Below are 42,934 nucleotides of genomic sequence, written 5' to 3'. Positions count from 1 at the left end.
GAGCAACGAGCAACGAGCAACGAGCAACGAGCAACGAGCAACGAGCAACGAGCAACGAGCAACGAGCAACGAGCAACGAGCAACGAGCAACGAGCGAACCTGGCTCACGTCTGTGATCCGTGGGGCGGCACCGGACAGCTCGCGACTCGCGACTCGCAGCTCGATGCTTAAAACTACTTCAACCGTTCTGCGATCAGGGTTTCCAGCTTGCTCTGGTCATCGGCGAAGCGACGGATGCCGTCGGCGAGCTTGTCCACCGCCATGGCATCGAGATTATGGCGCCAACGATAGCTGGCCTCATCAAGGCGGGGTGTTGCCTGGCCGTTGCCGGGGGTGGTACTGATGGCGGCATCGACTTCTCCTTCGCTGGCAGCGAGCTGCTCGAGCAGGTCCGGCGAGATCGTCAGTCGCGGGCAGCCTGCCAGCGCCAGGACCTGTCCAGTGGAGCGGAAGCTCGCGCCCATCACCACAGTGTCGTAGCCCCCCTGGTGGGCCAACTCGCAGACACCACGCACAAAGGTCACACCAGGGTCTTCGTCCGGCGCGAAGTCGCGCCCATCGCGCTGCCTGTAATAGTCACTGACCCGGCCGACAAAAGGTGAGATCAGATATACACCGGCATCGAAACAGGCTCGGGCCTGAGCTTCGCTGAACAGCAGGGTCAGGTTGCACTGGATGCCTTCCTTCTCCAGCACCTCTGCTGCGCGGATGCCTTCCCAGGTGGACGCCAGCTTGATCAGCACTCGATCACGATCGACGCCGAGCCGTTCATAGCGCTCGATGAGTTCGTGTGCCTTGCGGATGCTGGCCTCGGTGTCGAACGATAGACGTGCCGCGACTTCGGTGGAGATGCGGCCGGGAATATGGGCCGATATCTGTGCCCCCATGGAGACTGACAGGGCATCGACCGCTTCGCTGACGGCACATTCGAGATCGGCCCCGGCATCTGCTGTGCGAGCCAGCACATCGTCGATCAGGCGGTGATATCCCGGCAGCTCGAAGGCCTTGAGAATCAGTGACGGATTGGTAGTGGCATCCTGTGGTTGATACCGCTTGATGGCGTCGAGATCACCGGTGTCGGCAACCACCAGCGAGTGGCGGCGTAGCGCGTCCAGCTGAGACATACAAGGCTCCTGTTGGGGCGGCATGTGAAGCGCTGATCCGCGTCCAGATGATCTCGTGGGCACTCAGCGCATCAAGATATGTACATTCCTTGATCAAATGATTTGTCATTGCGCCGGATTCTGTCAATAAGAAATGCGCAAATGAACGGATTGTGATCGTTAGACCAAAGAATGATTCTTTCTGCCAGACACAGGATGTTTGGAATAACTTCATTAAAAACAAAGAAATGTGAGTTATGGTTGGTGGGCTCTACGCTACATGGTCATTAGGATTTGCGCTGAACGCATGATCATGATCTTTACAAATGATGTGTCGATGATAGTTTGATCCTCATGGTGCTCGAAAGTGTTCAGGTTCGAGCCGTAACCAGAGGAGCTTTCCATGTCAGACGCAACATCGTGCCTGAGGGTCGCCATCGGTGGTGATGAAGCAGCCTACGATCTCAAGGAGATTCTGATTGCTCATGTCCGTGAGTTGGGTCACACGGTGGAGGACTTCGGTACCTTCAATGCCGAGCCGATCCTGTACCCGGATGTTGCGGTGGACGTGGCCCAGGCCATCAAGGCGGGGCGCTTCGATCGGGGTGTACTGGTGTGCGGAACCGGGATCGGGGTGGCCATTTCGGCCAACAAGGTGCCGGGAATTCGAGCTGCCCAGGCGCACGATACCTACTCTGCCGGTAAGGCACGCACCAGCAACGATGCGCAGATTGTCACCATTGGTGCCCGTGTGGTGGGGTCGGAGCTGGCCAAGGAGATTGTCGCCACCTTTCTGTCGAAGGATTTCCCGGGTGGAGCGTCGGCGGAGAAGGTGGCGCGGATCGGCGAGTACGAGTCACAGTTGACTGGTACCCGGAGTGCAGACAAGGGCGAACAACAAGCGTAGAGCGTGGCATCGTCCGACTTCATCAGACCACTACAGGATCAGGATTAAAACCATGACAAGACTGTTCAATGATCCCAGTGAATTTGCCGAGGAAGCCCGACTCGGTGTGGTTGCGGCTCATCCCGACAAGTTGATGGCGGTGCCGGGAGGCGTGGTGCGCAGCACACGCAGCAAGCCTGGCACGGTAGCGGTGGTCATCGGTGGTGGGAGCGGCCACTATCCGGCCTTTTCTGGCCTGGTCGGTCAGGGATTGGCGCATGGGGCGGCCATGGGGAACCTGTTTTCCTCGCCGTCCTCCCAGCAGGTCTACTCGGTGGCAAAGGCGGCTCACAACGGTGGTGGAGTATTGCTGACCTTCGGCAACTACGCCGGTGATGTGCTGCACTTCGGTCAGGCGCGTGAGCGCTTGATCAAGGAAGGCATCCCCTGCGAGATCGTGCTGGTCACCGACGATATTTCCAGTGCCTCGCTGGAAGAGATTGAAAAGCGACGGGGCATCGCTGGTGATCTGACGGTGTTCAAGGCGGCGTCCGCCGCCGCCGAGGCCGGAGCAACACTCGCTGAAGTGGTGGCGGTAGCTGCAGAGGCCAATCGCCGGACCCGCTCCTTCGGGGTGGCATTCGATGGTTGTACCTTGCCGGGGGCTGGCGATGCGCTCTTTCATGTTCCCGCCGGGCGTATGGCGCTGGGGCTGGGCATTCACGGTGAGCCGGGGATCAGTGAGCAGGAGGTTCCCACGGCGGATCAGTTGGCGGAGCTGCTGGTAGCGCGCCTGCTGGATGAGGTGCCCGACGGTATCCCGTTGAATGGTGCGCGAGTGGCGCCGATCCTCAATGGTCTGGGGACGGTGAAGTATGAAGAACTGTTCGTCATCTATCGGCGTGTCGATGCCTTGTTGCGTGATGCGGGTCTGACCATTGTCGAGCCTGACGTGGGTGAGTTGGTGACCAGTCTGGATATGGCCGGTGTATCGTTGACGCTGTTCTGGCTGGATGACGAGATGGAGACGCTGTGGCGTGCTCCGGCCAATACGCCGGCCTATCGCAAGGGCAGTGTAATGGTGGCCGAAGCGCTGGACCCCGCCGAGTTCCAGCAGAGCCTGGAGCGTGAGGTTCCCGGGGCCAGTGAGGCGTCACGGCAGTTGGCAGGAGGCGTACTGAAGGCGCTGGAGATTCTGGTCGAGACCGTCGATGCCAATGCCGATGAGCTTGGCCGTATCGATGCCGTGGCCGGTGATGGCGATCATGGTATCGGGATGCAACGTGGCTGCCACGCGGCGCTCGAGGCTGCCCGGGAGGCGCGGGATCGCCAGGCGGGGGCAGAGACGTTGCTGTCGTTTGCTGCGGATGCCTGGGCGGATCGAGCTGGCGGTACTTCCGGTGCCATCTGGGGGGTGATCCTGACTTCCATCGGTGAGGCCCTGGGTGATCAGCAGCCACTCAATGCCCAGCGGCTGGCGGCGGGTGTTTCGGCGGCCGGCAGTAATGTCATGAGCTTCGGCAAGGCACGACTCGGCGACAAGACGCTGGTCGATGTGCTGGTGCCCTTCGGCGAATGCCTCAATGAGCAGGCCGCTCAGGGCTCGGGGGTTGCCTGGCAGATAGCCGCACAGCGTGCGCAGCAGGCCGCAGAGGCCACTGCGGAGTTGCTGCCGAAAGTCGGGCGAGCTCGACCGCTGGCCGAGAAGAGCCTGGGCACACCGGATGCGGGAGCTGTATCCCTGTCGATGATCATTCGAGCCCTGACGCCGCTGATCAAGTCCTGCGATTGATGATTTGATCGCTCTGTGCACGCTTCCTGCTCCATGGTCGGGTATCCATGGGAGGAGGCGTGCGCCTATATGGGCAGGGCCGGGTGACCGGTAGTTATGCTATCGTGTGCCGCGAATTGTTGTTACACCCTTCAGCGAGCTGCACCAGGAATCGTGCAATGAATGACCGCGTGGAAACTGCTGATATCGACCTGATGACCGAGATCGCCACTCTCTACTATGTGCAGGGTGAGACGCAGGAGGTCATTGCCAATCGCCTGGGATTGTCGCGGATCCGGGTAGGGCGCCTGCTCAAGCGGGCTCAGGTCGAGGGTATTGTCGATGTTCGAGTACGTCAGCATCCTGCCGTCAGTGCCGAGATCGAGCAGGAGCTGAAGCGCCGCTTTGGTCTCAAGCGTGCCTTGGTGGCGCTGGATCATGCCGATGGGGATGCGCAGCGCTCGGCGGTGGCCAGCCTGGTTGCCGATCACCTATCGCGGACTCTGGCCGATGGTCATATCGTCGCTGTTGGTATGGGGCGTAACGTGGGGGCCGTGGCCGACAATGTGTTCGGCGAGCGTGGGCTGGACGTGTCCTTTGTCTGTGCCATCGGTGGTTCGCTGCGTGCCGGGGAGTACATGAACCCCGACCATATCTGCCGCCGCCTGGCGAGCCGTTTCGGTGGAGAGAGTGAAACCCTCTACGCTCCGGCGCTGGTGCAGAACACCGATCTGCGTGACGTGCTTTACGAGAATCCGACGGTGCGTCAGACCCTGGATCGTGCGCGCCGAGCCGACATTGCCCTGATCGGTGTGGGCGATGTCAGCGAGAACAGCAACATGGTGCGCATGGGCTGGTTCACCCCACAGGAAATCGCCGAGGCTCGCCTGTCAGGTACCGTTGGCGACATGATGGGTTATGACTTCATCGACATCCATGGTCGCCCTTCGGTCACTCCGATGCAGGGGCGCGTCGTCGGCCTCAATATCCAGGATCTAACCCGCATTCCCGACGTAGTTGCCATCGCCAGCGAGCATACCAAGGCCGTAGGCATCCTCGGCGCGCTGCGTACTGGCGTGATCGACACCCTGGCCACCAGTGCCACCAATGCCCATACCATCATCCGTCTGGATGAGGCCACCCGGTCAGGAGAAGAGCTGCCGCTGGGCTAGATCGGTGCTCATCGGTTTGTCGGAGGCGCCGCGTTTAGTCTTCGACCTTTTTCCGCCCGGCCTTGATCTGTCCGCGACGAGTCTTGTTGTCGACCCGCCGCTTTCTTGATGACTTGCTGGGTCGTGTGGCGACGCGCTTCTTCGGAGTCACCATTGCCGAGCGCACCAACTCCTGCAGCCGCGCCAGGGCGTCAGCCCGGTTGAGCTCCTGGCGACGGTGGGCCTGGGCCTTGATGACCACGATGCCTTCCGAGGAGATGCGCTGATCGTTTCGCTGCAGCAGGCGCTCCTTGTAGGCATCCGGCAGCGACGAGGCGCGGATATCAAAACGCAGGTGAATGGCCGACGATACCTTGTTCACGTTCTGGCCGCCTGCGCCCTGTGCGCGTACCGCGTTCAATTCGATCTCGTTGTCGGGGATGCTCACCTTGTGGGAGATCGGGAGCATAGGGTCTCCGTGGATTCTTTGCTGTGGTCAAGCCTGGGTTGTACGCGGAGTCCGGCGCAGCGTCAATGCATGCGCCTGGCTTAAGCCAGGGTTGGGCATCGATCAAGGTGGCCCGAGAGGAGGAGGTTATGGTGTCCGAGAGGGGCTATTAACATGGCAATCAAATAGCTCATCCTGATCGATTTGATTGTCGTCCACACCACACTGGCGCAGATGCGAGGATCTGCTGGTGTGGTGCGGTCTCGCGTCGGCCTGATGGCCGACGGCGGCACGTCCCTGTGCCGCCATTAACCCAACATGAAAGCATGCCGGGTTAATAAAGGAACGCCAGCGCAAGCGCTGGCTTTCCTTCGTAGATGCGCAATATCAGTGTTACTGAGCGGTATAGCCGCCGTCGATCACCAGGTTCTCGCCGCTGATCATCCCCGAGCCATTGCCGGCAAGGTAGAGGGCGGCCATGGCTATCTCCTCGGGTTCGGCAAAGCGCCGGGTGGGGATCTTCTGTTTCATGGCTTCGCCGACCTCGCCTGCCCAGGCCTTGCGGCCCAGCTCGGTCAATACCACCGTGGGCGAGATGGCGTTGACGTTGATGCCGCGCGGTGACCACTCCAGTGCCAGTCCTTTGGTCAGCGAGATCACACCAGCCTTGCTGGCGCAGTAGGCCAGGTGTTGGTCCAGTGCCACCAGGCCGGCCTGGGAGGCAAGGTTGATGATTCGGCCCTGGCCGCGTTCGAGCATGTGTCGGCCCACTGCCTGGCACATCATGAACACGCTCTTGAGATTGATCGACATGGTGCGATCCCAGTTTTCCTCGGAGAACGCCTCAGCAGGCTGCAGTTCCACCACTCCTGCCGAGTTGACCAGAATGTCGATACCGCCGAAGGCTTCCAGAGCCTGTTCCACGGCATCATTGAGGCTGTCGCTGCGGGTCAGGTCAGCGACGATGCCCGCGGCATTCTTGCCTCCCAGTGAAGCTGCGATATCGGTGACCTCGGGGTTGCGGTCGACCAGAACTACACGGGCGCCCTGGCTCAGATAAGCTTCGGCGATGCACTTGCCGATACCGGCAGCGGCGCCGGTCACCAGCGCCACCTTGCCGTCCAGGGATAGGGAGTAGTTGACGTCCATGGTATGGGTCCTTACTGACGTTGTTCGAGCAGCTCTGCGACGTTGTCCTGGTCGACCAGGGTCCACGGAATGTTGTAGGTATCGGCTTCGCCACCGGCCCACTCAAGTTCCGGGTAGCGCTCCCAGATATCTGACAGTGGCACCTCATCGGCCTTGCCGAGACGGGCCAGAGCAACGTCCAGTGCGCCCTGGGCCTGGGCTGTGGCATCCTGGAGGATGGTCGCCATCTGTTCCTGTGTCACTGCCTTGAGGGCGTCGGTGATGCCGTCGACACCGGCGATGGCGATATCATTCGGTGAGCGGCCGCTGGCGATGATGGCCTGGATGGCGCCGATGGCCATTTCATCGTTCTGGGCGATCACGCCGCCGATCTCGTCGCGGTGTGCGGTCAGCCAGTTTTCCATCAGCGACAGTGCCTCGGCGCGGGACCAGTTGGCGGTGCGTCGCTCCAGGACCTCGATGCCGGGGTTCTCGGCCAGCACCTTGTCGATGCCTTCGCCGCGGTCGATCTGTGCTGACTGACCGATGGGGCCTTCCAGTACCACGACCTTGCCGTTGTCACCGATCTGGTCGATCACCTGCTGAGCGACCATCTGTCCCGCCAGTACGTCGTCCGAGCCGACGAAGGACGCCAGTTGATCGGTGTTGCAGCGGGTGTTGGAGCCGACCACCGGGATGCCGGCAGCGGAAGCCTTGATCACCGGGGCCACGCAGGCGTCAGCATCAATGGGCACAAAGAGAATGGCGTCGTACTGGCGGGTGATCATGCTGTCGAACTGGTTGGACTGGACCAGCGCATCGTAGCGGCCATCGAAGACCGTAACTTCGACATCGCCGCTCAGGACGGCCGGGTGGGCCTCAAGCGCGTTGCTCCAGAGCTGCATGAATTCGCCCTGCAGGCCATAAGTAGCAGCACCAATGCGCAGTGGGTCTTCGGCCAGAGCGCTGGTGGAAATGGCTGTGGCCAGAGCAGTGAAGGCAATCCTGTGGAGTGTGGTTTTCATGGCGTCAGCTTCCCCGTTCTTGTGGTTGTTGGCTGTGGTGATGTCGATTTGCAGAGATGTGGATCGTCGTTGTGTCGAGGGGCGGTGTTCTCGCCCCCATGGTGTGGTGCATCAAGATGGTGCATTTACGTGTTGCTCAGGCGGGATCGGTCGAGCATCACGGCGACGACGATGATCGCGCCCTTGACCAGTTGCTGATAGAAGGACGATACGCCGAGCAGGTCGAGGCCGTTGTTGATCACGCCGATGATCAGTACGCCGAACAGAGTGCCGACGATGCGTCCCTTTCCCCCGGCCAGGCTGGTGCCGCCGATAACCACGGCAGCGATGGCGTCGAGCTCATAGGCGACGCCGGCCTGGGGGAGGGCTGCCGAAGTGCGGGCGGCGATCATCAGGCCCGCCAGTCCGCAGAGCAGTCCGGAAATGGCATAGACGCTGAAGGTGATGCGGCTGACCTTGATGCCGGACAGGCGTGCTGCAGTAGGGTTGCCGCCGACCGCGTAGACATAGCGGCCGAAGGTGGTATAGCGCAGGGTGAACCAGGCCAGCATGAAGACGGCGGCGAACAGGATCACGGGGACTGGAATGCCGACGACCATGCCCTGACCAAGCCACAGGAAGCTGGGGGACAGGCTGGAGATCGGCATGCCGTCGCTGTAGATGTAGGTCAGGCCGCGCGCCATGCTGAGCATGCCAAGGGTCATGACGAAGGGAGGAATGGCGAAGCGTGCCACCATGACGCCATTGACGCAGCCCAGTGCCAGGCCGGCGGCCAGGCCCAGCGTCAGTGGCACGATCAGTGGCATGCCGGAGTCCACCACCGCGAAACTGGCGGCCACCATGGCGGCAAAGGCCATCATCGACCCTACAGAGAGATCAATGCCGCGGGTCAGGATCACGAAGGTCATGCCGATGGCCAGCACGCCATTGATCGATACCTGGCGCAGCACATTGAGCAGGTTGTTGACGCCTAGAAAGTACGGTGACACCACGGACAGGATCACGCACAGCACAATGAAGGCGACAATGATGCCGTAGTCACTCAGGAAGCCGGTGATGCGGTTCCTGTGGTCCGTGGCGCTGGTGGTTGGTGTGGCACTGGAGCTGGCCTGGTTCATCTTGAGTCCCCACAGATGGCTGGCAGTTGTTGTGTTGAGTGTGATGGAGAGGGTTTCGGTGTCCTGGAGAGAAGTGTCATCAGGATGACAGTCGTACCAGGTTTTCCTGGGTCAGCTCGTCGCCGTGAAGCTCTCCGCTGATCCGGCCCTTGCGGAACACGATGACTCTGTCGCTCATGCCCAGGACTTCGGGGATTTCCGATGACGTCATGATGATGGCGCGGTCATCGCGGGCGAATTCCGACATGAAGGCATAGATCTCGCGCTTGGCGCCGACATCCACGCCGCGCGTGGGCTCATCGAGCAGCAGGATGCTCGGTTGGGTCTGCAGCCATTTGGCCAGTACGACTTTCTGCTGGTTGCCGCCGCTCATCTGCTTGACCGGCATGTCCAGTGAGCTGGCCTTGATCTGCAGGCGTTCGACAAAGGGGGTGGCAACGGCGTCTTCCATTCCCTCGTGAATCAGGCTATTGCGAGCGACGTCGGGAATCGAGGCAAGGGTCACGTTGCGCTTGATGCTGGCACCCATGACCAGTCCGCTGCCCTTGCGATCTTCCGTGACATAGGCGATGCCGGCACGCATGGCGTCACCTGGTTCGCGGGGCTGGAATGGGGCGCCTCGCAGTCGGGCGCTGCCTCGCTCGGCGGGAGCGGCGCCGAACAGGGCGTCGAGGAATTCGCTGCGTCCGGAGCCCATCAGGCCGAAGATACCGAGGATCTCACCCGCCTTGAGGTCCAGTGAGACCCGCTCGAAATCCTTGCCGCGGCCGTAGTCGTCAACTTCCAGCAGTGTGTCGGCTCCGGGTCGGTTGTACTTGGCGTACTCCTCGTCCAGTTCCTTGCCGAGCACAGTGGTGATCAGCCGATGGCGGTCGATGTCAGCCATGGCGCCGGTCTCGATAAAGGTGCCGTCGCGCATGATGGTGTAGTCATCGGCGATTCGATATAGCTCATTCATGCGGTGTGATACATAGATGATCCCAGTGCCGCGGGCCTTGAGCCGCTCCACTGCGGCAAACAGCAATTCGGTCTCGCGCTCGCCGATGGCGGACGTTGGTTCGTCCATGATGATCACGCGGGCATCGCGGGAAATGGCTCGTGCGATCTCGACCATCTGCATGTCGGCGATGCTGAGGCTGCCCAGGCGTGCGTTGGCGGGTAGGTGGAGCTCAAGCTCCCTTAGCAGTTGTTCGGCCTGCAGTCGCATGCGGCGGTGGTCGACAAGTGCGCCCATAAGGCGCGGTTCGCGTCCGAGGAAGATGTTCTCGGCCACGGTCATGTCGGGCACTGGCTCCAGCTCCTGGCTGATCATGGCGATGCCGGTATCCAGGGCATCATGAGGTGAAGGGAAATTCACCTCCCGCCCATCGATCTGCACGTACCCTGCGTCGCGTTGCAGGATTCCCATGAGTACGTTGAGCAGCGTGGACTTGCCGGCGCCATTACCGCCACACAGGGCATGTACCGTTCCCGCGCGGAGTGACAACTGACCGTTGGTCAGTGCCGGGACGCCGGAGAAGGATTTGGCGATGCCTTCAGCATGCAGCAGGGGGGTGGACATGACAGTGCCTCAAACATGTGATCGTTGTTTGATCTTATGTTTGATGCATTGTGCCGCCCAGTCAAAGAATAACTGGCGAGATCTTCTTATACTTTGGTGTCGTCATTAAGTAACATATTGTTTAAATTTAGAAAAATGAAATCGCTCAGGTGATCTTATATTGATCATAGGTAATGGTTGAGTACAAATGAACATATTTTCATTCGTTGTACAAATTATCGGGATGGGCGGGTGAATGGTGGGATGAATGAATGGATGGATAGGTGCGTAAGTGAAATAGGTGCGTAAGTGAGAGATTAACCCGGCATGCTTTCATGTTGGGTTAATGGCGGCACAGGGACGTGCCGCCGTCGGCCATCAGGCCGACGCGAGACCGCACCACACCAGCAGATCCGCGCATCTGCGCCAGTGTGGTGCGGACGAAAATCAAATCGATCGGGATGAGCTATTTGATTGCCATGTTATTAACCCGGCATGCTTTCATGTTGGGTTAATGGCGACACAGGGACGTGCCGCCGTCGGCCATCAGGCCGACGCGAGACCGCACCACACCAGCAGATCCGCGCATCTGCGCCAGTGGGGTGCGGACGACAATCACATCGATCAGGATGAGCTATTTGATTGCCATGTTAATAAGTGAGTAAGTGAAAGAGTGGAGGCGTGGGGGGATGCAGTGCTGGTTCAGGCACTTTCACCGGGAACCAGCTCGAACCCCAGGTCGATGTTGACTTCGTCGGGTTGCTCGCCCTTGAGGCGGGTGATGATCTGCATGGCAGCGTGGCGGCCGATGGCTTCGCGGGGTGACGAGATGGTGGTCAGGCGTGGTGTCAGGCACTGGCCGAAGGGCAGGCAGGTAAAGCCGGCGATGGCAATCTCCTGGGGAATGCGTAGTCCATAGCGGTTGGCGTGAAGAATGGCGCCGCAGGCCATGACATCGTCGGCGAAGTGGATCGCGTCTGCCTGTGGGTACTGACGTCGCACCTCATCCAGCGCCGTGGCTCCCAGCTCGAACTGGCTGGAGGAATGCCATTCCAGCAGAGGGGCTTCCATGCCCTGTTGCACCAGTCTGTCGCAATGTCCCTGGTAACGCTGGCGAGCCCGGTAATTGCCGTCCATCTGGGTGCCGGCAAAGACGATGTGTCGATAGCCCTGTGTCACCAGATAATCGGCCATGCGCTGGCCGGCGTGATAATGCGACATGCCCACGCTCATATCGATGGCGTCACCTGACTCCATGATCTCCACCAGCGGGTGGGCATAGCGCCCAAGCAATGCCTGGACGCCGGGTTGATGGCGCAGCCCGGTTGTCACCAGGGCGGTGGGTGACCAGCCGAGAAAGGTGTGAATCAGCTCTTCCTCGCGCTCCATGCTGTAGTCGGTGTTGCCGAGTAGAATCTGGTAGCCATGCTGCTCGAAGGTCGCCTGTAGACCCTGGATGACCTCGATGAACACCACATTGGACAGCGAGGGCACGATCACCGGAATGAACTGCGAACGTGCCGAAGCCAGGCTTCCGGCAACCATGTTGCGTACATAGCCGACCCGCTCGATGGCGGCCTCGATCTTGAGACGGGTGCTCTCGCGCACACTGTCCGGGGAGTTGATGACCCGAGACACCGTGATCGAGGATACGCCGGCCTCGCGTGCCACGTCGGAGAGAGTCGGGCTGTCGAGCCCCTTGCGGCGGCGGCGTTCATGTCGGGGAGATTCGCTCATCCCTGGCTCCTCTGCGGTAGTGTTGTTCGACCTCTGAGCAGGGCGGATGTTTCTCCTGCTGGTCAGGCGCCCCTGATGGTCCGGCGTCCGTTCGAGCGCATGGCCCCTGGACTTTGGTCGAGCTCGAGGATGCCGGGCTTGCGACACTCCTCCTGCTGTTCTAATAATGGATGTTAGCGCTAACATCTGGGCTTTTCCATATTGGTCTTTTCCGTACCGGGATTCTCCAGTTGGCCTTGTTCGCACCGGTCATATCGCGCCACTCGATGACTGTTCTGGTGCATGACGGTTTCAGGGGTTTGCATGTCTGACGAATCAACATCTGACGAATCAACTCAGGCTATTCACGGTGTCATTGGTCTTGGTGCCATGGGGATGGGTATTGCCCGCTCATTGCTTGATGGCGGGTTGCCGGTGATTGGTTGTGACCTCGCGGCGGATGCCAGGGTGGCCTTTGCCGACGCTGGTGGCCGGGTGCATTCGTCACCGTTGGCGCTGGCCGAGGAGTGCTCGGTGATCCTGCTGGTGGTGGTCAATGCCCACCAGGTGGAAACCGTGCTGTTCGGTGACGAGGGTAGGGGTGGGCTGGCCGAGCGCCTGGCCCCCGGTAGCCTGGTGATCCAGTGCGCCACCGTGGCTCCTGCCTATGCTGAAGCGCTGGGAGAACGTCTCGATGCGATGGGCCTGGTGCTGCTCGATGCGCCGATCAGTGGTGGCGCCGCCCGTGCTGCCTGTGGGCAGCTATCGGTCATGGCCTCGGGACGCCCCGAGGCGTTTGCCATGGCGGAACCGGCTCTTGAGGCGATGGCCGGCACGGTCCATCGGTTGGGTGATGCTCCCGGTGCCGGATCCAGCGTCAAGTTGGTCAACCAGCATCTCGCCGGGGTGCACATCGCTGCGGCGGCGGAGGCCATGGCACTGGGAATACGTATGGGCATCGACCCTGAGCGTCTGTATGAGGTCATTACCCAGTCTGCCGGCAATTCCTGGATGTTCGAGAATCGTGTGCCGCACATTCTCGAAGGGGACTATACGCCACTGTCGGCGGTAGACATCTTCGTCAAGGACCTCAACCTGGTACACGACACCGGACGTGATCTGCGCTTGGCCATGCCGGTTGCAGCGAGTGCGCTACAGCAATTCACGGCCGCCAGCGGCATGGGGCTCGGGCGTGAGGATGATGCCGCGGTCATCAAGGTCTACGCGGCAACCGCCGGACTCGATCTGCCGGCGGCCAATGATACTCATCTTGATAGGGAAGGAGAGGAATGACTCTGGTTCTGGGAGCAATTGCCGATGATTTTACCGGCGCTACGGATCTGGCCAACAATCTGGTGCGCGCTGGCATGCGTACCGTGCAGATGCTGGGAGTGCCTGGCGCCAGGACACTGCTCGATGATGTTGATGCCCTCAAGGATGTTGATGCGATTGTAGTGGCGTTGAAGTCACGCAGCTGCCCAGTGGAACAGGCCGTTGGCGATAGCCTTGCGGCGCTGGACTGGTTGGTCGGCCAGGGGACGGAACAGATCTTCTTCAAGTACTGTTCGACATTCGATTCCACCGATGAAGGCAACATCGGCCCGGTTGCCGATGCGCTGATGGACTCGCTGGGCGCTCGGCAGACTGTGATGGTGCCGGCCTTCCCGGCGACAGGGCGTACCGTCTATCAGGGGCATCTGTTTGTCGGTGACCGGCTGCTCAATGACAGTGGCATGCAGGATCATCCGCTGAACCCGATGACCGATGCTGACCTGGTACGGGTACTGGGCCGCCAGACACGCCACTCTGTCGGGTTGCTCGACCGAGCCGTGCTGGCTGCCGGGCCGGCAGCGTCCAGGCAGCACCTGGAAACCCTGGCGGGTCAGGGGGTTCGTCACGTCATCTGTGACACCCTGGATGATGCCGATCTCGATGTGCTGGCGGCAGCCTGCGTGGATCTGCCGCTGGTCACTGGTGGCTCCGGGCTGGGCCAGGCACTGCCTGAGCAGTATCGACGCAAGGGTTGGCTGGCCGCCATCGAGGATGCTGCCTGCCTGGCTCCGGCCAGCGGAAATCCACTGGTGCTGTCCGGCAGCTGCTCCAGGGCGACCCTCGGTCAGGTGTCGCATTTCCTTGAGCGTCATCCCGGCATTGCGCTGGACCCGTTGGAGCTGGCGTTGGGAGACGGTCGACTCCAGGCGGTGTTGGATACCCTGCGCGAACATTATCGTCAGTGGCCCGGTGAGCCCATTCTGGTCTATGCCTCCGCCGAGCCGGCCCGTGTCAAGGTAGCTCAGGAACAACTCGGCATCGTCCGAGCTGGCGAAGTCGTCGAACAGGCACTGGCCACTATTGCGGTCACCATGATCCGAGAGGGTGTCGGTCGTCTGCTGGTGGCAGGTGGCGAAACATCTGGCGCCGTGGTTTCGGCGTTGGCGTTGGAACAGTTACGTATCGGGCCGCAGATCGACGCCGGGGTGCCCTGGACACAAGCCAGAGTAGGAGGAGGCACTCTGTCGCTGGCGTTGAAGTCGGGCAATTTCGGTGGCGTGGATATCTTCACTCGTGGTTTCGAGTTACTGGGCGAGGTGACGGAATGAGTGAGAAGCTTCGTGGCAGCGGTCATCCTTCCAGGAGCGATTCTTCCAGAAGCGGTTCTTCCAGGAATCAGGCACACAGCGAGTTGCGTGAGCAGATCGCACTGTACGGCAAGTCGATATTTGATCGTGGCTTGACCATGGGCTCCAGCGGCAACATCAGTGTGCGTCTCGAGGATGGTGGCTGGTTGATGACGCCGACCAATGCCTGCCTCGGGCGCCTCGATCCGGCACGCATCTCGCGACTTTCCGCCGACGGCGAGTGGCTGGATGGCGACAGGCCGACCAAGGAGAGTTTCCTGCACATGGCGATGTATGCCGAGCGGCCACAGTCCGGCGCCATCGTGCATCTGCATTCGACCCATTCAGTGGCGGTGTCCTGCCTGCCGGATGTGGATCACCACGACTGTATTCCGCCACTGACCGCCTATTACGTGATGCGTGTGGGCAAGCTCCCTCTGGTGCCTTATCACATTCCCGGCGACCCGAGCCTGGGAGATGCGGTGCGCGGTCTGGCGGGAAGGCATAGCGCCGTGCTGCTGGCCAATCATGGCCCGGTGGTAGCAGGCAAGTCGCTGGAAGCGGCGGTCTACGCCACCGAGGAACTCGAGGAAACCGCGAAGCTGTTTCTGCTGTTGCGAGGCCAGAACCCGCGAGGCCTGACCCCGGAGCAGGTCGAGGAGCTGGAACAGCGCTTTCCACGCGATTGAAGGGCGTGAGCTGAAGGACATGAGCTGAAGGACATGAGTTGAAGGACATGAGTTGAAGAGCGCGTGATCGAGACCAGCGAGGAGCGAGCATGATCAAGTTGGCTGCCAATCTCAGCATGATGTTCACCGAACATGAGTTCCTCGACCGCTTCGCGGCGGCGGCAGAGGTGGGCTTCCAGGGTGTGGAGTACCTGTTTCCCTATGCCTTCGAGGCTGAGGAAATCCGTCAGCGACTCAGTGCCCATGGCCTGGAGCAGGTACTGTTCAACCTGCCACCGGGTGACTGGGACGCAGGGGAGAGGGGACTGGCGAGCCTGCCTGGCCGCGAGGATGAGTTTCGCCGCGGTGTTGAGCAGGCGCTGGACTATGCCGAGGTACTGAACTGCCCGCGACTGCACGCCATGGCCGGGTTGCTGCCGCAGAATGCCGATGAGGAGACTCGGCGCCTGCACCATGCCACCTATATCGCTAACCTGCGCCATGCGGCAAGGGAGTGTTCCCGGGCCGGGCGGGTGCTGTTGATCGAACCGATCAACGGGCGTGACATGCCGGGCTTCCTGTTACAGACGCAGCAGCAGGCGCGGGACATCGTTGCTGAAGTCGGGGCCGATAATCTCAAGGTGCAGTTCGATATCTATCACTGCCAGATTGTCCAGGGCGACCTGATCCACGAGATGGAAGCCCAGTACCCGAACATCGGACATGTACAGATCGCTGGCGTCCCGGCGCGCCATGAGCCGGATCTGGGCGAAATCAACTACACGCAGGTGCTCGGCCATCTGGATGACCTTGGCTATCACGGCTGGGTGGGCTGTGAGTACCGGCCTCGCGCCAGCACCATCGAAGGGCTGGTTTGGGCCGGGCGGTATGGTATCAAGACCAGGGTATCGGGGGAACGGTATGACACAACAGGAACGGCCTGAAACGGGAGAGTCTCCATGCATATTCTGATCACCGGCGCCGCCGGATTTCTCGGCCAGCGTCTGGTCGGTCAATTGATCGCTCGCGGTCAACTGGATGGTCGTGCCATTGAGCGCCTGACCCTGGTCGACCAACTGGCACCCCCGGTACCGGAGACGTCCAGTAAGGAAGCGAATAGCACCATTCGTGCGATCAATATCAACACCAGGGCCTGCGATATCACCGCGCCCGATGCGTGGGCATCGCTGCTCGATGATCGACCTGAGGTGATCTATCACCTGGCGGCGGTGGTCAGTTCGGCGGCCGAGGCCGACCTCGAGTTGGGCATGGCGGTCAATTTCGATGCCACTCGGGCGTTGCTGGATGCCTGCCGGGAACGGCAGATGAACACCACCCGGTTGGTCATGGCCAGTTCGGTGGCGGTCTATGGTGGTGAGCTGCCCGAAGTGCTTGATGACATGACCGCCCTGGTGCCGCAGAGCTCCTATGGCACCCAGAAGGCGATGTGTGAACTGCTGATCAGCGATTACAGCCGACGCGGCCTGATTGACGGCCGCGTATTGCGTCTGCCGACCATCGTCATTCGGCCAGGGCGGCCCAATGCCGCTGCATCCAGCTTTGCCTCGAGTATTCTGCGTGAGCCGCTCAATGATGAAGAAGCCATCTGCCCGGTACCCACTGAACTGGAGCTGTATGTGATGTCACCCGGCAAGGTGGTTGAGGCGCTGGTGCACGGGGCGGAAGTGGAGGCCGAGCGGTTCGGCGCCAACCGTGCCTTCATGCTGCCCGGTATCACCGTCAGCGTGGCGGAAATGCTTGAGGTGCTGCGCCACTATGCGGGAGACGCCGCAGTGGAGCGAGTCCGTCATGAGCCGGATGGGCGCGTCACCGCCATCGTCGCCAGTTGGCCGGGACGCTTCCGCACCGCACGTGCGGAGCAACTGGGCTTCGCCGGTGACACCGATTTCAAGGCTGTTGTTGAGGCATTCATCGACGAGGCACGGCCATCTTGAGACCGCACCACACCAGCCGATCCGCGCATCTGCGCCTGTGGTGCGGGCGAAAATCAAATCGATCAGGATGAGCTATTTGATTGCCATGTTTATAGCCACACAAGGTTCTTCAAGGAGCTGAAACCGGGGCCTGCATCCGCACCAGTGTGGTGTGGATGGCAGTCAAATGGATCAGGATGAGTGATTTGATTGCCATGTTGTTGGCGCCCCGCAAGTGAAGGAAGGAAAGCCGTCTCGCCCGCCGGGCCAGAGACCTAAAACGCGTAACCCAGAGGATACAACAATGACGACCTTTGCACGCCGCGCCATTCCTGCTGCCATTCACGTAACCGCCCGCACAACCATTCGTGCAACCGTTTGTGCAACCCTGGGCCTCGCCCTTGCCGGGCTGGCCTTGCCGAGTCTGGCGGCCCAGACCATCACGGTTGGTCATACCACTGCCGATACCTCGCATTATTCTGCCGGTGTCGATGCGTTCAAGGAACGCCTCGAGGAACTCTCCGAAGGCGAGTTCACGGTTCAAGAGCATGCCGCCGGTGCTCTTGGCGGTGAGCGCGCCATGATAGAGGGCCTCCAGATCGGCACCATCGACGCAGTCATTACCTCCACTGGCCCGTTGGGCAACTTCGTCCCTGAAACCTATGTGCTGGATCTGCCATTCCTGTTTACCGATTACGACAACGCGCGTTGCGTGCTGGATGGTGAGATCGGTCAGGATCTGCTCGATATGATGGGCAACCATGACCTGGTCGGTCTTGCCTGGACCGAGAACGGCTTCCGCCACATGACCAACAGCAAGCGCGATGTCAGCGCACCGGAGGATGCTCAGGGGCTCAAGATCCGCACCATGGAGAACAAGATGCACATGGCGGCGTTCGAGGAACTCGGTGTGCACCCGACGCCGATGGCCTTCCCCGAGGTATTTACCGCGTTGCAGCAGGGCACGGTCGATGGCCAGGAAAATCCGATTTCGGTGATCCTGACCAGCAATCTGTGGGAGGTGCAGGATTATCTTTCGCTCACCGGCCATGTCTATTCGCCGGCCATCATGCTGGCGTCACCGATCCTCTGGGAAGGTCTGAGCGAGGAGCAGCAGGGCTGGTTCCTCGAGGCAGCCCAGGCCGGGGCCGCAGCCACCCGCGAGATGGTGTCTCGGCTCGAGACCGAGGGCGTCGAGGAGCTGCGCGAGAAGGGCATGACTGTCGTTGATGACATCGACAAGTCGCAGTTCCAGGCGGCGGTTGAGCCGTCCTACACGGTCTATACCGATGAATACGGCTCCGAGTGGCTGGATCGTATTCGTTCCAGCGAGTGCTCGCAGTAGGGGGCTTTCTTCCCCAAGGGACGTTCTCAAGGGGCTTTCCCAGGGGATTCTACTGCCATTCACTCAGTGCATTGCGAGGCTGATCTGGTGGCCGAGGCATATGGCGCGACGCCATGTGCCTCTCGGTCACCGGTCCTTGAATCGCTGGGAGACCCTGCATCGGGAGACATTACATGCTGGATCTGCTGTTACGTGTGGAACGCACAATCTCATCGCTGGCGCTGTACCTTGCCGTGCTGATGCTGGTCTGCTCGGTCAGCCTTGGCTTCTACCAGGTACTGACCCGCTTCGTTTTTGATGCGCCGTCCACCTGGTCGGAGGTGATGGCGCGCTCGACCATGATCTGGTGTGTCTTTCTGGGGGCGGCGGCCTGTTTTCGTGGCGGCTACATGATGGCTGTCGAAGCCATCTACAAGCTGGTGCCACGGCCCGGCCTCAAGGTGTTGGAGGTATTCATTGCCGGCAGTTGTCTGATCGTGCTGGCCATCCTGTTGTATTACGGCATCCAGATGACGCTGAGGGTGCGTTCACAGGCGCTGTCCGGGGTGGGAATCTCCATTGGCTGGATCTATATGGCGATTCCGGTGGGTGCGGCCTTCTCGTTGGTTGCGGTGGTGGCTCGGCTGCTGGCACAGCTTGCCGGGCGTGAGGAGATCGGCGCGACGGATGCCGAAGTCGAGGCTGCTGCCCCGGATGCCGTCGTGCCTTCGGTCTCGCGTGGCGAAACAGGGAGTGAAGCACAGGTCGGGAGGGAACGCAGATGAACGCTGTCATTGGTCTGTCGCTGATCATCCTGTTTACTCTGGGGGTGCCGATTGCGGTGTCGATCCTGCTGGCATCAATCATCGGCATCGAATTCTTTACCCGCTTCCCGCTATTGATGGTGCCGCAGCAGATGTTTGTCGGTATCGACAATTTCCCGCTGATGGCCATTCCATTCTTCATTCTTGCCGGCAACCTGATGGCTGCCGGAGGGATTTCCCAACGCCTGGTCGATCTGGCCAAATCACTGGTCGGTGGCATGCAGGGCGGTCTGGCGATGACCTGTGTGCTGACCTGCATGTTGTTTGCTGCGGTATCCGGTTCCAGCGTTGCCACGACCTTTGCCATCGGTTCGATTCTGATTCCGGCGATGGTGGCACATGATTATCCTCGCCCGCTGGCGGCCTCGATTCAGGCGTCATCGGCGGAGCTGGGAGTGCTGATTCCGCCGTCGATTCCGCTGATTCTCTACGGTGTCAGCACCGACACTTCCATCGGTCGTCTGTTCATTGCCGGTATCGGCCCGGGGTTGCTGATCGGTACGGCCCTGCTGGTGTTTCTCTACGTCTTCTGCCGGTTACGCGGTTATGGCCTGCGTGACCGCGAGGATCGTACCTCCTTCCCGCGCGCAGTAAGACGTGCCTGGGCGGCGTTGCTGATGCCGGTGGTGGTGATCGGTGGCATCTATGGAGGGGTCTTTACGCCCACCGAGGCCTCGGCAGTGGCGGTGTTCTATGCGCTGATCGTCGGTGGGCTGGTCTATCGTGAACTGACCTGGCGGGAACTGTTGCCGATCCTGCGCAAGAGCGTGATTTCCACCACCACGGTGATGCTGATCATCTCGGCGGCGGCACTGTTCAGCTTCCTGATCAGCCGCTCGGGCTTGCCCGGCGAGGTCGCAGCCTGGGTCACCCAGGTGTTTGACAGCCCGGTGACCTTCCTGATGGCGGTCAATGTGATGCTGCTGGTGGTCGGCATGTTCGTCGAGACCTCGGCGGCGATTCTGGTGCTGGCGCCGATCTTCACGCCGATCGCGATTCAGTATGGCATCGACCCGGTGCACTTCGGTCTGATCATCGTCGTCAATCTGGCACTGGGCATGTTCACCCCGCCGCTGGGGGTCAATCTGTTTGCTGCCTGTGCGGTGGCGAAGCTGTCCATCGAGCAGCTTTTTCCCTGGCTGCTGCGCTTCGTGCTGGTGGTACTGGTCTGCCTGATCGCCATTACCTACATGCCGTGGATTTCGCTGGGGTTGGTGGACCTGCTCTATTGAGGTCCAGCAGCCGACAGGGGGGACTCAACCCTGACCGCTATTCCAATCCGACAACTATTCCAACTCGATAACAGTCCAAACCGACAACAGCTCAACCCGATCATGGAGAGTTTGACCGATGTCCGAACTGCCTGTCATTCCGCCGAGTGGTGCTCTGGTCGCCGGCCGCTGGCGAGATACTGCCGAGACCCTTGATGTACTGCGCCCGTCCACGGGGGAGGTCATCGCCCGCATCGCACGCAGTTCCGCCGAGGAAGTCGATGCCGCTGTGGCTGCTGCCCGTGCTGCCTTCAGCGGTGAGCTGGGCAACTGGTCACGACTGTCGGCGCGTCATCGTGGCGAGTGGCTGTATGCCTTCGCTGATGCCATCGACGCCGACGCCGATAATCTCGCGGCGCTGGAGTGCGCGGATACCGGCAAGCCGATCACTCAGGCTCGCGGCGATATTGCCGCCTGTGCACGCTACTTCCGTTTCTATGCTGGTGCCGCCGACAAGCTGCATGGCGAGACCATCCCCTTCGAGTCGGAATACGCGGTCATGACATTGCGTGAGCCCTGGGGTGTCTGTGCCCAGATCATTCCCTGGAACTATCCTGCGCAGATCTTCGGACGTTGCGTGGCGGCAGCGCTGGCGGCGGGCAATACCTGTGTGCTCAAGCCGGCCGAGGATGCCTGCCTGAGTGTGCTGCGGCTGTCTGAACTGGCGGTCAAGGCAGGCCTACCCGAGGGAGCGCTCAACGTGGTCCCCGGGCTGGGGCGGGAGGCTGGCGCCGCGCTGGCCGAGCATCCCGGCATCGATCACCTGTCGTTCACCGGCTCGCCGCAGACGGGTAGCCTGGTCGCGAAAGCCTGTGCCGAGCATCACGTGCCGGTGACCATGGAGCTGGGCGGCAAGTCTCCGCAACTGGTATTTGCCGATGCCGACCTGGAGGCTGCATTGGACGCGGTGGTGCGCGGCATCATCCAGAATGCCGGTCAGACCTGTTCGGCAGGTAGCCGCTTGCTGGTCGAGGCGTCCATTCACGACCAGGTTGTCGAACGTCTGCAGCAGCGTTTTACGGCACTGCGTTGTGATGCTGGAGAGCGCGATCCGGATTGCGGGGCGCTGATCAATGCCCGCCAGCGGGACAAGGTCGTGGCGCTGATCGAGGCGGCAGTGGCCGATGGCATCGAAGTGGCAGCCCGAGGGCAACTCGCCGAAGGGGCCTCGGAGGCCGGTTGTTTCGTGACGCCTCACCTGCTCACCCAGGTGCCGGAAGGGCATGTGGTCAGTCGCGAGGAACTGTTTGGCCCGGTGTTGGTGGTGCAGTCCTTTGTCGATGAAGCCGACGCCATTCGCCTGGCCAATGCCACGGATTTCGGGCTTTGCGCTGGTGTCTGGACCCGCGATGGTGGTCGCCAGTTACGGCTGGCCAGAGCGATCCGTTCCGGCCAGGTATTCGTCAACAACTATGGGGCCGGTGGTGGTGTCGAGCTGCCCTTCGGTGGAGTTGGTCGCTCGGGGCATGGTCGCGAGAAGGGCTTCGAGGGGCTGAAGAGTTATACCCGGTTGAAGACGGTGGCGATTCGCCACGGCCAGGCGTTCTTTTCGGACAAACCCTGATGTCCGTGACCTGACCCATGGATCACGATTGACGAACGTTATGACCGACAGGAGTACTGGATGACGCATCGTATTGCGGTATTGGCGGGTGATGGCATCGGCCTGGAAGTGGTGCCCGAGGGGCTCAAGGTGCTCAGGGCCGCCGCCGAGAAGTTCAATATCGAGCTGGCCTTCGAATCCTTCGATTTTGCCAGTTGCGCCTGGTATGTGGAACACGGCGACATGCTGCCGGATGACTGGTTCGAGACCCTCTCGCCCTTCGACGCCATCTTCTTCGGTGCCGTGGGCTGGCCGCAGACGGTGCCGGATCATGTCTCCGCCTGGGGCTCGCTGCTCAAGTTCCGGCGCGCCTTCGATCAGTACGTCAATCTGCGGCCCTGCCGTTTGATGCCGGGAGTGGACTGCCCGCTCAAGGGGCGTGAGCCCGGTGATATCGACTTTCTTGTGGTACGTGAAAACACCGAAGGCGAGTATTCACGCCTGGGGGGCCGGGCCTTCGAAGGCACCGAGCGTGAGGTGGTGTTGCAGGAAACCCTGATGACCCGGGTCGGCGTTGACCGGGTGCTGCGCTTCGCCTTCGAGCTGGCGCAGAAGCGTCCGCGTCGCCGCCTTACCTCGGCAACCAAATCCAATGGCCTGTCGATCTCGATGCCGTACTGGAACGAGCGTGTCGCCGCCATGGCTCAACACTATCCGGATGTGGCGCTGGACCAGTACCACATCGACATTCTCACCGCGCATTTCGTGCTCAACCCGGATCGTTTCGATGTCGTGGTGGCCAGCAATCTGTTCGGCGACATCCTTTCGGATCTGGGACCAGCCTGTACCGGCACCATCGGCATTGCGCCTTCGGCCAACATCAATCCCAGCGGTGAGTATCCCAGCCTGTTCGAGCCGGTACATGGCAGTGCCCCGGATATTGCCGGTCAGGGCATTGCCAACCCGATCGGGCAGATCTGGTGCGGCGCGATGATGCTCGAACACCTGGGGGAGCAGCAAGCGGCGGATGCGGTCGTGGGCGCCATTGAGACGGTGCTGGCCAACAGTGATCGTACTGTGATGACGCCGGATCTCAAGGGTGAGGGCAGCACCGAAGCGCTGGGAAATGCCATCTGTCAGGCGCTGATGGAGCAGCCTTGAGTCAGCGGTTTTCGAGATCAGCGTTCAGCAGAACCGTTTATCAGAGCCAGGAGATGGAATTCATGCATAGACACTTTCATGTCGGTTTGATCGGTGTGGGGCTGATGGGCCACGGTATCGCCCAGAGCCTGTTGCGCGCCGGACATCCGTTGAGTTTTCTCGATCACCCCGGCAATCAACCCTGTGACGATCTGATCGGCAAGGGTGCCACGTCCTGTGCCAGCGCTCGGGAAGTCGCCGAGATCGCCGAGGTGGTCATCCTCTGTGTGACCGGAACGCCTCAGGTCGAGGCAGTGCTGTTCGAGCCGCAGGGCGTGCTGGAGGGACTCAAGGCGGATCAGGTCGTCATCGACTGCTCGACGGCGATCCCTGCCTCGACACGGCAGATTGCCCAGCGAGTGGCCGAAGCCGGTGGCCGCTTCATGGACGCTGCCATGACCCGCACGCCGAAGGAAGCTGCCGAGGGACGGCTCAACCTGATTGTCGGCGCCCCCGATGCCCTGTTCGACGAGTTGCGGCCATTGCTCGAGAGTTTTTCCGAACATATCACCCACGGTGGACCGGTGGGGGCCGGCCATACTCTGAAGTTGCTGCACAACTACGTGTCGCTGGGCTTTACCGCAGTCCTCGCGGAGGCGGCGGCGGCATCACGCCGTTCCGGCATCGACGATGCCGTGTTGCTCGAGGTGCTCGGCAATGGCGGAGGCGGAGGGGTGGTCCTCGAGCGACTGAGACCTTTCATTGCGTCAGAGGACCCATCCGGCTTTCGTTTCACGTTGTCCAATTCACTCAAGGATGTCGGTTACTACCAGAGCATGGTCGAGGGCCTTGAGGCCGAGCGCGAGGTGGCTGGAGCCATCTGCTCGCTCTATCAGCGCATGGTCGATGAGGGGCGTGGCGAGCAGTTGGTTCCCGAACTGGTGGCACTGCTGGGCCGCGAGGGTCTGTCTTGAAAGTCGATGCCTGACGGCGTGAGCAAGGAGACTCAAGGATGAAGATCGTACGACTGGAAACCCTGCGTCCTCGGGCACGTCCCTCGCTGATCTGGGTACGGGTACATACCGAGGATGGACTGATCGGGTTGGGAGAGAGCTGGTTCGGCAGTGACGCCATCGAGGCCGATCTGCATGGCCGGATCGCGCCGCTGATTGTGGGCGAGGACGCCTCGCGTATCGAGGCGTTGAATCGGCGCATGCGGCCCTATGTGGGTTTCCAGGGGACCAGTGCCGAAACCCGGGCGTTGTCGGCGGTGGATGTGGCGCTCTGGGACCTGGCCGGACAACGCGCCGGGATGCCGCTTTACCAACTGCTCGGCGGGGCCTGTCGCGACGAGGTGCGGCTCTACAATACCTGTGCCGGTCCAGATTATGTGTCGAAGTCCGCCGATGTGCGCCCCGGCAACTTTGGTATCGGGAGTTCTGGTATCGGCGGTGTCGATGCAGGCGCTGAGCGTCCGCGCTACGAGGACCTCGAGGCCTTTCTCGAACGCCCGGCGGAGCTTGCCGGTGAGCTGCTCGAGATGGGCATCTCGGCGATGAAGATCTGGCCCTTTGACTTTGCTGCTGGCGCTGGTGATGGGGTAGATATCTCCACCGAAGACCTGGCGCGTGGTCTGTGGCCCTTCGAGGAAATCCGCCGCGTGCATGGCAATCGCATGCGCCTCAAGGTCGAGCTGCATGGGCTCTGGAGCCTGAGTACCGCACGCCGGATCTGTCAGGTGCTGGCGCCATTGTCGCCGGATTGGGTCGAGGATCCGATATGGATGGATCGTGTGGGTGAACTGGCCGAGTTGACCGATACCGGTGTACCGATTGCCGGGGGAGAGACCCTCGGCGGCCTCGGGCAGTTGCGTGACTTGATCGCGGTCGGGAGAGTTCATGCGCCGATTGTCGATGTCACCTGGGGCGGCGGCGTGACCTTCGCCCGCAAGGCTGCGGCGCTGGCCGAGGCCCATGGCCGCCCGATCGCCTTTCACGACTGCTCCGGACCAGTCACTCTGGCGGTATCGACGCAGTTGGCCATGGCACTGCCCAACGTCGCCGAGCAGGAATTTACCCGTGCCTTCTACTACGGCTGGTATGGGGACTGTGTCGAAGGTCTACCGCCGATCCGCGACGGCTATATCCGCGCCGCCGAAGGCAGCGGCCTGGGCATCAAGCTGGCCGCTGCCATCCTTGAAGCGGAGGAGCAGGTGGTCACGGTACGCGTCAGCCAGTAATCACATCCCCACCTCGACGCAGGCGTTCGAAAAAATCATCACCGCCCATCTGGCCGCCCTTGAAGGCCACTTCCAGGCCATCGCTGGCGGGGTTATCGCTGTGGGCGATACACAGCGGCGCCCCGGGGGTATCCGGCAACGGTAGGCGCAGCGTCAGAGCATGAATGTCGAGGGCGTTGATGGCATGGCTGGAGGTATCGCCCCCCGCAACACACACTCGAGACAGTTGGTGAGTCACGGTCAACTGGTGGAGTATCTCGCCGAGACTGCGACCCAGGGTATGTCGGGCGCTCTCGTTGGCCAGTGACGCCTGGTGGGTGTCCGGTCCGGCGGCGGTGTGCAGGATGACGCTGTGGCCGTCGGCCAGGGCCTGGTTTCCCTGATCGATGGCGTGCCGGAGTGTCGCTGTGTGGCGTTCGGGATCGACAAGACTCTCGGCGTCGAGGGCGATCACCGCGAAGCCGTGCTGGTGTGCGATATCCATCTGCCGGGCGGTCGTAGCCGAGACACTGCCCGAGACAACGGCGATGCGATCCACCGTTTCGGCGGGGACAAAGTCGGGCGGGGAGGGTAGTTCGCCCAGCCTCTGCCACTCACGCGCCAGAGCGTACTCAACCCCGGACGACCCGACCACCAGCGCACCCTCGGTGGCGCGCGTACGCCATAATTGATGACCCACCTCGGCCTGATGGCGTTCATCCAGCACATCGAACAGTACCGCCGGATATTCGCTGAGGGCCTGGTCCACCGCCTGGTCCAGGCCTTCTTCTGTCAGGGTGGGTGCATCGATCAGGCCGATGGGCATCTCGGTCTGGGCGGCAAGATGAATGCGCAGGTCGGCCTCGCGCATGGGAGTCACCGGGTGACGGGACATCACCGGGTGACGGTCGATGCGGTAGAGCTGGCCCTGCCAGGCCGCGTGCAATTCGCCGAAGGCAGTGTAGCGGCGCAACTGTGGCACCCCGACCACCAGCGGAATCGGCGCCTGACCAAAGACCTCGCGGCCGATCTCCATGGCGCAGCCGATATTGCCGATCTCTGGACTGCTGTCGAAGGTCGAGCAGGTCTTGTAGTGGGTCAAGGGTGCGCCCCTGGCGGCCAGCCAGCGCAATGCCGGTGTCAGCTCGCGCTGCATCCACTGAGGCGATTCGCTACGGCTGGTGCCTGCCAGGCCGATAGCGCGACAAGCGGCGAAGCGCTCCAGTTGAGTGGCAGTGGGCAGGCGAGTAAACAACACCGTGGAGACTCCATGGCGTTCCAGAGCTTCCAGCGCATCCGTCGAACCGGTCAGGTCATCGCCGTAGTAGCTCAGCAGCAGTTCACTCATGGGCAGAAGACCTCCAGAGCACGGGCCAGTTCAGGGTGCTCACGGCCATGTTGCACCGCGTCGACACCGAGCGCAGCGGCCTGCCAGGCCTGGCGCAGGCTGCGCACTCCGGCGGCGATACCATCCGGATGGCCCATGATACCGCCACCGGCGGTCACGATCAGGTCGTCGCTGCCGCCGAGGGCGCGCCAGGTGGCCTCCGCCTGACACGCGGTCTGGTTGGAAGAGAACACCGGCATTACGGTATGTGCTGGACGTGGCGGTTCGAACAGCGGTGTCAGGCAGGCGCGGGCACTGGCGATAACGCTGTCGTTGGACTCCGAGAACTTGTTGTCGAGGCCATTGACGTGCAGGTGATCGACCCCGGCCAGCCGCCACAGGACCTGCCAGGCGGCAAAATCGATACCCAGTAGTGGGTGCCGGCTGAGCATGCCCCAACCGGCACGGTGGCCATGGATGGCGAGCTCGCTGTGGCGGCGCAGTTCGCTGACACCGGCCAGGCCAACGGCATTGACGGCGACCATCACACAGTTGCCCCCGGCCTGGACCACATAATCGTGGTGGCGGCGCATCTCGTCGACATCACCGCTGATGTTGAAGGCCACCATGACCCTGCGTCCGGTGCGCTGCTCATGCTCACGCACCAGCGGCATGACTGCATCGACGCGTTCCTTGAGCGGGTTGTGAGGTCCGTTGGCCTGCAGCTCATCGTCCTTGATGAAGTCGATACCACCCTCGAGAAGCTGGGACACGACGTCAGCCGTCTGGGAGGGCGATAGTCCGACGCTGGGCTTGATGATGGTACCGATCAGCGGACCCGAGTCGATCCCGGTGAGGTAGCGCGTTCCGGTGATACCGAACTGAGGACCCGGCCAGGCATCGGCAAAGGCGTCGGGTACCCTGAGGTCGAGCAGGCGCAACCCGGAAAATTCCTTCAGCTCGTAGAGGTTACCGGCCACGGTGGCCATCAGCGTGGCCAGGGATGTACCGCAGTTGGCGAGAGGCCACGACAGCCTCACTCGGGCACGCTGATAGAGAGTGCCGGGAGGCTGTGGACGTGTCGGCATGGGCAGTGACGGAGTGGTGACACTTTCCAGCGGCTCGATCGACTCGACGCGGGCCGCATGGTGGTGGCGCAGTTCATCTGTTTCAGTGGCGAGCCGGGTAAAGGTGCCACAGGACTGCTCTCCCGCCATGACCTCACAGGCTTGATCAAGGTCGAAGGGCGTCTCCACCAGGTAGCTGGCCTCTATGCGTTCACTCATTGTGCCTCCCCGGCAGTCTGTCTGACTTGACGCTGATCTACTGCGAAACCCGTATTGCTCGTGACGATCGGTCAAATCCGGCAGGCTGCATGCAGTCATCACCGAAGTTTTCTCAGGTAATCCGACGGATACTCTCGGCGATTTCGTCAGGTTCGAAGACGCGCTTCCAGTCATCGCGCATCAGCATCGGTTTGCCGTTCTCGATGGCCTTGTTGCAGGCATCGGAAAAGGCGCCGGGCTGCTCGTCGAAGATCACCGCACCGAGAATATTGAGGTGGCCGAGCAGGAAATCGCGGGCGCACTCCTGGCTGACGCCACGCTCCACCACTTCATCCATGGCTTCACGCATTACCGCCAGCAATGTGGCGCAGACGGTTTCCGACAGACCCGGCTCAAGCAATGCCATCTGCTCGACACTGACCCGGTGGGTGCGGCCCACCGGAGCATAGATGGCACGGGCAATATCTTCCCCGAGATCGAAATGATGGGGGGCGCCCTGCATCAGTGAACTGACCACATGCTGGGTGGCATGGCTGCCACCGAAACGATCGAGCAGGGCTTCGACATTGGGCTCGGTGTTGAAGATCGAGGGATGACAGGGATGGGTGACGAAATAGACCAGATCCTCGCGTGGCGGCAGATGGCCGGCGAAGGGAGCGGCGGCATCGAGGCAGATGACCATGGTGCCGGAGGCAATATGTGGCGAAAGGTCATGGGAGATACGCTGGATCAGTGTATCCGGGACGGCGAGGATCACCACGTCGGCGTCCCGGACTGCCTGTTCGGTACTGTCCACGCAGGTGATCCCCAACTCCTCACTGAGCCGTTGACGGCCGGCCTCGCTGACTTCGACGTGGCGCACCTGGTAGTCGGTGTTCTGCAGGTTGCGGGACAGGCGAGTGCCCATCTTGCCGCCCGCACCAATCAAGGCAATGGTGGTCATGGGGCGAGTCCTCTGGTTGTTGTGTTTGAGCTGGCTGTGTTTGAGATGACTGTGTTTGAGATTGTTGTGTTTGGAGAAGTCATGAACGAAGCAACTGGTATAATGACATGACAAGTTGACGAAAGAGTCAATTACAACCTTGGTCGTGCTGGCTTCAGTGGTCTGGGGTTCTGCGGCATGATGGAGGCATCACAAGGGGTTCCTCCGTTTCTTCCGTTGTCACCGGTCATCGAAATGACTGAGCCATGCGGCGGATGCCGGTATTTATCATGGATAAATGATGAACGACTCATTGAAGATTCCCCGCCGCAAACTGGCGGATGAAGTGTTTGACCGGCTCTACCGGCAACTGCTGAACGGTGATTATCGCCCGGGTGATGTGTTGCCCTCCGAGCGTGAGTTGATGGAGTCGTTTGGCGTCGGCCGCCCAGCGATCCGCGAAGCCATGCAGGCGCTGGAGCGCCTGGGGCTGGTGGCAATTCATCATGGTCAACGTCCGCGGGTGGTGGCGCCCAGCGCCGAGGGCATGCTGGCACAGATCGAGTTGACCGCCATGCATATGCTGTCGACCGAACCTGCTTCTCTGGAGCATCTCAAGGAGGCGCGTGCCTTCTTCGAGCTGGGCATGGTGGCCAGAGCCGCCCGCAACATCGAGGACAAGGGAATCGCTCGCCTCGAAGACCTGGTTGAACAGCAGCGCCGTGCACTCAACAGCGATATCGAGGCCTTCATCGCCGCGGATATGGCCTTTCATGTCACTATCGCAGAGACCACGGCCAATCCGATCTTCATTGCCGTGAGTCGGGCGATGCTCGACTGGTTGGCCAGGTTTCATACGTCACTGCTGCACTGGAAGGGCAACGAGAGTATTACGCTGGAAGAGCACCAGCGCATACTTGTCGCCCTGGCTGACGGTGATGAAGCGGCTGCGGTACGCGAGATGGATCTGCACCTGACGCGTGCCCGAACGCTTTATCTTCCCAGTTGACGATGCTGGTGAGACCCGGCTGACGTCGGTATTGTCTTTGAATCCGAGAGGGGAATGTGCAATGGACAGTGCTATCGTCTACTGGCTTGACCTGGCGGGCACCATGGTTTTCGCGCTCTCCGGTGTGCTATTGGCCTGCCGTTCCCGAATGGATCCCATCGGCATGCTGGTGCTCGCAGCAGCCACGGCCGTGGGCGGAGGCACCATGCGCGACCTGGTGCTGGGCGTACAACCGGTATTCTGGGTCACGGATACCACCTATCTGTGGGTGGTGCTGGCCACGGTGGGCGCCTCGCTGATCGGCTATCGCTATATCCACCGACTCAATCGTGTCTTCCTGCCGGTGGCCGATGCCTTCGGGTTGGCGCTGTTCGTGGTGATCGGTGCCAACAAGGCCCTGTTGCTGGGTTTCAGTGGCGTTGTTGCCGTGCTGATGGGGCTGTTCACCGGTGTCGCCGGCGGCATGATTCGCGATGTACTGGCGCGTCGCGTTCCGCTGGTTCTACGTAGCGAGATCTATGCCACCGCAGCTATCGCCGGAGGTGTGGTCTACGTCGTCTGTGAGGTACTCGGGGTAGCTCATCTGGGGCTGGTGCTGTCGCTGGCGACCACGCTCGGTCTGAGACTTGCCGCGATTCGCTGGAAGGTGTCACTTCCTGTCTTTGTCTGGGCGATGATCGATCCGGATGTCAGTACGCGGCAGGCCGCCGACGCTGACTTTACCGCTTCAGTGCACACTGATCAGCCTCCTGGTAAACCCGTCCGGCGCAAGATGCGTGTGCGAATGGTGCATCATCGCAAGGCCCGGACATTATGGGCCGAGGATGAATAATGAGCTACGAGCTACGAGCTACGAGCTACGAGCTACGAGCTACGAGCTACGAGCTACGAGCTACGAGCTACGAGTATGCTGCGCTCGAGTTCCTACCACGAATCTCCAATGGTACTGGCTAGCCCTGTATCGGCAGGGGGCCTGCGGTGCTTTGCTCGCAGCTCGCCACTCACGGCTCGTAGCTTCGGTTTAGTGACAAGTCCGCTTTGCCTTTCCGGTGTCCTGGCAGCGTCAAGGAGACTGGATTGTCGTACTCTTCAGGAAGGATATGTGCGCTCGTTCAGCGTACGGCACGACAACAATGGCGGGCGATATGATACCAGTGATGCGGCGGGAGGTGAGGCACTTGCTCTGGAAGGCGGCGATGGTTTCGCTGCTGGTGGTTGGTTGGCCCGGGGGGCAGGTTCTCGCCGATAGCGCTGTGCGGGTCGATGGCGCCGTACAGGCCAATAGTGCTGTACAGATCAATGATGTTGGACAGGCTGGTGGCGAGCTGTCCACCAATGAATCAACCGCTCGGAATGACGTCTATCAGCAGGCAGCGACCGAGATACAGGCTATCTACGAAGCGCAGTTCGAGGCGCTGTCCGATGACAAACAGCGTCATTTTGCGCAACGCATCTGGCGGTTGACCGGTGATCCTGAATACCTGGCACTCAATGAGGCCTATGGCGAACGTCTGCTGGGTGAGCTGGCCGAATATGATGATATTGTCAGTTCACCCGAGAAGCTGAGCGAGCGTAACCGGGAAATGCTCGAGTCTTATCCTGTGCGGACGACCAAGCAACGCCGTCGGCAAGTCATGTTCAGCGAACGGTCCGAGATGATGGTGCCGAAACATCTACTGTTTCGCCTTGCTCAGGCCAACTATCACGACCTGCTGGGCGAACTTCCTCCCGAGCGCCTGGCGCGACTCGAGGCAGCGGTGATGGCGGTAGACTGGAAGGACTTTCTGACCGATCCGGAAGTGCTTTCGGTGTATGGCGCCCAGGTGGCCAATAATGTCGCCTTCCTCAATCAGTTGGGGCTGGTGGACCTGCGTAGCGATGTGGTGCAGGCCTTCCAGCAGCTGTATCCGAGCGAGCGCATCGACACACTATCACGTGCGGAGTACTACAACTGGTTATATGGGATGACACATATCGTGATTGCCTATAGCCACTATTATCAGCGATTGGTCCCGGAGAAGCAGGTGGCATGGATCATCGAAGCATTGGTCCGACAGGAAGACAAGCTGCTTGATTCGGTCAAGGAAGACATCCTTGCCGAAGTCGCGTTGTCTCTGCAATTGACTGGTCGCGAGGACCTGCCACTGGTGGATGCCATCCGCAACCACCTACTGGAGTCACGAGATGCCGACGCTGGTATCATCCCGGCCGCTGATGGTAGCCTGGACCTCGAGGATGGTGAGCATCGCAACGTGTTGGCCATCATGGTGCTGGGCTGGGAGGGCCAGCTGTTTCCTGGTCCGGATCTCAGTCAATCGGTGCCCGTCAGTCAGTTTGAGACCGAAGAAATGGCAACCCCTTGAGCTGTGTAGCCAGTTGGGATTCGACATGCTGATAAAGCCCCTTTAGATCATCGGCCATGTCCTGTGCTGCCTGCTGGTTATCGATATAGAAGGTGCCTCGGGTTCCGCAGTAATCGATCATCCTGCTGACACGCTGGAAGTGAAACCCGGATAGAGACAGTAGCCGGGGGAGGGTGGCTTCCATCAAGGCATAGATATGGCGGCGTTCGCTGAGGGTGACCAGTGCATGAGCGCAGAGAAACAGGCCAATGACAATCAGCGAGAAACTACGACGTTGATCACGGCTGAACTGGCGCACGGGTAGATCACACCCTTCCAGGTTGAGTGCTGGCGCGGTGCGTGAGCGGAAATGTCGCGAGATAGCCAACCTCGATATCTCGCATATCTGATTGCTCGGCAAGCTCAATGGATGAAGCTCCGGTACCGTGAAAAGATGGCCAGTACTGGATATCAATGGCAGGCAGTTCTCGGCTCCATCCAGCGGAAAAACCAGGCGAACATAGCCTGCCGTCAGCCCCGTCTCACGGTGCTCAACCAGGCAATGTATGGCGTGATCATCGAAGGAATCTCGCTCCAGAGCGATGCGTTTGTCTATGCCAAGGTCATAATTGAGCTCACGAAGAAATACTTCGTAACGCAATTCATGGGCGCGTTTCAGCTGGTCATCAGTGCGCGCGATGACAATGCGAAAGTCATCGATGAACCTGGCCAGCAACACCCGCTTCCGGGATAGGGTGTCGGTGCACATGGGTTATACAACCCAGGTCAGTGCAGTAGGTCCTGCTCGGGTGGCCAGGCGCCGAGTCCGAGGTGCATGATTCAGCATGCTGGAGAGGCAATGCCGAGAATGATAGGCAGCATCTGCGACCAGTATGAACATCGATAAACCTTCCCTGAGCGTTGTTATTACCTCGTCCACTGTGACATCGAATTGCAAATTCTTTGTGACAGAGCGAAATTTATTGTATCTGGAATACTATCAGGCAAAGTGGCCGTGATGTTAAGACCTGACCGGGTCAAAGCCGAAAATTTCCTTCATCAGAACCGGTCGGCCCAGATGATAACCCTGCCCATATTCGATGCCGTAGGAGGCGAGTAGTGGAATCAATGCCTCCTGGTCGACGAATTCGGCAATTGCCTGTTTGCCGAAACCTGCGGCAATGTCGGCCACTGCCTTGACGATGACGCGACTGTCCGGGCTGATCGAGAGACTGCGGATAAAGGAGCCATCGATCTTGATGTAGTCCACCGGGAGTTGACCTAGATAGTGGAAACTACTGAAACCGACACCAAAGTCATCCAGCGCCGTGCGGCAGCCAATCTCACGCATGCTCTCCAGGACACCGCGCGCGGTGGAGAAGTCGGTGACGGCAGCCGTCTCGGTAACTTCGAGGATCAGGTTGTGGGGATCGGCACCGTTCTCGAGCAATTGTGTGGAGAGATACTGCTTGAGTTCCTCATCATGCAACGACTGCCCGGAGAGATTGACGGCCAGGCTGATACCCTCGAGGCGAGCCAGAGCCTGGACGCAGTAGTGCAGTACCCAGCGGTCGATGGCAACGATCTGGCCGCTCTGTTCGGCCACGGGAATGAACTGTGATGGCATGACGATATTCTGTTCATCATCCCGCATACGCAGCAGTACTTCATAGTGGCGAATACTGCGATCCTCGAGGCGCACAATGGGCTGGACCATCAGCTCGAAGCTGTCACCCTCTAGCGCGCTGCGAATACGCTCTACCCAGTAGACTCGCTCGTTGAGCTCATCGCGTGCGTTCTGCAGCGTGGACAGAAGATGCCAGCGTTGCACATTGCTGGCCTTGGCCTTGTACATTGCCACGTCGGCGCTGGCCATCAGGTCCGCGGGTGTCGCGCCATGAACAGGAAATTGGACGATACCGATACTTGCAGAGACACGGTGCCGGCGTCCTTCGGCAACAAACCCGAGACTGTCCAGCAATTGATTGATGTGCTGTGCCATGCGGATCGCCTGTTCGCAGTCGACACCGACCAGCAGCAGGGCGAACTCGTCTCCACCAAGGCGGGCGATGATGCTGCGGTGAGAGAATTCCTGTTGCAGCAGGCGAGCCACGCTATGCAGCATACGGTCACCGGCATGATGTCCACTGAGTTCATTGACCTCCTTGAATTGATCGAGGTCCAGCAACATGGCGATCCCCTGGTCGCCACGCACCAATGCCTTGTTGAGTGAGTCCTGGAAGAAGCGCCGATTATAGAGCTCGGTGAGGGGGTCGCGTTCGGCCAGCCAGGTCAGTCGTGCCTCGGCTGCCTTGCGTTCCGTGATGTCCAGGCCGACGGAAAGGCGTGCCTGGCAGGTCGAATCGGAAGGAGTCTGTGGACTGTGATACCAGACGATGGTGCGTGTCGAGCCATCGGGCGTGATCAGCAGACGTTCCTCTGGGCTCTCGATGCCCTCCCGATCCAGCAGGAGGTTGTCCCCGGCTTCGAAGATGTCGTCGAAGAGACGGCCGATCAGTGCCTTTTCGGAACAGCCGAGCTGTGTCTCGAGGTAGGCATTGACCATATCGATACGACCCTCGCTGTCCTGGGTGACGATGAACACCTGGGCGGTATCGATCAGATTGCTGATGAAGTCGCGCTCTCTGGCCAGCTCATCGACACGCTCCGCGAGTTCGTCGCTGCGTTGTTTGACCTCCTGCTGGAGGACATCGAGCTGATCGGCGAGAGCCAGGGTGGTGCCCTCGAGCACGTCGATTTCATCACTCATACGTTGAGAGCGTGGGGACAGCACCTCTCGCACCTTGTCGTAGCCGCCGGTGGCCAATGGCGGCAGCACGCCAGCAATACGCCGCAGTCGGGACATCGGGCGTAACAGGATTGCCAGCAGCAACAACTCGGCAGCCAGCCAGCCAAACAGACTGGCCAGCATCTGGGTGCGTGTATCAAGACGAATGGCGTTGATCTGGTCAGTGATGTCCGACATCAGCACGAAATAGGCATCATGGCTGCTGTCGCCTGAAGTCATGACCGGGGTCGCCGAGAATTCCATTTCGTGTTGACCCAGGGTCAGTCTCAGCGGGGCTGACGCCAGTTCCTGGAGGCTCGTCATGGCGGCTGCCTTGTGCAGCATCGGCAGGCTGACCTGCTGGTTGGTAATAGCCAGTAGACTGGCTTGCCAATTCCGGAGGTAGCGCTCCCCTTCATTGAGGTTGCCCTTTGCCACCAGAGCAACTTCACTGGTCGAGATGTCTCGGGCCTGGCGGGTAACGTCAGCCAGCGAACGCGACAGCATGACGATACCGGCGCTCTGGCCGTCGACCAGTACCGGCACCAGTGCGTACTGACGGCAGGAATGACCGCAGTGTAACGACAGCAGTGGACGCTCCTGGAGTGTCACGCGCTGAATCCAGTCGGCGACAACAGCGGCATGGTTCTGCTGCTCGGTACCCAGCGATAGTCTCAGGTTGCCGCTGGTGTTGTAGACCTTGACCTCATCGATGCCAGCCTCGAGTTGCATGGATGGCCACTGTGACTCCAGCGCCCGAGATATCCGGGAGGCGTCACCAGAGGCCAGTGCAGGCCCCAACTCTGGCGATGAGGCGACCAGACTGGCCAACTGACGCAGGCCCTCCTCGGCACTCAACAGGGCAAAGCTCAATTCACGCTGCTGGTGCTCGACCTGCTCCTGACGTACGTCGTTGAACTGGCGCGTCAGGTTGACATAGGACAGCCAGGTGAAGAGTACGGCGGTGACAACCAACAGCAGGCTTGAAAGCAGCACCACTCGCCAGGTCAGGCTGAGTCGTGGGCGCGAGTAGGCGGAGTGAGTCGGCCCTGTAGCCATCAGAACCTCAACGACATCTGAAATAGCCACATGTCCCAGCGTCTCGAGGCGTCATCTGGGTCCGGGTTGTCTTCCGCCGGCAACCACCCGGTCCCGTCGACGTGATGGTATTCCCCGGCGAACATCAGGTTGGGGTGGGGTTGCCACTGCAGCCCCACCGTCAGGTCGTCGGCGAACTGTGAATGGGCGGGACCTCGTCCCGACGCCTCGTACTTGCTGCCATCACGATCGTCGCGGTCGTTGACCAGGCTGTCATAGCGAACCATCCATTGCCAGTCGTCAAGGAATCGCCGAGTGTACTGAACGTACCAGCTCTCGCCCCGGTTCTGCTCATCGGCAAAGGCATCAAAGCCACGCAGTTCGACATCGCGCAGGGCATATTCGGCCGTCAGGCTCCAGTATTCGGCATTGTACTGGGCCGAGAGAATCCAGGGCTGAAAGGCCAACTCGCCATCGCCCGGTACTTGACCGGGTGAGTCGTAGTCGGCATGGACCGACGCTGTGCTCAGGGCGAACACCATCCGGCCGCCGTCATGTTCATAGCGGATCTGGCCGATGGCCGAGGTATCCGCCTCGAATCCTCCCGGAAAGCTATCGAGACCTATGGCATATTCGACATCATCATCGACCTGAGCCCTGCCTACGCCGAATTGGGTGCGCAGCAGGCCGTTGTCGAGCCGTTCCTCGTAATAGACGGATGCCCCATCTGCAGCCAGAGCCAGTGAACGGGTGCGGTCAAAGTAGATGGACTGTGGCAGCAGGATACTCGGGCGGGTGAAGGCAACGTCACGGGTCTGGTTATAGAAACCGAAGGGGTTCTTGAAACGCCCGAACTGGGCGCCAATGGTGCGATCCTGCTGGTTGACCATCTGCCAGTCGACGACACCGTAGTCGAGTCTTGGATCGCCGTCATCGCCTTCGCCGGCACGGCGACTGAGTACCTGAGCCGCGACCAGCAGGTTCTCGGTAGGTCGAATGGAGGCATTCAGACCCAGCTCGGTAAAGTCCCAACTGCCGTTGCCATCGCTACTGGTACCGAAGAAATTGTTCTCGTCGGTAACAATATAGGCCTGACTGAGAAAGCCGTGGACCTGAAGCGTATCCAACATGGTACTGTCCGCCAGGGCAGGTGGTGTACCTGCCAGGCAGGCCAGCGCCAGGCTGCGTCCAGCGAGCCTATTCCCTGGTGATGACTTGGACGCGTTCATCCAGATACTCCCTTGCGATATAGCCGATGGAGCCCGCGGTGGAGGCAATGGCCTCCAGCATCTCCTGCTGGGTGCGTATTCGATGTGGAGCCTGCCCGGTACCCGAGAAAACCATGCGGTCCCAGGCCAGTTGCAACTGGTGAGGAAAGACCGCAAGGCGCTCCTTTGCAAAAGCCGCATGTACGTCAGCATCATTGGGCAGAACGAACACATGGACGGCCTGTCCATCGGGCCAGGTTCGCTGGCGCATGGCAAAAATAGCGCGCAGGGAATCACGATCCAACTGCGTGATGGAAACATCACGGTTGGCGATGACGACAATATCCTCCGCACCTGTGTCCTGTGCAGCCGCTGGCTGATGCCCCGACCAATACAGCACGGTAATCAGGCAAAATGACAGCATAATCCTGGTGACCAGGTGGCGCATCAACGGGCGTCCTCTGCTGGGCTGCAACCACGATGTCGAAATGGCTCGATGTTGGCCATGTGCGATATTGGAATGGTCATGTTGGCATCGGTCTCCAGCTGACCCTGAGTCTCTCGAAACGCACCTGCAGTGACGCACACTCAGTGCGGCATGTGCACGCCAGACGAACGCCGATCAGCGGTCTGATATGTCACCGATTATCGCCCTCGTAGTCTAGCTTATCCTAAGGCGATGCTTTTGTGAGGAAAAGAGATAACACTGTGAATTAACGCAGCCAATGGCAGCGCAGAGGCTGCCATTGGTTTGTCGGAAGGAGAGAACAATCTAGTTCAGGACGTCGCGAAGCTGGCCTGATTGATCCACAGGTGGGCGATGACGCTGGCGGTATAACCCAGTGCAATCACCGGCGCCCAACGCAGGTGGCCGAGAAAGGTGTAGTAGCCGCGTGCCTGGCCCATGAGCGCGACGCCAGCGGCGGAGCCGATAGACAGTAGACTGCCGCCCACACCAGCGGTCAGAGTGATCAATAACCAATGGCCATGTGACATTTCCGGTTCCATGGTCAGTACGGCAAACATTACCGGAATATTGTCAACGACGGCGGAGATGACTCCCAGCGCAATATTGGCCCAGGTGGCATCCCATTGGGTGTACATGAGGTCTGACAGCAGGCCCAGGTAACCCATGAAACCGAGACCACCAACGCACATCACCACGCCATAGAAGAACAGCAGGGTGTCCCACTCGGCACGTGCGACACGATTGAACACATCAAAGGGCACCACACTGCCGAGTTGCTCCAGGCGCTTCCAGTCACCTCGTTGGGTATAGTTGGTGCGCTTGCGGTCGAGTGAGCGAGGCAAGCTCTTGCGCAGATAGAAGCCGAAGAATTGCAGGTAGCCCAATCCGGTCATCATGCCCAGCACCGGAGGTAGGTGCAGCAGTGTGTGGCAAGCCACGGCAGTTGCCACTGTCAGCAGGAACAGCACGATAATGCGGCGTGCTCCGCGCTTGAGTTCGATGTCTTCCTCGAGACTGTCGGGGACTCGGTTGCGAATGGCCAGACTCATGGCCAGTGCTGGTACGAGGAAGTTGATCAGGGACGGGACAAACAGGTGCAGGAACTCCTGGAACTCAATCAGGCCAGCCTGCCACACCATCAGCGTGGTGATGTCACCGAACGGACTGAAGGCTCCGCCCGCGTTGGCGGCGACGACAATATTGATGCAGGCGAGGTTGATGAAACGCTTGTCGCCTTCGGCCACCTTGGTGATCACTGCACACATCAGCAGGGCAGTGGTCAGGTTATCGGCAATCGGTGAAATGACGAACGCCAGACAGCCGGTCATCCAGAACAGGGTGCGGTAGCTGAAGCCCTTGCGCACCATCCACGAGCGCAGGGCGTCGAAGACTCGCCGTTCGTCCATGGCATTGATGTAGGTCATTGCCACCAGCAGGAACAGCATCAGTTCCGAGAATTCCAGCAGTGTGGCATGGAAGGCATGTTCCGCATCGTCGGGCAAGCCGGACTGAACGTAGACCCAACCGATCAGCCCCCAGATGATGCCGGCGGCCACCAGCACAGGTTTGGACTTGCGCATATGCAGCTTTTCTTCGGCCATGACCAGGGCGTAGGCCAGTACGAAGACAGCAACCGCGATGAAGCCGACGGTGGAGTTGGTCAGGTTCAGCTCGCCTGTCACAGCATGGATGTTGGTACTGGCCAACATGGTGATCAGGGCAATGATCAGAAGTATCAGCCAGCGTCGCCGATGATGTATCCGGGGCGTCGTATTATTGGTTGTCAGCATGACGTCCGAGTCCTGAAGGAAAGTGAATGGAAGGGGGGGAAATCGAATTCGAGCCTACCACAGCGTATTGCGCTGCAATATGCTGATTGAGGTCTGTTTGATATCGTCTTTGGTAGGGGGAGCGTTGCAACGGACGCGATTGATTCGATGAAATTGGCCTTGTGATGATACCTGCCTGCTCAAGGAACACTTTTCTGTGGCATTATCTGTCCCCGGGGTTGCCGTGAGGTTCCCTCGCCATTGATCCAGCCAGGCGCTAGCTACATGCTTCTTGATGAATTCCATACCTGTGTCGATGACCGCGTGTTGATATCCGCCGACCAGGCAAGCCGCTTTGCCAAGGGCATCGCCGGTGACTTCAACCCCATTCATACTCCGGGAGCGCGGCGTTTCTGCGTTCCGGGGGATCTGCTCTTTGCCTTGACGCTTGAGCGTTTCGGCCTGTCACAGCACATGAGCTTCAGATTTCTCGCCATGGTGGGAGCTGATCGTCCGCTGACCTTCGCCGAGCACGAGGATGGTGTGGTGCGGGTACAGGATGATGATGGAAAGTGTTATCTGGAAGTTGAGCGCAAGGGAGATGTCACTCACGACAGCTCGGTTGTTGAAGGCTTTACGCGTTGCTATGTGGCTTTCTCCGGCAAGAATTTCCCCCATTACCTCAAGCCGCTGATGCAGCAGCAGGGGGTCATGTTCAACCCGCGTCGCCCGCTGGTCATCTATGACAGCATGGGTTTCTCGCTGGACCGCCTGGATGCGGTGGCGCCGAGTCTCTCACTGTCCAACTCGGAATTGACCGTGGTTGGCAAGAGAGGCGATGTGGCGCTGGAGTTTGCCATTTCCGGAGAAGGGCAGCCGATCGGTGTCGGCGCCAAGAAATTGGTGGTCAGTGGCCTCTGTGCCTATGACGATGCTGCCATGGACGATATCGTCAGTGAATTCTATCGTCTGAGAGCCGAGCACGCGGGCGCCTGAAGACCTGCTGATGACTATTGACATGGCAATCAAATAGCTCATCCCGATCGATTTGATTTTCGCCCACACCACACTGGCGCAGATGCGCGGATCTGCTGGTGTGGTGCGGTCTCGCGTCGGCCTGATGGCCGCCGGCGGCACCTCCCTGTGCCGCCATTAACCCAACATGAAAGCATGCCGGGTTAATAACATGGCAATCAAATAGCGCATCCTGATCGATTTGATTTTCGCCCATACCACACTGGCGCAGATGCGCGGATCTGCTGGTGTGATGCGGTCTCGCGTCGGCCTGATGGCCGACGGCGGCACGTCCCTGTGGCGCCATCAACCCAACATGAAAGCATGCCGGGTTAATATTGGTGAATCAGGCCCCTGATCAGGCCGATAGCAATGCCTGCCAGTACGATGAGCCAGGCGGGCTGGCGCCAGACCACCAGCAGGACGAAGCCGGCCGCGACCAGCGCAAAGTCCTCCGCGGAACCGACGGCCGAGCGCCATACCGGATCGTAGAAGGCCACGGCCAGCAGCCCTACCACCGCTGCATTGGCGCCGCGCATGGCAGCCAGCAGATGACTCAGGTGTCGTAGTTGCTGCCACCAGGGCAACAGCCCGATGACCAGCAATGCTCCAGGCAGGAAGATCGCAACCAGCATCAGCAGGGCCATGGCGACTCCGCCGCCTTCAGCAACCATCCCCAGCCAGGCGGCGAAGGTGAACAAGGGGCCGGGGACTGCCTGAGCCGCGCCGTAGCCTGCCAGAAAGTCCTGCTCCGACACCCAGCCGGGTGTGACCGTTGCGGTTTCCAGCAACGGCAGCACCACGTGCCCACCACCGAAGACCAGAGCACCACTTCTATAGGCGGCATCTGCCAGCCCCAACCAGTTGGCACTCCAGGCCTGATGCAGTAGTGGCAGACCCGCGAGCAGAATGGCGAAGAGTGCCAGAGCGGCCCTTGAGGTATGGCGAGAGATTCGAATGTCCAGGTCTGGACTATCCTGCTGGGCATCAGTCGACCGGCACCACAGAAGACCGCCTATGGCGCCCGCAGCAATGGCAGCGAGATGCCCGAAGGTGCCATTGATCAGGACCGTGAGAATCACCGCGACTGTTGCCAGGGTCGCACGTCTGGCATCTGGACACAGGTTGCGTGCCATCCCCAACAGCGCCTGAGCCACGATGACCACCGCGACCAGCTTCAGGGTATGGACCAGGGCCGTGACGAGGGGCCCCTCCAGGCTGGAGGCGCCGGCGGCCACTACCATCAACAGCAGGGCCGAGGGTAGGGTGAAGGCCAGCCAGGCCGCGAAGGCGCCTGCCAGTCCCCCTCTGATCAGGCCAATCGCCAGCCCGACCTGACTGCTTGCTGGACCAGGCAGAAACTGGCATAGCGCGACCAGCTCGGCGTAACTGGCATCATCCAGCCACTGACGTCGAGTGACAAAGGCGTGGCGGAAATAACCGAGATGAGCCACCGGGCCGCCAAAGGACGTCAGCCCCAGACCCAGGAAGGTCATGAATATTTCCGCTACGGAGGACCGTGTAGTGTGCATCTGCCGCTCTGTTTTCGTCATGTTTCCGTCATATCCTGGTGTGGTGGTATGACACTGTCATGTCATTGCGGTCTCGGAGGTGTCATCTGGACGCGTGCGTCAGGGGATGCAAGAGGCAACAAGTATCGCCCATGCACATATCTGGCGAATCAGGTCGTCATCTTTCTGCCACAATGAATAAAGCTGGACTGATGAGCGGGCGTCGAAAGCGAAAGGCTGACCCCGGAAATACGGAAATACGGAAATACGGAAGCAGGGGCCGAAGTATGGAGGTTTCAGGGACAGGGCGCATTGCCATCTATCCGCTGACAACGCGGGTACGCATCGATATCGATGGCGTTGTCGTTGCCGATACGCTGCATGCGCAGGAGTTACTGGAAAGTGGCTATCCTCCGCGGCTGTATGTGCCACGTGCCGATGCCAGTATGCAATACCTGATACCCAGCGACACCCACACCCACTGCCCCTTCAAGGGGGACGCCAGCTACTTCCATATTCAGATAGGTGAGACCCGCTACGAAGATGCGGTGTGGAGCTATGAACATCCGCTGGATGGCGTGACAGCCATCCGCGGATGTCTGCTTTTCGATCCTCGTTTCAGCGAGGCCAATGTCGAATCCTGATGTCTCGGCTACGAGCTACGAGCTACGAGCTACGAGCACGCTACGCTCGAGTTTGAACCCCGAACCCCGAACCCCGAACCCCGAACCCCGAGGAAAGGCACGTAACCATCAAGTTGGCACTGGGCAGCTCGCCACTCGTTGCTTGCGGCCCGAAGCTGAATCTATCCGGTTGGCACTGGGC

General features: G+C 60.4%; 39 protein-coding genes. 21 read left to right on the top strand and 18 right to left on the bottom strand.

Translation table 11 applies throughout. The features are described from left to right. Positions 1–173 precede the first annotated feature (173 nt). The gene (gene tal / locus BUE38_RS10200) at positions 174–1,124 is read right to left on the bottom strand and encodes a transaldolase (protein ID WP_073435064.1); all 951 of its coding nucleotides are present in this window, start codon (positions 1,122–1,124) and stop codon (positions 174–176) included. Between the two features lie 382 nt (positions 1,125–1,506). On the opposite strand from tal, the gene BUE38_RS10195 reads away from it, so the two are divergent. The 3 genes from BUE38_RS10195 (at position 1,507) to BUE38_RS10185 (ending at position 4,932) form a co-directional block, all read left to right on the top strand. Continuing rightward, positions 1,507–2,010, top strand: coding sequence for an RpiB/LacA/LacB family sugar-phosphate isomerase (locus BUE38_RS10195; RefSeq protein WP_084541860.1), 504 nt, complete (start codon positions 1,507–1,509; stop codon positions 2,008–2,010). Between the two features lie 52 nt (positions 2,011–2,062). Next, positions 2,063–3,781, top strand: coding sequence for a dihydroxyacetone kinase family protein (locus tag BUE38_RS10190; protein WP_073435063.1), 1,719 nt, complete (start codon positions 2,063–2,065; stop codon positions 3,779–3,781). 158 nt (positions 3,782–3,939) lie between these two features. Continuing rightward, a complete protein-coding gene (locus BUE38_RS10185) occupies positions 3,940–4,932 on the top strand; it encodes a sugar-binding transcriptional regulator (protein WP_073435062.1) in 993 nt (330 codons plus the stop codon). A gap of 34 nt (positions 4,933–4,966) precedes the next feature. Here BUE38_RS10185 and arfB read toward each other — a convergent pair whose 3' ends face one another. The 6 genes from arfB to BUE38_RS10160 form a co-directional block, all read right to left on the bottom strand. Continuing rightward, on the bottom strand, positions 4,967–5,380 hold the full coding sequence (gene arfB, locus BUE38_RS10180) for an alternative ribosome rescue aminoacyl-tRNA hydrolase ArfB (protein WP_073435061.1): 414 nt from the start codon (positions 5,378–5,380) through the stop codon (positions 4,967–4,969). Positions 5,381–5,506: 126 nt separating this feature from the next. Beyond that, positions 5,507–5,716 (bottom strand): hypothetical protein, encoded by a 210-nt coding sequence (locus BUE38_RS22525; RefSeq protein WP_143166273.1) that lies wholly within the window; start codon positions 5,714–5,716, stop codon positions 5,507–5,509. Positions 5,717–5,752: 36 nt separating this feature from the next. Next, positions 5,753–6,508, bottom strand: coding sequence for an SDR family oxidoreductase (locus tag BUE38_RS10175; protein WP_073435060.1), 756 nt, complete (start codon positions 6,506–6,508; stop codon positions 5,753–5,755). 11 nt (positions 6,509–6,519) lie between these two features. Next, positions 6,520–7,512 (bottom strand): substrate-binding domain-containing protein, encoded by a 993-nt coding sequence (locus BUE38_RS10170; protein WP_073435059.1) that lies wholly within the window; start codon positions 7,510–7,512, stop codon positions 6,520–6,522. Positions 7,513–7,637: 125 nt separating this feature from the next. After that, on the bottom strand, positions 7,638–8,630 hold the full coding sequence (locus BUE38_RS10165; RefSeq protein ID WP_073435058.1) for an ABC transporter permease: 993 nt from the start codon (positions 8,628–8,630) through the stop codon (positions 7,638–7,640). 79 nt (positions 8,631–8,709) lie between these two features. Then, positions 8,710–10,191 (bottom strand): sugar ABC transporter ATP-binding protein, encoded by a 1,482-nt coding sequence (locus BUE38_RS10160; RefSeq protein ID WP_073435057.1) that lies wholly within the window; start codon positions 10,189–10,191, stop codon positions 8,710–8,712. A gap of 325 nt (positions 10,192–10,516) precedes the next feature. Between BUE38_RS10160 and BUE38_RS22520 the strand changes: the two genes are divergently transcribed. After that, a complete protein-coding gene (locus BUE38_RS22520; RefSeq protein ID WP_143166272.1) occupies positions 10,517–10,831 on the top strand; it encodes a hypothetical protein in 315 nt (104 codons plus the stop codon). Positions 10,832–10,872: 41 nt separating this feature from the next. Here BUE38_RS22520 and BUE38_RS10155 read toward each other — a convergent pair whose 3' ends face one another. Next, on the bottom strand, positions 10,873–11,907 hold the full coding sequence (locus tag BUE38_RS10155; RefSeq protein WP_073435056.1) for a LacI family DNA-binding transcriptional regulator: 1,035 nt from the start codon (positions 11,905–11,907) through the stop codon (positions 10,873–10,875). A gap of 303 nt (positions 11,908–12,210) precedes the next feature. Between BUE38_RS10155 and ltnD the strand changes: the two genes are divergently transcribed. The 12 genes from ltnD (at position 12,211) to BUE38_RS10095 (ending at position 25,447) form a co-directional block, all read left to right on the top strand. Continuing rightward, positions 12,211–13,179, top strand: coding sequence for an L-threonate dehydrogenase (gene ltnD / locus BUE38_RS10150; RefSeq protein ID WP_073435055.1), 969 nt, complete (start codon positions 12,211–12,213; stop codon positions 13,177–13,179). Next, positions 13,176–14,486, top strand: coding sequence for a 3-oxo-tetronate kinase (otnK, locus tag BUE38_RS10145; protein WP_073435054.1), 1,311 nt, complete (start codon positions 13,176–13,178; stop codon positions 14,484–14,486). The genes ltnD and otnK overlap by 4 nt, the downstream gene beginning before the upstream one ends. Beyond that, positions 14,483–15,193, top strand: a complete 711-nt coding sequence (gene otnC, locus BUE38_RS10140) for a 3-oxo-tetronate 4-phosphate decarboxylase (RefSeq protein WP_084541859.1) — start codon at positions 14,483–14,485, stop codon at positions 15,191–15,193. The genes otnK and otnC overlap by 4 nt, the downstream gene beginning before the upstream one ends. A gap of 89 nt (positions 15,194–15,282) precedes the next feature. Next, positions 15,283–16,116, top strand: coding sequence for a 2-oxo-tetronate isomerase (otnI, locus tag BUE38_RS10135; RefSeq protein WP_073435052.1), 834 nt, complete (start codon positions 15,283–15,285; stop codon positions 16,114–16,116). A 15-nt stretch (positions 16,117–16,131) separates the two neighbouring features. Further along, positions 16,132–17,127: a D-erythronate dehydrogenase gene (gene denD / locus BUE38_RS10130; protein WP_073435051.1), complete on the top strand. Its 996-nt coding sequence runs from the start codon at positions 16,132–16,134 to the stop codon at positions 17,125–17,127. A 283-nt stretch (positions 17,128–17,410) separates the two neighbouring features. After that, positions 17,411–18,451 carry a TRAP transporter substrate-binding protein gene (locus tag BUE38_RS10125; RefSeq protein ID WP_084541858.1) on the top strand — a complete coding sequence of 347 codons (1,041 nt, stop codon included), beginning with the start codon at positions 17,411–17,413 and terminating at the stop codon, positions 18,449–18,451. 173 nt (positions 18,452–18,624) lie between these two features. Then, the gene (locus BUE38_RS10120) at positions 18,625–19,215 is read left to right on the top strand and encodes a TRAP transporter small permease (protein ID WP_073435050.1); all 591 of its coding nucleotides are present in this window, start codon (positions 18,625–18,627) and stop codon (positions 19,213–19,215) included. Beyond that, positions 19,212–20,486, top strand: a complete 1,275-nt coding sequence (locus BUE38_RS10115; protein ID WP_073435049.1) for a TRAP transporter large permease — start codon at positions 19,212–19,214, stop codon at positions 20,484–20,486. The genes BUE38_RS10120 and BUE38_RS10115 overlap by 4 nt, the downstream gene beginning before the upstream one ends. Positions 20,487–20,604: 118 nt before the next feature. Further along, a complete protein-coding gene (locus BUE38_RS10110; protein ID WP_073435048.1) occupies positions 20,605–22,089 on the top strand; it encodes an aldehyde dehydrogenase family protein in 1,485 nt (494 codons plus the stop codon). A gap of 60 nt (positions 22,090–22,149) precedes the next feature. Next, positions 22,150–23,229 carry a tartrate dehydrogenase gene (locus BUE38_RS10105; RefSeq protein WP_073435047.1) on the top strand — a complete coding sequence of 360 codons (1,080 nt, stop codon included), beginning with the start codon at positions 22,150–22,152 and terminating at the stop codon, positions 23,227–23,229. 62 nt (positions 23,230–23,291) lie between these two features. Next, entirely contained in the window at positions 23,292–24,182 is an 891-nt protein-coding gene (locus BUE38_RS10100; protein ID WP_073435046.1) for an NAD(P)-dependent oxidoreductase, read from the top strand. A 38-nt stretch (positions 24,183–24,220) separates the two neighbouring features. Then, positions 24,221–25,447, top strand: a complete 1,227-nt coding sequence (locus BUE38_RS10095; protein ID WP_073435045.1) for a mandelate racemase/muconate lactonizing enzyme family protein — start codon at positions 24,221–24,223, stop codon at positions 25,445–25,447. Here the strand turns inward: BUE38_RS10095 and BUE38_RS10090 are convergent. The 3 genes from BUE38_RS10090 to BUE38_RS10080 form a co-directional block, all read right to left on the bottom strand. Further along, positions 25,437–26,774, bottom strand: coding sequence for a four-carbon acid sugar kinase family protein (locus BUE38_RS10090; RefSeq protein WP_073435044.1), 1,338 nt, complete (start codon positions 26,772–26,774; stop codon positions 25,437–25,439). The two genes, BUE38_RS10095 and BUE38_RS10090, sit on opposite strands and share 11 nt — an antisense overlap. Further along, positions 26,771–28,039: a ribulose-bisphosphate carboxylase large subunit family protein gene (locus BUE38_RS10085; RefSeq protein ID WP_073435043.1), complete on the bottom strand. Its 1,269-nt coding sequence runs from the start codon at positions 28,037–28,039 to the stop codon at positions 26,771–26,773. Before BUE38_RS10085 ends, BUE38_RS10090 begins: the two co-directional genes overlap by 4 nt. 112 nt (positions 28,040–28,151) lie before the next feature. After that, positions 28,152–28,982: a phosphogluconate dehydrogenase C-terminal domain-containing protein gene (locus BUE38_RS10080; RefSeq protein WP_073435042.1), complete on the bottom strand. Its 831-nt coding sequence runs from the start codon at positions 28,980–28,982 to the stop codon at positions 28,152–28,154. 280 nt (positions 28,983–29,262) lie between these two features. On the opposite strand from BUE38_RS10080, the gene nanR reads away from it, so the two are divergent. The 3 genes from nanR to BUE38_RS10065 all read left to right on the top strand — a co-directional run bounded on the left by nanR (position 29,263) and on the right by BUE38_RS10065 (position 32,333). Beyond that, entirely contained in the window at positions 29,263–29,970 is a 708-nt protein-coding gene (nanR, locus tag BUE38_RS10075) for a transcriptional regulator NanR (RefSeq protein WP_143166271.1), read from the top strand. A 61-nt stretch (positions 29,971–30,031) separates the two neighbouring features. Further along, on the top strand, positions 30,032–30,802 hold the full coding sequence (locus BUE38_RS10070; protein WP_073435040.1) for a trimeric intracellular cation channel family protein: 771 nt from the start codon (positions 30,032–30,034) through the stop codon (positions 30,800–30,802). 346 nt (positions 30,803–31,148) lie between these two features. Next, positions 31,149–32,333 (top strand): DUF3541 domain-containing protein, encoded by a 1,185-nt coding sequence (locus BUE38_RS10065; RefSeq protein WP_159438875.1) that lies wholly within the window; start codon positions 31,149–31,151, stop codon positions 32,331–32,333. Here BUE38_RS10065 and BUE38_RS10060 read toward each other — a convergent pair. The 5 genes from BUE38_RS10060 to nhaD form a co-directional block, all read right to left on the bottom strand. Next, complete coding sequence (locus BUE38_RS10060) at positions 32,296–33,081, bottom strand: PEP-CTERM/exosortase system-associated acyltransferase (RefSeq protein WP_084541856.1); 786 nt, start codon at positions 33,079–33,081, stop codon at positions 32,296–32,298. The genes BUE38_RS10065 and BUE38_RS10060 overlap by 38 nt on opposite strands. 252 nt (positions 33,082–33,333) lie before the next feature. Further along, positions 33,334–36,159, bottom strand: a complete 2,826-nt coding sequence (locus tag BUE38_RS10055) for a bifunctional diguanylate cyclase/phosphodiesterase (RefSeq protein ID WP_073435037.1) — start codon at positions 36,157–36,159, stop codon at positions 33,334–33,336. Beyond that, positions 36,159–37,367: a hypothetical protein gene (locus BUE38_RS10050; RefSeq protein ID WP_234986878.1), complete on the bottom strand. Its 1,209-nt coding sequence runs from the start codon at positions 37,365–37,367 to the stop codon at positions 36,159–36,161. The genes BUE38_RS10055 and BUE38_RS10050 overlap by 1 nt, the downstream gene beginning before the upstream one ends. Further along, a complete protein-coding gene (locus BUE38_RS10045; protein ID WP_234986877.1) occupies positions 37,336–37,794 on the bottom strand; it encodes a substrate-binding domain-containing protein in 459 nt (152 codons plus the stop codon). The genes BUE38_RS10050 and BUE38_RS10045 overlap by 32 nt, the downstream gene beginning before the upstream one ends. A gap of 329 nt (positions 37,795–38,123) precedes the next feature. Then, positions 38,124–39,605, bottom strand: coding sequence for a sodium:proton antiporter NhaD (nhaD, locus tag BUE38_RS10040; RefSeq protein WP_073435036.1), 1,482 nt, complete (start codon positions 39,603–39,605; stop codon positions 38,124–38,126). Between the two features lie 264 nt (positions 39,606–39,869). On the opposite strand from nhaD, the gene BUE38_RS10035 reads away from it, so the two are divergent. Continuing rightward, positions 39,870–40,580 (top strand): DUF3581 family protein, encoded by a 711-nt coding sequence (locus BUE38_RS10035; RefSeq protein ID WP_073435035.1) that lies wholly within the window; start codon positions 39,870–39,872, stop codon positions 40,578–40,580. Here the strand turns inward: BUE38_RS10035 and BUE38_RS22515 are convergent. Then, complete coding sequence (locus BUE38_RS22515; protein ID WP_143166270.1) at positions 40,537–40,905, bottom strand: hypothetical protein; 369 nt, start codon at positions 40,903–40,905, stop codon at positions 40,537–40,539. The genes BUE38_RS10035 and BUE38_RS22515 overlap by 44 nt on opposite strands. Before the next feature lie 25 nt (positions 40,906–40,930). Then, the gene (gene chrA, locus BUE38_RS10030) at positions 40,931–42,094 is read right to left on the bottom strand and encodes a chromate efflux transporter (RefSeq protein ID WP_234986875.1); all 1,164 of its coding nucleotides are present in this window, start codon (positions 42,092–42,094) and stop codon (positions 40,931–40,933) included. 302 nt (positions 42,095–42,396) lie between these two features. Between chrA and BUE38_RS22935 the strand changes: the two genes are divergently transcribed. Beyond that, complete coding sequence (locus tag BUE38_RS22935) at positions 42,397–42,753, top strand: DUF427 domain-containing protein (protein WP_073435033.1); 357 nt, start codon at positions 42,397–42,399, stop codon at positions 42,751–42,753. The last annotated feature ends 181 nt before the right edge of the window (positions 42,754–42,934 follow it).

Source organism: Halomonas cupida (genome assembly GCF_900142755.1).
Lineage (GTDB): Bacteria > Pseudomonadota > Gammaproteobacteria > Pseudomonadales > Halomonadaceae > Halomonas > Halomonas cupida.
This window is presented reverse-complemented; position numbering and strand designations above follow the sequence as displayed.

Coding starts and splice junctions, on each gene's coding strand:
- BUE38_RS10165 (WP_073435058.1), bottom strand. CDS start 8,630: ATGAACCAGGCCAGCTCCAGTGCCACACCAACCACCAGCGCCACGGAC.
- BUE38_RS10060 (WP_084541856.1), bottom strand. CDS start 33,081: ATGTGCACCGACACCCTATCCCGGAAGCGGGTGTTGCTGGCCAGGTTC.
- BUE38_RS10100 (WP_073435046.1), top strand. CDS start 23,292: ATGCATAGACACTTTCATGTCGGTTTGATCGGTGTGGGGCTGATGGGC.
- BUE38_RS10185 (WP_073435062.1), top strand. CDS start 3,940: ATGAATGACCGCGTGGAAACTGCTGATATCGACCTGATGACCGAGATC.
- BUE38_RS10055 (WP_073435037.1), bottom strand. CDS start 36,159: ATGGCTACAGGGCCGACTCACTCCGCCTACTCGCGCCCACGACTCAGC.
- chrA (WP_234986875.1), bottom strand. CDS start 42,094: ATGACCTTCCTGGGTCTGGGGCTGACGTCCTTTGGCGGCCCGGTGGCT.
- BUE38_RS10090 (WP_073435044.1), bottom strand. CDS start 26,774: ATGAGTGAACTGCTGCTGAGCTACTACGGCGATGACCTGACCGGTTCG.
- arfB (WP_073435061.1), bottom strand. CDS start 5,380: ATGCTCCCGATCTCCCACAAGGTGAGCATCCCCGACAACGAGATCGAA.
- BUE38_RS10045 (WP_234986877.1), bottom strand. CDS start 37,794: ATGCGCCACCTGGTCACCAGGATTATGCTGTCATTTTGCCTGATTACC.
- BUE38_RS10155 (WP_073435056.1), bottom strand. CDS start 11,907: ATGAGCGAATCTCCCCGACATGAACGCCGCCGCCGCAAGGGGCTCGAC.
- BUE38_RS10035 (WP_073435035.1), top strand. CDS start 39,870: ATGCTTCTTGATGAATTCCATACCTGTGTCGATGACCGCGTGTTGATA.
- denD (WP_073435051.1), top strand. CDS start 16,132: ATGCATATTCTGATCACCGGCGCCGCCGGATTTCTCGGCCAGCGTCTG.
- BUE38_RS10175 (WP_073435060.1), bottom strand. CDS start 6,508: ATGGACGTCAACTACTCCCTATCCCTGGACGGCAAGGTGGCGCTGGTG.
- tal (WP_073435064.1), bottom strand. CDS start 1,124: ATGTCTCAGCTGGACGCGCTACGCCGCCACTCGCTGGTGGTTGCCGAC.
- nanR (WP_143166271.1), top strand. CDS start 29,263: ATGAACGACTCATTGAAGATTCCCCGCCGCAAACTGGCGGATGAAGTG.
- BUE38_RS10125 (WP_084541858.1), top strand. CDS start 17,411: ATGACGACCTTTGCACGCCGCGCCATTCCTGCTGCCATTCACGTAACC.
- BUE38_RS22515 (WP_143166270.1), bottom strand. CDS start 40,905: ATGGCGCCACAGGGACGTGCCGCCGTCGGCCATCAGGCCGACGCGAGA.
- BUE38_RS10195 (WP_084541860.1), top strand. CDS start 1,507: ATGTCAGACGCAACATCGTGCCTGAGGGTCGCCATCGGTGGTGATGAA.
- BUE38_RS10110 (WP_073435048.1), top strand. CDS start 20,605: ATGTCCGAACTGCCTGTCATTCCGCCGAGTGGTGCTCTGGTCGCCGGC.
- BUE38_RS10105 (WP_073435047.1), top strand. CDS start 22,150: ATGACGCATCGTATTGCGGTATTGGCGGGTGATGGCATCGGCCTGGAA.
- BUE38_RS10070 (WP_073435040.1), top strand. CDS start 30,032: ATGGACAGTGCTATCGTCTACTGGCTTGACCTGGCGGGCACCATGGTT.
- nhaD (WP_073435036.1), bottom strand. CDS start 39,605: ATGCTGACAACCAATAATACGACGCCCCGGATACATCATCGGCGACGC.
- BUE38_RS10095 (WP_073435045.1), top strand. CDS start 24,221: ATGAAGATCGTACGACTGGAAACCCTGCGTCCTCGGGCACGTCCCTCG.
- BUE38_RS22520 (WP_143166272.1), top strand. CDS start 10,517: ATGGCGGCACAGGGACGTGCCGCCGTCGGCCATCAGGCCGACGCGAGA.
- BUE38_RS10085 (WP_073435043.1), bottom strand. CDS start 28,039: ATGAGTGAACGCATAGAGGCCAGCTACCTGGTGGAGACGCCCTTCGAC.
- BUE38_RS10050 (WP_234986878.1), bottom strand. CDS start 37,367: ATGAACGCGTCCAAGTCATCACCAGGGAATAGGCTCGCTGGACGCAGC.
- otnC (WP_084541859.1), top strand. CDS start 14,483: ATGAGTGAGAAGCTTCGTGGCAGCGGTCATCCTTCCAGGAGCGATTCT.
- BUE38_RS10115 (WP_073435049.1), top strand. CDS start 19,212: ATGAACGCTGTCATTGGTCTGTCGCTGATCATCCTGTTTACTCTGGGG.
- BUE38_RS10160 (WP_073435057.1), bottom strand. CDS start 10,191: ATGTCCACCCCCCTGCTGCATGCTGAAGGCATCGCCAAATCCTTCTCC.
- BUE38_RS22935 (WP_073435033.1), top strand. CDS start 42,397: ATGGAGGTTTCAGGGACAGGGCGCATTGCCATCTATCCGCTGACAACG.
- otnI (WP_073435052.1), top strand. CDS start 15,283: ATGATCAAGTTGGCTGCCAATCTCAGCATGATGTTCACCGAACATGAG.
- BUE38_RS10190 (WP_073435063.1), top strand. CDS start 2,063: ATGACAAGACTGTTCAATGATCCCAGTGAATTTGCCGAGGAAGCCCGA.
- BUE38_RS10120 (WP_073435050.1), top strand. CDS start 18,625: ATGCTGGATCTGCTGTTACGTGTGGAACGCACAATCTCATCGCTGGCG.
- otnK (WP_073435054.1), top strand. CDS start 13,176: ATGACTCTGGTTCTGGGAGCAATTGCCGATGATTTTACCGGCGCTACG.
- BUE38_RS10170 (WP_073435059.1), bottom strand. CDS start 7,512: ATGAAAACCACACTCCACAGGATTGCCTTCACTGCTCTGGCCACAGCC.
- BUE38_RS10080 (WP_073435042.1), bottom strand. CDS start 28,982: ATGACCACCATTGCCTTGATTGGTGCGGGCGGCAAGATGGGCACTCGC.
- ltnD (WP_073435055.1), top strand. CDS start 12,211: ATGTCTGACGAATCAACATCTGACGAATCAACTCAGGCTATTCACGGT.